The sequence below is a fragment of the Nesiotobacter zosterae genome, assembly GCF_033843645.1.
GTDB lineage: Bacteria > Pseudomonadota > Alphaproteobacteria > Rhizobiales > Stappiaceae > Pseudovibrio > Pseudovibrio zosterae.
The window spans coordinates 1-57671 of sequence record NZ_JAWXVZ010000016.1 but is presented as its reverse complement, the minus strand read 5'-3'; the positions used below and the strand labels follow the sequence as shown (position 1 = coordinate 57671).

The window sequence follows — 57671 nt, the reverse complement described above, 5'->3', positions numbered from 1 at the left end:
CTATGTTGTGCTGCGCCAAGGCATTGAGCCCAGCAAGGAGCTGGCTGACGAGCTTGCGCTGTTCGTGAAGGAGAGGCTGGCCGCCCACGAATACCCACGGGAGGTGGAGTTCGTGGACGCCCTGCCCATGACCACAACAGGCAAGGTCATCCGCCGGGAACTGCGCCAAATGGCCATGGAGGAGGCCCCATGAGCGACCATGTAACCTTGTTCGAGATGGGGCCGCGCGATGGCCTGCAAAACGAAAAAGTCCTGATCAGCACACCGGCCAAGATCGCGCTTATTGACCAGCTTTCTGGCTGTGGCTTTACAAAGATTGAGGCAACCAGTTTCGTCTCTCCCAAATGGGTGCCGCAGATGGCCGACGCCGCGCAAGTGCTTGCAGGCATCACCCGAAAACCGGGTGTAAAATACACCGCCTTGACCCCCAATCTGAAGGGCTACGACCGGGCACGGGAAGCCAAGGCCGATGAAGTCGCCGTATTCGGCTCGGCCTCCGAAGGCTTCTCGCAGGCCAACATCAACTGCTCCGTCGCAGAGAGCTTTGAGCGCTTCGCACCGATCATCGAGCAAGCCAAGAGCGATGGCATTCCTGTACGCGGCTATGTTTCCTGTGTGATCCGCTGCCCCTATGACGGCGACACGGACCCGGCCATGGTGGCCTCCGTTGCCAAGCGCATGATCGAGATGGGGTGCTATGAGATCTCGCTGGGCGACACCATTGGCGCAGGAACACCAAAAACCATCCGCGCCATGCTCAAGGCTGTGCTTCAGGAAGTGCCTGCGGACCGACTGGCTGGCCACTACCATGACACCGGCGACAGGGCCGTTTCCAACATTGAGGCAAGCCTTGAACTTGGCCTTAGAACCTTTGATGCGGCCATTGGCGGCCTTGGGGGCTGTCCCTATGCCCCGGGTGCCAAAGGCAACGTGAACACCATTGAAGTTGCGGCACGCCTGCATGAACTCGGTCTTCATACCGGGCTGGACATGACAGCCTGCCAGAAAGCAGCGGCCTTCATCATGGGGCTTAAAGAGGCAGCAGCATGAGCTTTGAAACTCTGGAAATTGAACGCGCTGACAACGGCATCACCACCCTTTGGCTCGCCCGCGAGGACAAGCACAACGCCATGAGCGCGCAAATGATGGACGAGCTGGTGCACGCCGCAGATGAGCTGGAGACAGATGACAGCACCCGCGTTGTCATTCTCGCAGCCAAGGGCAAGACCTTTTGCGCTGGCGGCGATCTCACCTGGATGCAGGCGCAGGCCGAAAAGGACCGTGCTGGCAAGATTGAGGAAGCGCAGCGCCTTGCAGGCATGCTGAAGCGGCTGGACGCACTCGGAAAACCGATGATCGCCCGTGTCCATGGCCCGGCCTATGGCGGCGGCGTGGGGTTGATGAGCATTTGCGACCTTGTTGTTGCCAGCCATGGCACCAAATTCGCGCTCACGGAAACCCGTCTCGGCCTGATCCCCGCAACGATTGGTCCCTACGTTGTGCGCCGCATGGGCGAAGGCAACGCGCGTCAGGTGTTCATGAGTGCAAAGGCCTTTGGGCCCGAGCGGGCAAAAGACCTCGGCCTGGTCTCGCTGGTGACCGGTGCGGATGCGCTGGACACCGTCGTGCAGGAGGAAGCTCAAAGCTACCTAAGCTGTGCCCCCGGTGCAGTGGCCGATGCCAAGGCACTGTGCTGCGCCCTCGCCCGCATGCCAGCGGAAGGCCAGATCAACTACACCGTGGGCAAGCTGGCGGACCGTTGGGAAACAGAGGAAGCGCAAGCCGGGATTGACGCGTTCTTTGCCAAGAAAACACCACCCTGGCGCACATAACAAAAGCATGAAGGTGGCAGCACCCCCTCTGAACAACGCGGAAAACTGCCGATTCTTCTTTACTTGACTGGCGGCTCTGGTAGACACCAGCGGATCGCCAGCGAGACAAGAATGCGTGCACTTTTTCTGAATTTTTCGATAAGCGCCAAGTCCCACACCCTGTTCTTTGTGGGCTGCACAGCTCTGCTGAATGCCATTGGCGCTGGCCTGATCATTCCTGTGACACCGCATCTCGTTTCTGAACTTACAGGCACGGGCATTGCCGGAGCTGCCATGTGGGGCGGTTTCATCGCGGCCGTTTATGCGATCATGCAGTTTCTGTTTGGCGCCACCATTGGTGCCCTCTCCGACCGCTTCGGCCGCCGTCCCGTTCTTCTGGTGTCACTGGCGGTTCTTGTCATCGACTACCTGATCATGACATTTGCCAATCACATCTGGCTGTTGTTCATCGGCCGTTTGATCGCGGGCATCGCCAGCGCCACCTACGCCACCTCCTACGCTGCTGTGGCAGACATTTCAGGGCGCAGCAAACGCAGCACACGCTTTGGCATGATTGGTGCCTGCATCGGCATGGGGTTTGTTCTTGGTCCGGCCATTGGCGGGCTGCTGGGTGAACTGGGCACCCGTGTGCCATTTTACGCAGCCGCCGTGCTGCTCGCCGCCACCTTCATGTATGGCCTGTTCTATATGCCGGAGACCTTGCGCCCGGAAAAGCGTCGCCCCATTGAGCTGCGCAAAGCCAATCCCGTTGGAGCCACGCTCTACTTCATTCAGTTTAAGAACCTGCGCCGGTTCTTTATCGCGCTCTTCCTGTTTCAGTTGGCGAACTTCGTCTATGCCGCTGTCTGGCCCTACTACACCTTCGAGGCGCTGCGCTGGACCAGTACACAAGTGGGTCTTTCCCTTGCCGTGGTGGGCCTTGGCTTTTCCGGAGTCAAAGGCGGTTTGATCCGCTGGATCATCCCGCGCCATGGGGAAGAAAAAACAGCGCTGTTCGGATTTGGCTTCTCCATTCTCGCACTCTTCGGATTTGCCTTTGCGCCTTACACTTGGGCGGTTGTTATGCTGTTGCCACTTGCAGCGCTCGGGGCCATGATCCTGCCCGCGCTTACGGGCCTGATGAGCCAGTCCGTGACAGCAGACCGGCAGGGCGAGCTACAAGGGGCCATGACCAGCATCACCGGGCTGACTAACGTGATTTCAACCTTGCTGATGACACAGGTGTTCACGCTGGCAACCGGCTCACCGGAAACACTCTACTTCCCCGGTGCGCCGTTCTTTCTCGCAGCCCTGTTCATGGCAGCAGCAATCTGGCCGTTCCTGCGCGCCATCAATGCACAGCGCCCCACTCTTGAGGTCAGCCGCCGGCTGATGGCATATGCGGTGAGGCGCAGCGCTTAGGCTGCAAGGTACGCCTTGGTGTCAATCACGGAAGCGAAAGAAAAGCCAAGCGCCGCCATGAAAGATGCCTGAACGGCCTTTGCTGGTATCACTTCGCCATTCAGTTCCAGATCGCGGGTAGCGCAGGCATCGTGCACCACGGTGACTTTGTAGCCCAAGTCCGCTGCCGCTCGAACCGTGGAGTCGATGCAGTTTTGTGTCATTGCGCCAACGACAACCAGTTCTTCAACACCCGCTGCATCCAGCACTTCTTTTAGGTTGGTGTCGAGAAAGCTGTTTGCCTTAGGTTTCTGCACCAAGGCTTCACCGTCCAGCGGCTTGCAGCTCTCGTGAATCTCAACGCCTTCAGTGCCTTCGTTAAAGAAGGGTGCGCCACCCCCCGTAAAGACATGCTGGACGTGCACAACGGTTTCACCCGCTGAACGGGTCTTCTCAATGAGCTTGGCAGTGTTTGCAGCCGCAGCTTCCATGCCGACCAGCTCCCAAGCCCCGCCGGGAAAATAGTCGTTCTGTACGTCAATGATTAGAAGGGCCTTGTTGGTCATAGCTCGCTCCTTGTCCGTGGCCGTGACATGAGAGGCACTTTAGGGCGTCGCTCTCCCCATTAGCATTGGCGGTTTCGACTAAAAGCGGTCTATAAATGACAAATGACCTCGCATGGAACACCCCGCAATGTTGCCCTTCTCAATTATCCGGGCGCTCAGTTGGCCGCACTTTACGGTTTGAAGGACATGTTCGAAGTCGCAAATTCATTTGCGAGCGGTCATGGTGCCGCGCTGCTGGTGCCCCACGTCGTCGACGTAACAGAAGGCAACACCGAAGTGTGTCCTGCGGCCCTCATAAAACTCGAAACGTGTGCGGCCATCATCGCACCGCCGAGCTTGCAGCAAGAAAAGTATCGCGGACACAACGCCCTCCATCAGTGGATGGCGGCTCAACACGATAAAGGCGCGGTTCTCAGTTCGGCCTGTGCCGGAGCGTTCCTACTCGCGGCATCGGGGCGGCTGAATGGTCGTCCTGCAACAACACATTGGGCGCTGAGCAGACAGTTTGGGGAGAACTTTCCAGAGGTCCACCTGAAGACCGACCAGCTGATCATTGACGACGGAGACATCATTACGGCAGGCGGCGTCATGGCATGGACCGATTTGGGTCTGCGCATTGTGGAACGCTTCATGGGGCCAAGCATCATGTTGCAACTGGCGCATCAGCTGCTTATTGAGCCCGGAGGACGCGAACAGCGGTTTTACAAGACGTTCCTGCCAGAACTGCAGCATGGGGATGGCGCAATCCTGAAGGTGCAGCACTGGCTTCAAACCGCCTACAGTGACAGCCTTACGGTTTCAGAAATGGCAGAACGGGCAGGCTTGACCTCGCGCACCTTCTTGCGCCGCTTTCACCGCGCGACAAGCCACAAGCCCAACACATATCTGCAGATGGTGCGGGTAGAAAAGGCGCGAAGCCAACTGGAGCTCAGCTCCAGGCCGGTCGACGAAATCGCGTGGTCTGTCGGTTATCAAGACCCTGCAGCGTTTCGCAAGGTCTTTCAAAAGGTGATTGGGTTGTCACCGGGAGAGTATCGCAAGCGTTTTTCACCCGCAGGCGCGATGAAACGCTCAGAAGCCTAGCCGCGCATCATGCCAAGCCGCGCTTCTTTTTCAACGGACTGGCGCAGCTGAAGGTCAGAAATGGCCTTCTGCAATTCCTTGCGCTTGTCGTCATCGGTTTCAGTCGCCAATTTCCCCTGAAGGTCCTTTATGGCCTCAGCAATGTCACCGCCCTTGGCACTGCGCATGGCGCGAACGCTCAAGGCCTCGGTGGTGGAAACAGGGCGCAAACCGTAGCGGCGGGGGATCGGTTTACCGGACCCGGCAATATCGTCCAGCTCGCCGCGAGACTTTGCCAGACTAATTTGGCGCTCAATCAGCTTGTCGAACATATGCTTTCAGGTCCTCTAAACGGCGCGCGGATGCACGCTCAAAAATGCGATGCCTTAGAGATAGTTGAAAATCGTGCGATGTTTAAGGCATAAGGACGCTATGTCGCGCTCTTACGTATGGTGATCCACACCGGGCAAAACATGAAAAAAGCCGGCTCCCGCGGGGGCCGGCTTCATTTATCTCAATATGGCAAGCACTTAGCCGCCGAAGTCATCCAACATGATGTCTTCACGTTCCACGCCCAGATCAAGCAGCATGTTGATCACGGAGGTGTTCATGATTGGGGGACCACAGAGGTAATACTCGCAGTCTTCCGGTGCCGGGTGGTTCTTCAGGTACTGCTCGAACAGAACATTGTGAATGAACCCAGTGTAGCCGTCCCAGTCATCATCTGGCAGCGGATCGGAAAGAGCTACGTGCCACTTGAAGTTCGGGTTTTCCGCCTGAAGCTTGTCAAAGTCCTCAACATAGAACATTTCACGCTTGGAGCGGGCACCATACCAGAAGGTCACCTTACGGTCGGTCTTGATGCGGCCCATCTGGTCGAAGATGTGGGAGCGCATTGGAGCCATACCCGCACCACCGCCTACGAAGATCATCTCCTTGTCGGTGTCGCGTGCGAAGAACTCGCCGAACGGACCGGAGATGGTCACCTTGTCACCTGGCTTCAGGTTGAAGATGTAGGAGGACATGGCGCCCGGCAGGATGCCGTTTGATCCCGGAGGCGGCGTAGCGATACGCACGTTGAGCATGATGATGCCCTTTTCCTCTGGGTAGTTCGCCATGGAATACGCACGGATAACCGGCACGTCGCTGCGGGCTTCGATGTCCCAAAGCTTAAACTTGTCCCAGTCTTCGCGGTACTCTTCCGCCACATCGAACTCCTTGAAGGAGTGCTTGTAGGGCGGACACTCGATCTGAATGTAGCCACCAGCGCGGAAGTTGACGTTCTCACCTGCTGGCAGTTCCAGAACGAGTTCCTTGATGAAGGTCGCCACGTTGTCGTTGGAGCGAACTGTACACTCCCACTTTTTGACGCCAAACACTTCCTCCGGAACTTCAATCTTCATGTCTTGCTTAACAGCCACCTGACAGGAAAGGCGGTCGCCGCAACGCGCTTCGCGCTTGGTGATGTGGCTTTCCTCTGTTGGCAGAATGGAGCCACCACCATCGGTCACACGCACACGGCACTGAGCGCAGGTGCCACCGCCACCACAGGCTGAAGACACAAAGATCTTTTCATCGGCAAGCGCACCAAGCAGCTTGCCACCCGCTGGAACGGAAATGGTCCGCTCACCGTTGATCTCGATGTTCACGTTACCAGAGGCCACCAGCTTGGAGCGCGCCACCAGAATAACCGTAACGAGAGCAAGAACGATAAGCGTAAAGAGCGAGATACCCGCTGCAAAATCTTCCATTGATACCCCCTATTACAGTTTCACGCCGGAGAACGCCATGAAGCCCATGGCCATCAAACCTACGGAGATAAAGGTGATACCCAATCCCTGCAGACCGTCCGGAACGTCTGAGTACTTGAGCTTTTCACGCACACCGGCAAGCGCGGTAATGGCAAGTGCCCAACCGATGCCGGAGGCAATGCCGTAGACACTGGCTTCCGGGAAGGAGTAGTCGCGCTCCACCATGAACAAGGAACCACCGAGGATCGCGCAGTTCACGGTAATGAGCGGCAGGAAGATACCCAGCGCGTTGTAGAGCGCAGGGAAGAAGCGATCGAGCACCATTTCCAGGATCTGAACCATCGCCGCGATCACGCCGATGTAACAGATGAGGCCGAGAAAACGCAGATCAACGTTGTTCAGACCGGCCCAGGAAAGCGCCCCTTCGTTGAGCAGGTAGTTGAAGAGCAGGTTGTTCACCGGAACGGTGATGCCCTGCACTACGACAACAGAGATACCAAGACCAACAGCTGTTTCCACCTTCTTGGACACCGCCAAGAAGGTACACATGCCAAGGAAGAAGGAGAGCGCAAGGTTCTCAACAAAGATGGCCTTAACGGCAAGAGACAGAAGACCTTCCATGTCAGTGTGCCCCTTCCGATTCCATGATCTTGAATTCGCGCTTTTCAACCTGCGCAGGCTTCCAGGTACGGAATGCCCAGATCAGCAGGCCGATGATGAAAAACGCGGACGGAGGCAGCAACAGCATGCCGTTTGGCACGTACCAGCCACCGTTGTTGACGGTCTGCAGAACCTGAATTCCGAACAAGGAGCCGGAGCCAAACAGTTCACGCACGAAGCCAACAAGGAGCAGGATCAGGGAGTAGCCCAGACCGTTGCCCAGACCATCGATCAAGGACGGGATTGGCGGGTTCTTCATGGCGAAGGCTTCCGCGCGGCCCATCACGATACAGTTGGTGATGATCAGACCCACGAAAACAGAGAGGGTCTTGGAGATCTCGTAGAGATACGCCTTCAAGATCTGGTCCACGAGAATCACGAGGGACGCGATGATCACCATCTGCACGATAATGCGGATGGAAGAAGGGATCTGATTACGGATCAGGGAGATAGAGAAGTTCGACAGCGCAACAACAGACGTCACGGCAAGAGACATAACCAATGCCACCTGCAGGGAAGACGTCACCGCGAGCGCGGAACAGATACCCAGAACCTGAAGGGTAATCGGGTTGTTGTCGACGAGCGGGTCGAGCAACATTTTCTTTTTGCTCTCAGCCATTAGGCATCTCCGTTCTTCAGGTTATCTAGGAATGGCTTGAAGCCCTGATCGCCCATCCAGAACTTGACCAGATTGTCCACGCCGCGTGCGGTAAGGGTCGCACCGGAAAGAGTGTCAATGTGGTAGTCCATGGCGTCAGGAGCAGAGGGGGCAGACTTGGCAACGCTCAGGCGCACTTCGCCGTCATCGCCATAGATCTTCTTGCCCGGCCACTGGGCCAGCCAGCGTGGATTGTCAACCTCTGCACCAAGCCCCGGCGTTTCCGCATGCTCATAAAAGCGCATGCCGTAGACTTCATTGCCGTCTGCCTTGAGCGCCACGAAACCGTACATGGTGGACCACAGACCATAACCGTGAACCGGCAGGATGATGCGGTCGATTTCACCGGCATCGTCGCGGATCAGGTAAACAGCTGCCACCTTCGCCTGACGGCCGATGGACGCCAGATCGTTCTCTAGAGCGATGCTCTGAGCCGGATCTTGCGCCGCCGCACGCTGATTGTAGGTGAGCGGGTCGGCAATGTCCGTGAAGGTTCCGGTTTCCATGTCCACGAGGCGTGGTTCAATGGTCTTGAAGGTTTCCGCTACATCGATGCCCGGCTCATAAAGCCCGGCCACCATCAAGATGTTGACCTTCTTGTCGAGCGCGCGGTTCAGCTCCTGCTGAGGACGCAGCATCACGGCAGCGGCGGAAACGATCATGGAACAGACCAGACACAACACCACAGCCACGGTGATCGTGCGCGGAGCCGAATCCAGAGGGAGCGCCTTGAAGCGCGCCAGAAGACCCATCTTCTGTGCTCCTTCAGCTTCAGGATTTTGTTTAAGCATGGCGTTTGATCCTCCGCGTGATGTTGGCCTTCACGACGTAGTAGTCGATCAGCGGCGCGAAGATGTTGCCGAACAGGATGGCGAGCATCATGCCCTCTGGGAACGCCGGGTTGACGACGCGGATGAGGATACACATCGCACCGATCAACGCGCCGTAGACATAGCGGCCCGGATTGGTCATCGCAGCCGTCACAGGCTCGGTCACCATGAACACCAGACCGAACATGAAGCCGCCGGTCACAAGGTGCCAGTACCAAGGCATGGCGAACATCGGGTTGGTGTCAGAGCCAACTGCGTTCAGAAGCAACGTGAAACTGATCATGCCCGCCAGACAGCCCACGATCAGGCGGTAATTGGCAATACCCGTATAGACCAGGAAGACCATGCCGATGGCAGCAGCCAGAACAGAGGTTTCACCGAACGACCCCTGAATGGTGCCGAGGAACGAGCTCATCCAGGTAATGCCGTGGTCCGCCAGACCTGCAACGCCTTCTGCAGCGGAAATGCCAAGGGCAGTCGCGCCAGAAAAGCCGTCAACCGGGGTCCAGACCGTGTCACCTGACATGGAGGCAGGATAGGCGAAGTAAAGGAACGCACGACCCGTCAGCGCCGGGTTGAGGAAGTTTTTACCGGTGCCGCCGAACACTTCCTTACCAATGACCACACCAAAGGCGATACCGACACCCACCTGCCACAGCGGCGTGGAAGCGGGAAGGATCAAGGTGTAGAGCATGGAAGAAACAAGGAAACCCTCGTTCACTTCGTGACCGCGAATGGTCGCGAACAGCACTTCAAAGAAGCCGCCCACAGCAAGCGTGACGACGTAGATCGGCAGGAAGTACAGCAACCCATGCATGACGTTTGCAAAGATGCTGTCTGGATTGAAGCCAATACCCAGACCAGCAAGGATCGCGGCGCGCCAGCCCGGCACATCGGAAATGCCCATGGCCGCCAGCGCGGTGTTGGCCTGGTAGCCGGTGTTGTACATGCCCATGAGGATACATGGCACAGTTGCCAGCACCACGTAGGTCATGACACGCTTCAGATCCAGATGGTCACGGGCGTGCGGAGCAGCCTTGGTGACGGTCTTCGGCGTGTAGAGGAACGTGTCCACCATCTCGTAGATGGCATAGAACTTCTCGTATTTGCCGCCCTTTTCAAAGTGCGGCGCAAGCTTATCTAGTCCACTGCGCAAGCCCACGGGTCAGCCCTCTTTCTCGATTTTTTCAAGGTTTGCGCGGAGCGCCGCACCATACTCGTTCTTGGAGTGGCAAATGAACGTCAGCAGCGCGAGGTCTTCCTCGTCCAGTTCAAGAGCACCCAGTTTCTGAGCAAGGTCGGTGTCCAGCGTTACCAAGGCACGCAGCAACTGCGTTGGCAGAATGTCCAGCGGCATCACACGCTCATAAGATCCGATCGGAACGAGCGCGCGGACCGAACCGTTACGGTTGGTGCCGAATGGAAACTTGAGCTTGCCACGGAACAAACCGGAAGGGTGGACGTTCTGGTTGGAGAACTTGGACATGAACGGGCGAACCCAGCCAAGCACGTCCTGCTTGGTGTCCTCTTCCATCAAGGTTACCTGCGTGTGGTAACGACCGAGAAAAGCGAACTGCTCCTCCGCCTTGGTGCCGCTCAAAATGGAACCGGAAACAACGCGAACCGGCACGTCCTGCTTGATCTCACCCTCAAGAACCGCGATCAGGTCTGCACCAATACGCGTGGTTACCAGACGCGGGTTGACCGCCTGCGGACCCCCGATCGCAATTACGCGCTCATTGTCCAGCTCGCCGGTCTTGAACAGGGCCCCGATGGCAATCACATCCTGATAGCCAATGCTCCAAACCGTCTTGGACGCATTGACCGGGTCAAGGAAGTGAATGTGGGTGCCTGCATTACCCGCCGGATGCACGCCCTCAAAGGTCTCATGCTGCACCTTTGCAAGGCCCTTGCCCGGCAGATTGTCCTTCGGGTAGTGGCACACGAAGACGCTGCTTTCAGACAGTTTTGCCAGGATCTTCAATCCGGTTTCAAAGTCTTCTGCGCGGCGGTTGATAATCAAACCAGCGTCTGCAGCACACGGGTTGGAATCCATCGCGGTAACGAAGATTGAACGCGGTGTGGTGGAGTAAACCGGGACCTTTGAGTAAGGACGCGTGCGGAATGACGTCCACAGACCAGACTTGGCCAGCTGTTCCTTGACGGCATCACTTGTGAGCGCATCAATCGCATCATCATCGTGAGCGGCAAAGGTTTCCGATTGCTCCTCGGCATCCAGCCGGATCACAATGGTTTGCAGCACGCGGCGTTCCCCACGATTGATTGCCTCAATCGTGCCTGCACCCGGAGCAACATAGTTGATCTCCGGTGACCGCTTGTCAATAAACAGGGGCTGTCCCTTTTTCACGTGGTCGCCTTCTGCAACCAGCATGCGGGGCTTCAACCCAACAAAGTCGCCGCCATTCAAGGCAACACGCAGAACAGGAGCTCCGTCATGGATTTCCTGTCGTGGTGCGCCTGTGATAGGCAGATCCAATCCTCTTGTTATCTTCATCCCTTACCCTTGTAGGCTGCGATAGGACGTCTTTATGAGAGGTTTCAGGGCAAGAAGGTTCGAAAATCAGGTTATCCACCCGCGCAAGATTTTTGCCCGCGTAGTCATGGTCCCGAAAATTCGAGCATCGCCTTGGGATCGATGCGCCCGGCCCGGTGGTACAGTCGCAGATCAGACCCCCTGATCTGGCAGTTATTCACCACACACCCCACCACGGGTCTGCCTTGCCGCGCGTCACAAACCCATTAGCGACAAAAAGACTTACGTGGATTCCAGACCTAAGTATTCTCACGTCCCTGATATTTCAAGATAGATTCTAAGGTCTGCCGCCGCGTTACGGTCTCTTTTGCGCAGAAATACCAATAACGGTGGATTCTCACTGCAAAAACCCTCCAGCACCTTGGCTCATTCCTCCAAAGCGGGTGGTTGGGCGCATATGCAATCGTTTTCCTCTTGCATTTGACTTGACAGCATACGCAATAAAGCTGATTAGGCCTCAAAACACTGTGTCAACTAGAGGCTCCAATGCTCCGTTTCGCTCTCGTCCCTCTGGTCTTGCTGCTCGCCGCATGCAGTCCGGATGAGGACACCCGTGATGAAATCAAGTTCTCAGGCAACACCATGGGAACGACCTATCACGTGCGAGTGATCAAAGGCGACAACCCGATGGTTGGCACAAAGCTGCAGCAGGCCATCAACAACAGCTTGCGTGCAACCAACCAAAGCCTGTCCAACTGGCTTCCAACCTCAGAGGTGGAAGAGTTCAACAAATCCACCAGCACCGAGTGGACCCCGGTTTCCGCCGACTTCAGCGACATCATGCAATCGTCCCTGAGCTTGCACGAAATGAGCGGCGGTCGGTTTGACGTGACGCTGGCCCCGCTCATTGACCTTTGGGGCTTTGGCCCGTCAGAGGACGTGCCGGACGAACCGAGCCTTGAAGCGATCAACGAAGCCTTGAACGCAGTCGGCATGACGACCATGTTGGAGTTCGAAACAAACCCACCGGCGCTGCGCAAGGTGAACCCGGATACAACGGTCAACCTGTCGGCTATTGCCAAAGGCTTTGGCGTAGACAAGATTGCGCAGACACTGGAGGCCAACGGCTTCAACGAGTATCTCGTTGAGATTGGCGGCGACTTGTTTGCCAAGGGTATGAATTCAAAAGGAACACCTTGGGTGGTTGGCATCGAAAAGCCGGATCCGACGCAACGTGTTCTGCAACGTGTAATTCGGGTCGAGAATCTTGGAATGGCGACCTCCGGCGACTACCGCAACTACAAGGAAGTCAACGGCCAACGCTTTTCTCATATCATCGATCCCGTTACAGGACGGCCCATCAACCACACGCTTGCCTCGGTGACCGTGCTGGCTGAAAGCGCAGCTTTGGCAGATGGCCTTGCCACTGCCATTTACGCCATGGGCCCGGAGAAAGGAATGGAGTTGGCTGAACGTGAGAACCTGCCGGTTTACATGATCGTCCGCTCTGGAGATGGATTTATCGAGAAAGCGTCAAACGCTTTCCAGAAGCTCGAAGCTCGACAAGACCAACCACAAGGATAACGCAGAAATGACCACGTTCCTCGCTTTGTTCGGAGTAGTCTTTGGCGCCCTGCTCATCATCATGGCAGGCATGGCAATTGGCGCCGTGTTCCGCAACAAGCCGATTCAGGGCAGCTGTGGCGGCCTTAACGCCATTGAAGGCGCCGACCACTGTGTGATCTGCAACCGCAAGGTCGACCCCAACAGCCCATTGCGTGAGAAATTGCAGCCATGCAAATCAAAGGCAGCTTGAAGCGCAATCACGCCTAGCAACGCAGATAAAAAGCAGCTATAGAGAAGCAAGCGACGGACACCGTCGCTTTTTGTTTAGCTCGAGAAATCGAAGCTCCCGAACACCATGAGGCAAAACATTGCCACCGCGATGGTGCCGTAGATACCGCATTTTACCGGCCAGCCTTCTTTCTGAGCGCGCCAGGTGTTGCGAAACATGCGGCCTGAGACCAGAAAGACAACAAGAAATACAACACCCCACCAACGGTTCATGTTGGTGAACAGGCCGAGAAGCTCTTCCATTAACGCGCTATCCAATCGATCGGTTACTCTGCCAAGCACTTAAGTAAGCACGACGCCCGTTGCAACCGAATTCAGCTCAAGAACGTTCCAAACGAACCGTTCTCGAGCCTACACCGCCTGCAAGCTTGGCGGCGAAACCGGCCAACAGCCCGAACAGCGCGCCCTCCGGAACAAACCAGTACGGAGAGGCATAGATGCCCACATCACCGAAGTTGGCGATGGTCAACTCCTTGAAACGATCATAAGTGAACAGAACGATTACGAAATTCATCCAGGCACCCAATCCCGGCGCCATCAACCACCATGGCAGCGGCATGCCAGTGATCGGATGCCGATCAAAAACGCCGATCAGCCCAACAAACGCCCCAAGTGATACGTACCAAAGCAACATGCCAATGCGTAACTTGAGATCGGCGTCGGGCCAAACCATCGGTGTCACAAAAAAGATGACAAGTCCGACAATGAGCCCAACCACCTTGCCTGCGAAAATCCGAGCAGCGAGTGAAGGTTTACTCATAGATTCCATAAAGGCTCCCTTGGAGTTTACTAGCAACCACACCCCGACCATGGCCGGGTAAATCAACTGGATATACGGTGTTACCCTATGACATGGATGTCCTTCTTGAGCCGCCTGTTACACAACATCGCTGTAATACTTCAGGCCTCTTGCGTTGACCTCGCCCTCTTATTTGAGTACAAGACCCTCCGGGTATGGACAGATAGCTCCATAAGATACTCGTCTGGCGAGGCGGGTTGCACTCTTTCCTCGAAAGAACTTTAAATGACGAATTTTGAAGGGGTTGCCCCAACGCTTTCCACCGCACTGGAAAAGCGCGGCTACACCAAACTGACGCCCGTACAATCCGCCGTTCTTGAAGCCGATGCAAATGGCCAGGATCTGCTGGTTTCCGCTCAGACCGGCTCCGGCAAGACGGTTGCTTTCGGCCTTGCTATTGCGCCAGAAGTTCTGGGCGATGAAGAAAAACTGCCACGCGCCGCTGAACCTATCGCTCTGGTTGTTGCACCAACCCGTGAGCTGGCGCTGCAGGTAAACAACGAACTGCAATGGCTTTACGGCGATGCCGGTGCCCAGTTCGCCACTTGTGTTGGCGGCATGGACATGCGCAAAGAGCGCCGTTCCCTGACCCAGGGCGCGCACATTGTCGTTGGCACTCCAGGTCGCCTGCGCGATCACATCGAACGCGGTTATCTGGACATGTCCGCCCTGCGCACTGTTGTGCTGGACGAAGCGGATGAAATGCTGGATCTGGGTTTCCGTGAAGATCTGGAATTCATTCTGGGCGCGGCGCCTCAAGACCGCCGCACCTTGATGTTCTCTGCCACGGTACCAAAGCCGATTGCCAATCTTGCCAAGGAATACCAAAAGGATGCCGTGCGCATCTCAACGGTTACCGAGCGCGAGCAGCACACAGACATTGAATACCGTGCGCTTCAGGTCGCCCCGAACGACCGCGACAACGCCATCATCAATGCCCTGCGCTTCTACGAAGCACAGAATGCCATCATCTTCTGCGCAACACGCGAGATGGTGAAGCACCTGTCAGCACGTTTGGGCAACCGTGGTTTTGCTGTTGTGTCGCTCTCCGGTGAGCTGACCCAGAACGAGCGCAACCAGGCCCTCCAGTCCATGCGCAATGGCCGTGCCCGCGTGTGTGTGGCAACCGACGTTGCCGCCCGCGGCATTGACCTGCCAAATCTGGATCTGGTGATTCACGCCGACCTGCCAAACAACGCAGAAACCTTGTTGCACCGCTCTGGCCGTACAGGTCGTGCAGGCCGCAAGGGTGTTTGTACGCTGATCGTACCGCACACCCGTCGCCGCATTGCCTCCCGCCTGCTGAGCTTTGCAAAGATCAAGGCAGAATGGGGTCCAGCCCCATCGGCTTCTGAAATCCATGACAAGGACCGTGAGCGCATTCTGAACGGTGCCGATCTCGCCGAGCCTATGGCCGAGGACGATCAGCCATTGGTGGAAGCGCTGTTGGAGAAGTATTCTCCAGAAGCGATCGCCGCCGCCTACCTGCGCTCCGTGAAGCAGGGCCTGCCGGCCCCTGAAGAGCTGCTTCAAAGCTCTCCAGATCAGGAAGGTGAACGCCGTCCGCGCAACAACATCGAAAACGGTGTCTGGTTCCGCTTGAACGTGGGCCGCAAGCACAACGCAGAACCTCGTTGGCTGCTGCCAATGATCTGCCGTGCGGGCCACATCACCAAGCGCGACATCGGTTCAATCCGCATCTTCGACGCCGACAGCCGCTTTGAACTTGCGCCGCATCTGGCCGAAAAGTTCATGGAAACCATCAAGGTTCACGGCACCGGTGAGCAGTCCATCACCATTACCCGGATTGACGGCAATCCGGAGCGTGGCCGTCGCCCAGCCCACAAGCGTGGCCGTAGCGGCGGTGAGTTCCGCGAAGGTGGCGGTGGACATCGCAAGGGCGGTCGCGATCGTCGTGACGGACGCCCACCGCGGCACCACAAGTCCGAAAGAAGCGAATAAACAAAAAGGCGGGACCAGTTCCCGCCTTTCTTGCATCAGCCCTTCAGGATGCGAACCAAGACCCGGTCCATGGCCTGAAGGAAGTTGGACTTGTCCTTTTGAGAAAAGGGCGGCGGACCGCCCGTCATTTCACCAAACGAGCGCAAGTCCTCTTTCAGATCCCGCGTGGCCAGTGCCATGCCGATGGAATTTTCATCAAACTCCTTGCCCTTGGGCGACAGAACCGCAGCGCCGACCTTCACACAGCGTGAAGCCAGCGGGATGTCCTGCGTGACCACCAGATCGCGCGCGCTTGCACGTTCCGCAATCCAGTTGTCGGCCTCATCCGGTCCCTCACTCACCACCACAAGGCGGATATCCGGATCGCGCGGCACATTCATGAACGCATTGGCGACCACAAACACCTTGAGGCCGAAGCGCTCCGCCACACGGTAGACCTCAGCCTTCACCGGGCAAGAATCGGCATCCACATAGATCTGCGTCTCCAAAACGCCCCTCCTTGAACTGTGAGCAAAAAAGGCGCTCGAAAGCGCCTTCTCGTGCATGCGGCTTACTTTTTGCCTTTATTGAAAGCGGCTGCCAAGGCAGCGGCCATTGCGTTGTTGGCTCCGCTGTCATTGCCGCCCTGAGGCTTGCCACCTCGCGGAGCGTTACCGCCGCGTGGACCGCCACCGCGTGGGCCATTGCCGCGCCCACCACCGCGTTGGTTGTTGTCACGAGACTGACGTTCGCGCACCTGCTCACGGGCTTCGCTGCTGTCCTTTTTCATGGTCAGGCCGATGCGTTTGCGGGCCACATCCACCTCAACAACGCGCACCTTCACAATGTCGCCAGCCTTGACCACCTGATGCGGGTCATCAACGAACCGATCTGCCAGCTGTGACACATGCACAAGGCCGTCTTGGTGAACACCAATGTCAACAAAGGCCCCGAAATTGGTCACGTTGGTCACCGTGCCTTCCAGCATCATGCCCGGACGCAGGTCGGAGATGGTCTCAACACCATCCTGCAGGCTCGCCGTCTTGAACTCCGGACGCGGGTCACGGCCCGGCTTTTCCAACTCGGAGAAGATGTCCTTCACGGTCGGCAGGCCAAATTTGTCGTCAATGAACTCCTTGGGGTCCAGATTGGACAGAACATTGGAGCCCATGATCTGGCGCAGATCGCGGCCACAAGCCTTCACGATTTTTTGCGCCACCGGATAGGCTTCCGGGTGCACTGAAGAAGCATCCAGCGGATTGTCGCCGTCGGCAATGCGCAAGAAGCCCGCACACTGCTCAAAAGCCTTCGGACCAAGGCGCGCGACTTTCAGCAGTTCCTTGCGGTTCTTGAAACGGCCGATCGCATTGCGCTGCTCGACCACCGCCTTTGCAAGGCTTTCGCTGAGACCAGAAATGCGGGATAGCAACGGCGCGGACGCGGTGTTGAGATCAACGCCCACCGCGTTCACCGCATCTTCCACCACCCCGTCCAACGCGCGGGCCAGCTTGGTCTGGTTCACATCATGCTGGTACTGACCAACGCCGATGGACTTGGGCTCGATCTTCACAAGCTCAGCCAGCGGATCCTGAAGGCGACGGGCGATGGAGGCCGCCCCGCGCAGGGACACATCCACATCCGGCATTTCCTTGGCTGCCAGCGCAGAAGCGGAATAAACAGAAGCGCCCGCTTCGTTCACGATCACTTTGATCGGGCGCACCTCTGCGGGAATTTCCTTCAGAAGATCAGCGGCCAAACGGTCGGTTTCGCGGCTTGCTGTCCCATTGCCGATGGCAATCAGGCTCACGTTATGCTTGGCAACAAGCGCCTTGAGCACAGCAAGGGAGCCCATCACGTCGTTGCGCGGCTGGAACGGATAGATGGTTGCCGTATCCACCAGCTTGCCGGTGGCGTCTACCACGGCCACCTTCACACCGGTACGAATGCCCGGATCGAGGCCCAGTGTGGTGCGGCTGCCTGCGGGCGCTGCCAACAACAGGTCCTTCAGATTTCGGGCGAACACGTTGATGGCCTCTTCCTCGGCGCGGTCCTTCAGGTCGCTCATGAGGTCGAGTTCCACATGAAGGCCGATCTTCACCTTCCAGGTCCAGCGCACCACATCTGAGAGCCACTTGTCAGCAGGACGCCCGCGATCTTCAATGCCCACCGCATCGGCAATCATCTGCTCAACCGGCTTCACCTTGGACACGTCATCGGCGTCGATTGTCAGATCAACGGAGAGAATGCCCTCATTGCGCCCCCGGAACAGCGCCAGCGCTCGGTGGCTTGGAATGCGCGACCAGTTCTCCGAATAGTCGAAATAGTCCGCGAACTTCGCACCTTCCTGCTCCTTGCCCTCAACCACCTTGGACTGAACAACACCGCCCTTGGCAACATACGACCGCAAACGCCCCACCAGCTGAGCGTTCTCTGAAAACCGCTCCATGAGGATCTGGCGCGCCCCATCAAGCACCGCCTTGGTGTCGGCAAAGCCCTTTTCCGCATCAATGAACGATCCCGCCTCCGCTTCCGGCACCTTGGACGGATCGGAGAGCAACAGGTCTGCCAGAGGCTCAAGGCCCGCCTCACGGGCAATCTGCGCTTTGGTACGGCGTTTTTTCTTGTAGGGCAGGTAAAGATCTTCCAGCGTGGCCTTGCTGTCTGCGGCGGCGATCTGTTTTGCCAGTTCGTCGGTCAGTTTGCCCTGCTCATCGATGGACTTCACGATGGCCTTGCGGCGATCTTCCATCTCGCGCATGTAAATCAAGCGCTCTTCCAGCGTGCGCAGCTGCGTATCATCCAGACCGCCGGTCGCTTCCTTACGATAGCGCGCCACGAACGGCACCGTCGCGCCTTCATCCAAGAGCTGAACTGCAGCGCTGACCTGCCCGGCCTGACAGCCGATCTCATCAGCAATTTTTCTTGAAATGCGCAGCGCTATCTCTGGCGCCAGTGCGCTTGCTTTCGTTGGAGAGGAAGAGGCAACAGTATCAGACATCTCGTCCCATGAGTTAGATTGTTCAAAAAGCCAGCGTATGGCAGATGTAAGCGAGCACACTACGCTTCGGACTTCGGGAACAAAAGATCTAATACAACACTTCGCACAGTCCGCTTTCGAATTTTGCACTGTTCGTTTTGTACTGGGACGACGGTTGTAAACTCATTGCGGCTTTCAAATTCAACCGCAAAGATTTTTCTGGCACAATATTTAAGGAATTTTCATGTCAAATGCGGAGACCACTGATCGCATATTCGTAACACGGAATGGGGATGTCCAAGAGTTATCGCCTCGCATAGAAGAAATGCTGCTTAGAGACTTTGAGGGTCTTTCGCTTGATCTAAATGGAGACACTGAAAAAAGACCCGATTTTTTATGCCTTGGGGGGGAACTGCTGATTGAGATGAAAAGCTTAACTGGCTCACCTCAAGAGAGAATAGATAATGCCGTAAACCAATCGCAAGAATCGATTGATTTGCCACGCTTTTATGGCGACTGGCCTCTTCAAAGTGTTTTGAAAAATCTAGAACCAGAAAATGCACTTCGTTTCAAATCAAAAGTTTCGGACCGCTTAGGCCGAGCGATCAGAACTCACATTAAGAAAGCAAGGGGCCAATTGGCATCCTTTGCACAAAAAAATCCTTCAGCTTCACACAAGATTCTCATTCTCACCAATGAAGGTCACGAAGAGTACGATCCCGATACTGTCAGGTTCATTGTTTCTAAAGAATTACATAATTACTCTGCTAACCATCCCCAAAAAAAAGAGGCAATTGACGCTGTCTTGTTTTTTACCGAAATGCACGCATTGGTGCGGGCCAATACTGCATCTTTTCCCATACATGTAATGAAAGCTAGCCACTCCACGCACGCTACCTCATTGGATGAGGTCATCTCTCGACTCGCAAGGTCTTGGAAAAGTCGCACAGAGCTTTTTGATGTTCCTGAGCTACCGCCAAACTACTCAGGCTTCATTCGAATTGAAAATGCGCCCACGAGATTGACAGAGCAGAAAGCATGGGAGCAAAACTATCGAAAAAATCCTTATATGCAGTATTTAAGTGACAGCGAATTAGCATATTTATGGCGCAGAACAATATTTTACGGAGCACTTCTAATAGAATCTCCTTCAAGCCTATCAAAAGAACAAATAAAAGAAATCCTTAAAGCAAGGACTCATATCCAAATCGAGTTATCCGAGAGAGGAATACCACTGGACACACTCAGGCCAACGAAAGAAGACGTTCAAAAATTTATAAGGAATATGAATATTCCATTGCATGTTAAGTAATAGCTAGACCCGCCTCTTCTAAAAAGAGGTTTATAGCAAAGAGCTTTAGATTTTGGCTGCTCAGCGAACCACAGTAATCTGCTTGGCGGCACGGGTTACGGCGGTGTAGAGCCAGCGCTGCTGGTGCTCACGGAATGCCCAGCTCTCGTCAAACAACACCACCTTATCCCATTGCGAACCCTGAGATTTGTGCACGGTCAGCGCGTAACCAAAGTCAAACTCGTCGGCGCGGCGGCGGATGGCATAGGGAAGCTGGTCGCCGCCCTCCTCGAACATCGCTGGCAGCACCTTCACCTGCACGGCGGTTTTGGCAAGATCGTCTTCCGAAACCACATCAAAGCGGATGGTGTTGCCCCTTGGCGGGCGCAGCCGTTTCACATTCCAAAGGCCGCCGTTCAGAAGGCCCTTCTGCTTGTCGTTGCGCAGGCACACCAACTTGTCGCCCACTGCAGGCATCTGGGTGGTAAAGCCCATCAAATCGCGAATGCGATTGTTGTAAAGACGGCGGGTTTTGTTGGTGCCCACCAGCACCTGATCCGAGGATAGAATGATGTCCTTGTTGATGTCCCGGCGGGTGATAATGGCGCTCTCGCCATACTCACCAATCTCCAGCTCACCGCCGTCGCGAATGGTCATGGACATACGCACAATCGGGTTATCCTTCGCCTGACGGTGCACTTCAGTCAGCATCATGTCCGGCTCGGCGTCGGTGAAGAAACCACCGCCCTTTACCGGGGGCAGCTGCGCCGGATCGCCCAGCACCAGCACCTTCTTGCCAAAAGAAAGCAGGTCGCGGCCAAGTTCCTCGTCCACCATGGAGCATTCATCAATGATGATGAGGTCTACCTTGGCAGCAGGACTGTCACGGTTGATCGCGAACTGAGGGCCCTCATCCTCCTCTTCCTCGTCCTTTTTGGTGCCGCGAGGACGGTAAATCAGAGAGTGAATGGTAGAGGCGTCCCAACAGCCCTTTTGGCGCAGAACGTGTGCCGCTTTGCCGGTAAAGGCACCGAAAGCCACATCACCGTCGATGCCCTCCGCCAAGTGGCGCGCAAGGGTAGTCTTGCCGGTTCCAGCAAACCCGAACAGCCTGAACACCTGCTTGCCGCCCCCACGGAGCCAGTTGGCGGCTTCAGTCAGTGCCTGGTCCTGTTGCGGTGACCACTCCATACCTTTACCCCTGCATTGCCTAGATCAGACCTTCGGTAATAAACGATAGAGCCGCCAGAAGTCGCGCGTTTTTATTGATCGGTTCACAGGCGAGTTGGAAACCTGAAGAAATCAATCAGATGCTCAGGTCTTCGAGCACTTCCCAAAGCCCGCGGCGTACGTGGTTTTCGCGCCCAATCACCGTTTCTGCTGCCAGCATCGAGTTCAAAATGGCCGCTTCCGTGGCATCCACGGTCGCCCGGAACACCCGGTCCATGCGGCCCTCATCGAGCTGCTGAATACTCTGAAATTGCTTGCGAGACTTGTTCGGAATCGGATCGGCGGTGGTGAACGCCATGGCGATATCGCCGCTGCCATGCCCCATGTAAGAGCCGGTTCTGGCCAGTGCCACGCCGGTGCGTTTGGCAACACGCTTCAACTGACGCTCGGAAAGCGGCAGGTTGGTGCCCACGATCATGATGATCGACCCCTTTTCCGCGCCATGCACATCGTCGTCAACGGCGTGCTCAAGCTGGAACCCCAGGTCCAAACCATTCATGATGAAGTCCGGCATCCGCCCCATGTTGGTCAGCACCAATGCCCCAACAACATAAAGCCTGCCGCCAACGGTGATCTGGCGCGAAGCGCTGCCGATCCCACCCTTGAGGCCGAAGGCAGACATGCCCCGCCCTGCGCCCACCGAGCCCTGCTCGAAGTTTTTCGAGGCTGCGCCCAGCGCCAACTCCACATGTTCAGGCCGCACGGCCAGAGCGCGAATGTTGTTCAGGTAACCGTCGTTGCACTCAAACACCAGCGGGTTGACTGTGCCAGCCTCTCGGCCGATCTCCGGCGTGCGCTCCAACATGTAGCGTACGACCCCTTCGCTGGCCGCACCAACGCTCAACGTGTTGGTCAAGACAACGGGGGTCTCCAGCTGGCCCAATTCTTCCACTTGGACAAGCCCGGCGCTTTTGCCAAAACCATTGAACACATGAACGGCGGCGCGGGTTTTGAAATGAAAAGGGTTTTCATCGCCGATGGTCAGCGCTGTAACACCCGTTTGTATCATCCCTTGGGAGAGCGTATGGTGGCCGACGCGTACGCCTGGCACGTCACAGATGGTATCCAGTGGACCATGCGGAAGCGTTCCTACGGGATGCTTGGCATGGGAGAGAAGCGGGCTCTGCATTTACTGACCGTTCTTTGAACGCAACTGATGAGAAGACTGATTTTCAACTACCGGGCTCGAAGTGCTACAGCACTGAACTGTAAAACGCAAACAACCAGCCCAATCAAAAACTGGCCCGATGGAAGGCATATCGCTTTCCAAGCACCGTTACTTACGCTGTTCTTCGCACCCCAAAGCGCTTTATAAGTCAAATTTAATCTTATTTTCAGATAGATAGACCTAATAATTGGCCGCCTGAGTGTTCTTGAGGCAAGCTGAGGTCGCCTCAAGATATTTTAGTACAAATACTGATTTTGCGATTTTAGGCAGGGCAGATTTTCTGTGAAAATCTTTGTAATAGTTCCAACCTTCACATGAAGTTCATAGGGCTTAACTGGAGCCGAACGAACGAATCCTGCGCTGAAATGGTCGGCAGATCACGGCCTGAGAACAGGTCCAGACACTGCTTCAAGCAGACCAGGGCGCGCGCTGAAACTGCTCCAGAAGATCCACATCATGGATGAAGAATTCCGGCTTCACGCTTTTGAAATGGCTCATGTCGGTACGCAGCTTGTCCAGATGTAGCGCCATCGCACCCACAGCCGCCCCCACATCCCCGGCCCGCATGGCCTGCAACAGCGTGCGGTGTTCCTCAATCACAGAGCCAAGGCGCTCCATATCCAGCATGGCAAGGCGGCGATACCGATCCACGTGAACCTTGACCTGCGTGATCAGCTCCCAGATGCCGGAATAGCCACCAGCCGCCGCAATGCCGGCATGAAACGCATCATCCGCATCATGAAGCGCCTGACGGTCGCCGCGATCAATGGCTTCCTGCTGCTTCTCGATCAACGCTTCCAATGCAAGGAAATCGCTGGGCTGACCGAACTTGATGGCAGCTTTCACGGTGACCTCTTCCAAGGCCTGCCGCACCAACAGCGCTTCCGGCAAGGCGGAAAGCGGTATCCGCGCCACAAAGGTTCCGGACTTGGGCGCAACCTCCACGAGCTTTTCCTCTGAAAGCCTAAGCACCGCTTCGCGGACCGGCGTACGGCTTACGCCATGCTTCTTGGCAAGTTCGGTCTCGCTGATCAAGGTACCGGGCACCAGTTCCGTGGTCAGGATTGCCGCTCGGAGAGCATCATGGATGATATCGGCGATAGACGTTCCCGAACGCCCCGCATAACGCCCGGGCCCGGTGGGCGGCGCGTTCTGAGCGCGCGGCTTGCGTTTGGTTTTGCCTGCACTTGGCTTCGGCATCAGGAATGCTCCGGCTATCAATAATTTCTTGTGTATCTTATATACAAGTTATATAGATCGAGAAACAAGGCAAACACAAGCCCAGAACGACAGCGATCAGCGCCGCAGATACGCCACAACGAGGCTTTTTCGGTGCCCACCGCTTCTTTTCAGGCAAGCGTGTTGAGCCCTCGACGTTTTTTGAGAGAATGGCACGAGCCTCAGCGGCCCCGCTGAGAAAACCGGGAAGACTAAGAGGATCCCTATGACCGCAGAGATCATCAGCTTTGGCGAACCACTCTTCGAGTTCAGCCAGGTAAAAGAAAGCGGAGATGGCCCTGACTACCTCAGCGGCTTTGGTGGTGACACGTCCAACTTCGCCTGCAGCGCTTCCCGTCAGGGCGCATCCGTTGCAGTGCTGGCCCACCTTGGCGCTGACGTATTTGGCGACAAGTTCGTTGATCTGTGGACCAGGGAAGGCGTGAATACCGATCTGGTTGTGCGCAACCCGCAAGCACCAACAGGCATCTACTTTATCTCCTATGATGAACGCGGCCACCACTTCACCTTTGCCCGCAAAGGCTCCGCTGCCTCTCTGGTCAGCCCGGATCAGCTTCCGGAAGACGCCATCAAGGCCGCAAAGCTTCTGCACACATCCGCAATCACCTGCGCGATCAGTGTCAGCTCTTGCGATTCGGTGTTCAAGGCCATCGAAATTGCCAAGGCGGGTGGCACCCTTACCTCTTTCGACACCAACCTGCGTCTGAAGCTCTGGGGCCTGGACCGCGCACGCGGCGTGATCCATGAGGCTGCGCGTCACGTGGACTTCATCATGCCAAGCGTGGATGAAGCCGAACTGCTGACCGGCCTCAACGATCCGGACCAAATCTGCGACTTTTATCTCAACCTTGGCGCAAAGACCGTCATCCTGAAGCTTGGCAAGCAGGGCGCCATGTACGCCACGGGCAGCCAGCGCAATCGGGTTGCGGGCAACCCTGTCGACGCCAAGGATGCAACAGGCGCTGGCGACTGTTTCTCTGGCGCGTTCTTCAGCCAGATTGTTGCGGGCAAGTCGCTTGAAGATTCATTGAAATATGCAAATGCAGCAGCAGCCCTGACCACGCTTGGATTTGGAGCTGTAGCGCCGATTCCATTCAAGAAGGACGTAGAAGCCTTCATGAACGAACGCGGCGTGCTGTAACGATCGGATCCCCCATCCGATAAAAGAAAAGCCTCGCTCACTGCGGGGCTTTTCGTTTTTCACACTCTGGTGTGGTGAACCTTTTCACCGAAGAACCCGATATGATGGCGCATGATGTTCCGCGCCTCGCCCGGGTCTCGATCCCGGATCGCATCCAGCATGTCCACATGCTCTTGCAGACCATGACGGGTCGCGTATTCCGGCAGCACGTTGTAAATCCCGCGGCTCATGCTCATGCCCAGCAGGATCTGCTCTTTCATGCTGTCGAACACCAGCAACGCGTAGGCGTTCTTTGCAGCCTGTATGATGCTGCGATGGAACAGGTAATCCGCGTTGACAATATCACCGCCGCGATTGTGTTCCTTGATGATCTCGTTCAGCGCCGTTTCCATGCGCTTCATGTCGCCCTCGTTCCAGCGTTCGGCCGCAAGCGCCGCCATCTCCGCCTCAAACACGAGTCGCGTTTCCTGACACTCCATGATGTCGCCAATATCAGAGACCTGATAGGCAACCATCGAGCCCTCTTGCTTGGCTGGGGCTGGCTCAACGCCATCAATCACAAAACTGCCAGAACCTCTGACCGTTTCAATGACCCCCTCTTGACGCAGACGGTCCATCACCGCCCGGATGACAGGCCGGGAGACGCCAAAACGTTCGCAGAGCGCATGTTCTGTTGGCAGCTTCAAGCCCTGCGGAAACTCCCCAGACTCAATGCTGCTCTTTATGCCAGCGTACACAGTATTACTTAAGTTGGCGGGACGGCCCACATCAGCCTCCTTGCTGAAGCACCCCTGTAATTTAATTGGATGTTATATAACAACCTTGGCACACTATTACCGATGCTGAGTCGTTCGTCTTTGATAAATGCCATGGGTGCGACGTAAATTCGCGCAATCCAGAGTCTAATACTCCCCCTCAATAATCGTAGAACACGCAAAATACGTAGCACTACTACTGGCAGTTATGTGACAGATATTTCACAATACCTGCATCGAGCGCCTCTTGGGGCCTCTTTTGTGAGGGAGGATTCGATGCTTACTCATACATTCAACACCGCACTCAACTGCTGTGGCATCGTGCTACGCGCCGCAGTCATTGGCGTCAGCATGGCCGGCATCGTCGGCGCAATGTTCACATTGCTTGGCTAACGCAGGAAGTGCGCTGTCTCAGGTGACCTTCGCTTGAGAGTTCGGGAGCTTTAAAGTCATACTGCCTCTGCCTTTTCGGCAGATGTGCAGACTGGCGTGCCTACCAGAATTGGGAGAGAAGAGGGAATTTTGGTAGCTCGGCGGTTCATCTGGGAATGACCGGCGCCTTGCGCCACTGCGACCGGAGACATAATGAGCCACATTTTGCAACTCAGCCCTTACACCCCTGAGTGCATCAATTCAGATTTGGAAGCTGTCGCCCCAGTCATAAGATACTGGGACCTCGGTAACCCTCAAGTATTGCCCGCAGAACTTGCCAAGGACGTAACGGTGGTCGCCACCAAGGGCGACCTGGGCGTCCCTCCGGCACTCATGGCTTCCCTTCCCAATCTCAAGCTGATCTCCGTTTACGGCGTCGGCTACGACGCGATTGACCTGAACGAAGCCCGCAGGCGCTCAATTGCCATAACAACAACGCCGGACAGCCTCACCAGTGCGGTAGCAGACATGGCAATCGCCCTGATTCTGGCTGGCAGCCGCCGACTTGTGGAGGGCGATCACTTCGTGCGCGCCGGCAATTGGGCCAATGGGAAGCTGGGCACAGGGTTCGACATACGCGGCAAGACCGTGGGCATTTTCGGTTATGGCCGCATTGGCAAGAAGATTGCCCGGATCTTGGAGGCGTTCGACTGCAACATCCTTTACTGCGATCTGAAACCGGATGCGGACCACCCGGCAGGGTTTTGCGCAACTCTGGAAGAGCTGGCCGAGAAAAGCCGCGTGCTAGTCATTTCCGCAGCAGGAGGTGCTGCCACCAGAGGCATGGTCAATCTGAATGTCCTGTCCAGGCTTGGCCCCGACGGCCTGCTGATCAACGTGGCCAGAGGCTCCATCGTCAATCAGGAAGACCTCATCAAGGCGCTACAAAATGGCGCAGTAGGCGGCGCTTGCCTCGACGTGTTCGAGCAAGAACCCAACGTGCCAGAACCGCTTGTTTCCGCGAAAAACGTCATCCTTACCCCCCATATCTCCAGCGCAACACTAGAGACGCGGCGACACATGGGAGAGGTAGTTATCCAGAATATAGCCGCATGGCTAGAGGGAAAACCGCTTGTGACCCCGCTACAATTATAGCGTTTATAAATAACAGCGCTCGCCCATCACCCTGCCTCGGACGCCAGAACGGAACGACACAATGAAACGCAGTCAGTCATCCAGGATAACCATCGCCGACATAGCAAAACAAGCTGGTGTCTCTTCTGCAACTGTTTCAAACGTCATCAACGAGACCGGTCGCATGACCGAGGAAACCCGCCTCAAAGTGCGCAAGGCCATGAGCGAACTGGGCTTTGTCAAGGACTACACCGCCGCCCGCCTGCGCACCGGCAGGTCAAAGCTCATTGGTGTTCTCATCCAGAACATTGCCAACCCGTTCTATGGCGAGTTCTCCGCCACATTTGAAGCCGAGCTTTCAAAGCATGGCTATCTGCCCATCATGGCCAATATTGGTGAAAGCCTTGATCGGCAGGCAGCTATGATTGAGGAAGTCATTTCCCATGGCGTCGCAGGCATTGCCTTAAGCCCAGTGGCAGGCTCAACACCGGAGTGCATGGACACCATCGTCTCCCGCAACCTGCCATTCGTCACCTTTGTGCGTGAAATTGAAGGGCTCAATTGCGATTTTTTCGGAGCCGATGACCGTCACGGCGCCCACCTGGCAGCTCAACACCTGCTGTCCAAGGGCCACAGAATCTTTGGGGTGATCGGAGGCACAGAGGGCACCACCACCGGTGAGCAACGCCTCTCCGGCTTTGAGGACACCATTCACTACTCTAACTGCGCTGAGGCCCAGATCCACAAGCTCCGCACGCCGCCGGGACGTGAAAACGGGCGCCTTGCAGCCATCGAACTGCTCTCCGCCAACCCGGAAATCACCGCCATATTCTGCCACAACGACATTCTGGCCATGGGCGCAACCGCTGGCTTGAAAAGCCTGCGCCGCAAAGTGGGTAAGGACATCGCGCTGGTGGGGTTTGACAATCTGCCTGAGGCGGAAGTATGGAACCCGCCGCTCACGACCATTGAGATGTTCCCCAAGACCATCGGCACTGAAGTTGCCAGAGCGCTTCTAGCTCAACTTGAGGGAACGCATCAAGGGCCGCTCATCAACCGGCGTCCGCCGGTGCTTATCGAGCGTGAGTCGAGTGCTTTTCAGGTGGGCACCAATTCATCGCTTCAGTACATCGCCAAGGCGGGCTAGCCTTTTCCGCCCTCGGTTTGGAAGATCTGGTCGCTGAGAAACTCGCCCCAGCCTCTCTCAAAATACACGGGCGACCGATCCCGCCCTTTGAGAGGACGTTCGCAACACGCAATGCCGTCTGCCGTCTGCCGCACGATGATCTTCTTGGCCTTGTCTTTCTCCCTTTCGGGCCTGAACCGAAAAGCCTCGAGCGGACCATGAACGGTTTCAGGCAACCCGGTAGAACCGTCGTCGAGAATGACACGCGCCCCGCGACTGCCTCCGCCTGCTTTGATGTAATGGTTCAGAGCCTGCAAAACGGCTGCGGAGGAAAGCGCCAGTTGCTTCCACATGAAGTAGTCACCGGCCCGCTTCGCTTCCCGCAATGCAACTGCCCCAGCCTCAAAGGCATCAACGAGGGCCAAAGCGTCTTCCAACGCTGACGTCACATCGGCCTCGGCACATACGAAACCCGCCGCCTCAGACATGCGTTGTTGAATGTCATGTTTAACCCCATCGAGCGCCGAACCATCACACCCATTGGTCACAGTTTCCAGCTCTTGGATCAGCTCTGCCAGCGGCGCTTCCCAGCCCAGCTCTGCCCCCGCGCGGCGTTGCCGTGCTTCATGTGCGATGTGCTTGGCAACGCGGGTTGCAAACACCTGCCCCGAAATCAGCGCCGACCCGCCCGGCCGCGTCACGCCGTGCGTGCTCGCTGCTTCGCCAACCGCGTAGCACCCAGAAAGGTTGGTGCGCCCCCACAGGTCGATTTCAATTCCCCCGTTCATGTGTTGATTGTTCACCGCCAAGCGCAGCGGCTCTTTGGTGATGTCGATGCCATTCATGCGATAGAGCTCGATGGCCAGCGGGTTCATGCGCACAAGCCGATCGATCGGCAAGGCATCCAGCGCACCGTTGTTCTCAAGATAGGCCCGCACATCGGGCTCCAGGTCATCCAGATTGAAATGCGCCCCATCCTTGCCAGGAAGCGGATTGCGCAGGAAGTCGAGGAACACCTCTCGCCCTTTTCTGATTTCCAAATGAACCGCAATGTCCACCAGACTGGAGCCGAACTCCAGCATGCGGGAGGCGTGGAACGGCCACTGATAGCCCTTGCGAAACACGTTGGAAACCAGCTCCCGTGTACTGCGATAATAGTCAGCCAGAAAGTTGAACTCGTTTCCGGCCGCATCCCTTGAGAACACGTAGGGCATTACTTGCACATAGGTGCCCGACAGGTTCCAGGGAAAGGTCTCACGCGGCGTGCCGATGCCGAACTGGCTTTCCGTCAGATTGCTCAGTTCAAGTCCGGCTTCAAGCGCCAACCCCAAAGCTCCAAAACACTTCTTCGGGTAAACGCTGTCGCGGTACATCTCCCCCGGTCCCCCTGTCGCGATGATCAGATCCTCGCAAGCAATTACAGCCAGACCATACGGATTGTGCTCAGTGCTTTTGTTGGCCACCACCAAACCGGAAACGCACCGTCCCTCCCCCTCACCCTTGGTGAGTATCTTGACCGCTGCAGCCCCAGTCATGAACGGAATGCCAAGACGCTGCGCCTCTTCCAGCAGCACCTTTACCATCAAGCGCGAAGTGCGAGGCCCGCAACTGGTCGCGCGGCCATACTCATCATGATCCGTTTGATAGCGCAGCACCGCACCCAGACGATCTTCCGGCAGATCAAGGCCAATGTACTGCAACCCGGCCATGGCACCAATGGAGCCCACCGCCTCCACATAGGCCACATCTTCATCCATGCAGCCGCCAGCGGCCAGATCTCGCGCAAGAACCTCAAAGTTGTCGCCATTACGGCTGGTGGATGCGGTGTGAAGGGTCTGTTTGTCAGAACCCGAACAGGCAGAGGTGCCCATATACATGCCGCCCGTGGCCACCAACACCTCGCGGCCCCGACGTTTGGCCTCGCAGGCCGCGCGCAAACCCGCCGCACCAGAGCCAATGACAAGCGTTTGGCAAGAATGGACCGGCAGATCGCATAGGTTCACCTGAACGACGGTCTCAGGTGGCAGGCTTGCAAATCCACGGGGCATGGTAATGCGGGTAAGCGCCGTCAGGATTTCAGGTGTCAAACGGGTTTGGGTCATTCAGCTATCCTTGATGACGCGGCAGTGCACTTGCCAGAAAACTCCCTGAAAAGCTAATGATTAATCGTATAATCAGCAATGAGCACTTTCACATACCCGTCGGGAAACAGAGGCGGTGCGGCACGCAAAAAGGGCCGGCGAAACCGCCGACCCTTTCCTTTCATCCTGCGTTGGATGATTACTTGTTTGCGTCCGCCCAGCTCTTGATCAGCTCGTCGTAGTCAACGGTGATTGGCGTTGGCTTTTCGTTTTCAAGCTTTGCCTTCGGCGCACCCGGCTGAGACAGCCAGTAGTCACGATCCTGAGGTTCGTTGAGCTTTGGACCACATTCGCCCTGAACACCTGCGCGCTCCAGACGGGACAGAACCTTGTCCTGCGCTTCAGCCAGTGCGGTCATGGCTTCCTGCGGGGTCTTTGCGCCAGAAGACGCATCGCCAATGTTCTGCCACCACAGCTGAGCCAGCTTTGGATAGTCAGGAACGTTGGTGCCGGTTGGCGTCCACTGAACACGTGCTGGAGAGCGGTAGAACTCAACCAGACCACCCAGTTTCGGTGCGCGGTCGCTGAAGGACTCGTGGCGTACGTCACTGTCACGAATGAAGGTCAGACCAACGTGAGACTTCTTCAGAGAAGTGGTCTTGGCCACGGTGAACTGAGCGTAAAGCCATGCAGCCTTCGCACGGTCTTCCGGCGTGGACTTCATCAAGGTCCAGGAACCAGCGTCCTGATAACCGAGCTTCATGCCCTCTTCCCAGTAAGCACCCTTTGGCGAAGGAGCCATACGCCACTTTGGCGTGCCGTCTTCGTTCACCACTGGCAGGCCTTCCTTCACCATGTCGGCGGTGAATGCGGTGTACCAGAAGATCTGCTGAGCAACGTTACCCTGCGCAGGAACCGGGCCTGCTTCAGAGAACACCATGCCGGCAGCTTCTGCTGGAGCATACTGCTTCAACCAGTCAATGTACTTGGTGATGGAGTAAACAGCGGCAGGGCCGTCGGTCGCACCACCGCGCTCAACTGTAGAGCCAACCGGCGCACATCCGTCTACACGAATGCCCCATTCATCAACTGGCAGACCGTTTGGAATGCCCTTGTCACCTGCACCAGCCATGGACAGCCATGCATCGGTAAAGCGCCAACCCAAGGATGGGTCTTTCTTACCGTAGTCCATGTGGCCGTAGACTTTTTCGCCGTTGATTTCCTTCACGTCGTTGGTGAAGAACTCAGCGATGTCTTCATAAGCAGACCAGTTGACCGGCACACCCAGATCGTAGCCGTACTTTTCCTTGAACTGCGCTTTGATCTCAGGGTTTGTGAACCAGTCATAGCGGAACCAGTAAAGGTTCGCGAACTGCTGAGTTGGCAGCTGGTAGAGCTTGCCGTCAGGACCGGTGGTGAAGGAGCGACCAATGAAGTCCTCGATATCGAGGGTCGGCAGGGTCACGTCTGCACCTTCGTTCGCCATCCAGTCGGTCAGGTTGCGCACCTGCTGATAACGTGCGTGGGTACCGATCAGATCGGAGTCGTTCACATATGCATCATAGATGTTTTCACCAGACTGCATCTGCGTCTGGAGTTTCTCAACCACATCACCTTCACCGATCAAGTCGTGCGTAACCTTGATGCCGGTGATTTCGGTGAATGCCTTGGCGAGCGTCTTGGCTTCGTATTCGTGGGTGGTGATGGTTTCAGAAACCACCTTGATTTCCATACCCTTGAACGGCTCAGCAGCCTGAATGAACCATTCCATTTCCTTCATCTGCTCTTCCTTGGAGAGCGTCGAAGGCTGGAATTCGCTGTCGATCCAGCGCTTGGCTGCTTCCATGTCAGCCCATGCACTGCCGGATGTTGCCAGCAATACGCTGAGAGCCGCAGTGGCCATCAAATGACGTCGCATATTAGTCCTCCCGTTTAACACTACTCAAACTCGGCGCGGCTCTCCCGGCCTTGCCGAAAACTGGCATCACACCCAGCGAAACACACAAAGCGCATACGCTACGCATACAGCCAGGGCCCACCAAAGGTTCGGCCCGACAAACCCCAACCAGAACAGGCAGATGAATGCGCTGCCCAGCAGGGAGATGAAGAGGCGGTCACCCCGAGTGGTTTCGAACCGGAGAATGCCCACACGTGGGCTCCCCCCCGGAACGAAATATTCCCAGATGCCCATGCTCAAGATGAGCAGAGCAATGACACTGAAGAAAATGACCGTTGGCGTCGTCCACGCCATCCACGAAAGATCCATGGGTCGTCCTCCTTCAGCTTACACGCGGCCCAGGGCAAAGCCCTTGGCGATGTAGTTACGTACGAACCAGATGACGAGCGCACCCGGTATGATGGTCAAGACACCAGCCGCGGCCAGCACGCCCCAATCCAGACCCGAGGCCGAGACGGTTCGGGTCATGGTGGCGGCAATGGGCTTGGCATCCGTGGTGGTCAAGGTTCTGGCGATCAGCAGCTCTACCCATGAGAACATGAAGCAGAAGAACGCCGCCACGCCGATACCGCTCGCAATCAGCGGCATGAAGATCTTCACGAAGAACTTCGGAAACGAGTAGCCGTCGATATAGGCGGTCTCGTCAATCTCCTTCGGCACACCGGACATGAAGCCCTCCAGGATCCAGACGGCCAGCGGCACGTTGAACAGACAGTGCGCAAGTGCCACTGCAATGTGCGTGTCGATCAGACCGAAGGAGGAATAGAGCTGGAAGAACGGCAGCGCGAACACTGCTGGCGGGGCCATGCGGTTGGTCAGCAGCCAGAAGAACAGGTGCTTGTCACCGAGGAACTTGTAGCGCGAGAACGCATAGGCGGCAGGCAGCGCTACTGAAACCGAGATCACCGTGTTCAGCACCACATAGGTGATGGAGTTGATGTAGCCCGAATACCAGCTCGGATCGGTGAAGATCACCATGTAGTTGGCAAGGGTCGGGTTTGCCGGCCACAAGGAGAATCCGGAGAGGATCTCCTGATTGGTCTTCAGGCTCATGTTGAAGAGCCAGTAGATCGGCAGCATCAGGAACACGATGTAAAGCGTTGGCACCAGAAAGGTGAGACGCTCGGACAACGGCCGCTTGGCCTTGTCGAGATGCAGCTTGCTTTGCCCGATCACACGGCCCTTTGGCAGAGCACCTGTGGAGCGAGCGGTTTGAGTTGGTTCACTTACAACAGTCATGTCCAATCACTCCCCCTTTGTCTCTGGTTTTTCGGCGCCAACATTGGTCATCACGGTGTAGAACACCCACGAGAAGACCAGAATGATCAGGAAGTAGACCAAGGACATGGCCGCTGCCGGACCAAGGTCGAACTGACCCAGAGCCATTTTCACCAGATCGATCGAGAGGAACGTGGTCGAGTTGCCCGGCCCGCCGCCCGTCACAACGAACGGCTCGGTGTAGATCATGAAGCTGTCCATGAACCGCAACAGAACGGCAATCAGCAGAACGCGGTGCATCTTCGGCAGCTGAATGAAGCGGAAGATCGCCCACTTGGAGGCGCCATCAATGCGCGCCGCCTGATAGTAGGCTTCCGGAATGGACACCAGACCGGCATAGCACAGCAGCACCACAAGACTTGTCCAGTGCCACACATCCATGATGATCACGGTTGCCCACGCGGCCACCGGATCCTGCGTATAGTTGTACTCGATCCCGATGTTGTTGAGCACATAGCCCAGCAGACCGATGTCCGCACGTCCGAACACCTGCCAGATGGTGCCCACCACGTTCCACGGCACCAGCAGCGGCAACGCCATCAGAACCAGGCACACCGGCACGCCCCAGCCTTTGCGCGGCATGCACAGCGCAATGAAGATACCCAGCGGGATCTGAATCGCGAGGATGGAGAATGAGAAGATAAGGTTGCGAACAAGGGCGTCGGTAAAACGCTCAGAAGCGAGCAGATCCACGAACCATTCGGTTCCCGCCCAGAAAAACTGGTTATTCCCAAAGGTGTCCTGCACGGAGTAGTTCACCACGGTCATCAGCGGAATGACAGCGGAGAAAGCCACCAGCACAAGAACCGGCAGAACCATGAACCAGGCTTTGTTGTTGACTGTCTTTTCCATCAGATCAGCCCTCCCGTCCAACAAGCCAGCTATCGGCATAAAGGTTGATGTTATCGGCACTGATCACGGCACTCGGGCTCTCAGGAATTTCCTCGCCCTCCATCACGATGGCGTGGAAGTCGTGATCATCCAGCTTGGCGCGGACGATGCGGTAACGCCCTACATCCTCCACACCTTGCACCTGAATGGGCAGGCCTTCACCTGACGGCTTCAGGCTCACGAACTCGGGGCGCACGCCCACCTCAAGCGACGCACCGCTGCCGAACCGGCCGATGCCGCTCAGCGGCAGTACATGTTCCCCGATGCGCGCGCCTTCACCTTCCAGTGTGCACGGCACCACGTTCATGCCCGGCGACCCGATGAAGTAGCCGACGAAGGTGTGTTGCGGGCGCTGGAACAGCTCATTCGGCGTCCCGATCTGCACCACCTCGCCCTCATACATGACCACCACCTTGTCAGCGAAGGTCAGGGCTTCGGTCTGGTCATGGGTCACATAGACCATGGTGTAGCCGAACTGCTTGTGCAGGTGCTTGAGCTGCGAGCGCAGCACCCACTTCATGTGCGGGTCAATCACCGTAAGCGGCTCGTCGAACAGGATCGCGTTCACGTCCGCCCGCACCAGACCACGCCCCAGAGAGATCTTCTGCTTCTCATCTGCGGTCAGGCCCTGGGCCTTGCGGTGGGCTTTGCTTTCCAGATCGATGATATTGAGAATATGGCGTACTGTCTCGTCAACCACCCGTTCCTCAACGCCTCGGTTGCGCAGCGGGAACGCCAGATTGTCGTAAACGCTCATGGTGTCGTAGACGACCGGGAACTGAAACACCTGCGCAATGTTGCGCGCTTCGGTTGGCAGGTCGCGAACGGAAACGCCATCAAACAGCAGATCCCCTTCCGAAGGCCGCAGCAAACCGGAGATGATGTTCAGCAGCGTTGTCTTGCCACAACCAGACGGCCCGAGCAGCGCATAAGCCCCGCCATCTTCGAAGGTGTGGTGCACTTCTTTCAGCGCATAGTCCTTCTTCGACTGCGGGTTCGGCATGTAGGCGTGGCGAATATGATTGAGTTCTATGTTAGCCATGGGTCCTTACGCCTCCACCGGCATGTCGAGCGTCGCAAGACGGCCATTGGTTTCGAAAACAAGGAAGTTGCGCGGATCAAGGAACACCTCGATCTCATCGTCCACTTCAATGTTGCGGATGCCATGGGCAAGGGCGACCCAGGTCTCTCCCACGCAGTCCACGTGGATGAAACTCTCAGAGCCCGTAATCTCGGAGACCTGCACAACGCCCTTCAGCGCAAAATGGTGGTCGGTGCGCTTGGAAAGGTGCAGGTGGTGTGGGCGGAAGCCCGCAATGTAAGGGCCATCGGCGAGAATCTTTTCGTTCTCGGCCACCGGGATCTGGTCCCCATTTGGCAACTCCAGCACATCGCCCTTCTTGACGATGCTGAGCGTGTTCATGGGCGGATCAGAGAAGGTCTGCGCTGTCACCAGCGTATTGGGTCGCTTGTAGACCTCCAGTGTCGGGCCGAACTGGCTGACTTCACCATGGTGAAGCGTTGCGGTCTTGCCGCCCAGCAACAAGGCCTCGGACGGCTCGGTGGTTGCATAAACGAAAACAGCGCCGCTCTCGGCGAAAATCTTGGGCAACTCCGCGCGCAGCTCTTCACGCAGCTTGTAGTCCAGGTTCGCAAGCGGCTCATCCATGAGCACCAGATGCGCGCCCTTCACCAGCGCCCGTGCCAGTGCCGTGCGCTGCTGCTGACCACCTGACAGGTTCAGCGGCGTACGCTCAAGATAAGGAGTGAGTTTGAGAAGCTCTGCCGCCTCCTGCACCTTGCGGTCCAGCTCTGCTTTCGGCAAGCCCGCAATCCGAAGAGGCGAAGCGATGTTTTCATAAACGGTCAGCGCGGGGTAGTTGATGAACTGCTGATAGACCATGGCCACGTCGCGCTTGCGCACGGAGTGCCCGGTCACATCCTTGCCATTTACGATAACTTGTCCTGAGGTCGGCTTGTCCAGCCCGGCCATCAGACGCATCAGGGTTGTTTTACCTGAGAGTGTGGGCCCAAGGAGCACGTTCAATGACCCAGGTTCAAGGGTCATGGACACGTCCTTAATATGGTCCACCCCGCCGACAACTTTGCCGACGCCTTTCAATTCCAGCATGTTGGCCCTCCCAAGGCCGCCAGCCATTCACAGCTGACTCTGCCGTCGTGGCGTTCTTTTTCGATGTTCAGCACCTCAGCGGATCCCCACCCGACCTCCTATCCGAAGACTGGACAGATCTTGCGATGCTGGGCCCGGGGTCTGAGCTCCCAACCCCCGGCTTAGTAAACCAACTTATAAGGGATCATGCTTATAATCAAATTTCATTTTTCATCACTTGGGACTATTTCGCGTAATTTCGAAATAAAAACGAAAGTTTCCGCAGGTGCGACGCCACCTCCGCGGCCGTCTAATGCCTGTGAAAAACCAAAGAAATTAGCTGATATACACAAAAAACGGGCGAATCCTTTCGGACTCGCCCGCTAACCCAACGCGAAACTGAACTTTCGTCTTAGATAAATATGAGAATGCCCCCCGCAACCCCGTAGAGTAAACGCAAGTGGGGCTTGGATGGCGCAATCAAACCAAAGGAAATCAAGGAGAGACCGACACCGATTTTCGCCGAAGCCAAAAGGGCCGCAACCGGCGCACTCGCAAGCTCAATCAACGCAGGGTTCGCAATCATCCCCAGCGGGACCAGATAAAGCCCAATGCCCAGCGCCATGGCAAACACCGCTACCTTCAGCCAGTTCTCCCCCACCATGCCAGCGGAGATGAACACCGCCCCGCAAACCGGCGGCGTGATGGTAGAAAGCAGCGCAAACCAGAACACGAACATATGAGCCTGTAACGGCTCAAGCCCGATCTCGGTCAGGGCCGGACCGGCCACGGAGATGCAGATCACATAGGCAGCAGTGGTGGGCACCTCCATGCCAAGCACAAGGCAGGCCAGTGCGGTCAGAAGCAGGGCGGGCCAAAGCATGCCGCCAGAGCCCGACAGGATCAACGAGGTGATTTTCACCCCCAATCCGGTGATGCCGAGCGTTCCGATGATGATCGAAGCGCAGATGATGATTGCCGCAATGGTCGAGACCTGCTGGCCGGTGTTCATCAACGCCTGCTCCAACCGCGCCATCGTCCGCTCGCGGTCGAAACTCAAGGCCTTGTCGATAAACAGCAACGCAAAGGCCACCAGAATGGAAATGCAAGCGGCATACTGCGGTGTGAACTTCAACGCGAACATGGCAAACAGCAGCACCGCAAACGGCACGAGGAAGAAGGCAGAGGTGATCACCACCGTGCGCATGACCGGACGCTCATCAGCGCTCAGGCCCTTGAGCTCGTAGCGCCGCGAGAAGGCGTTGATGCCAACCCACACAGCAAGAAAGTAAAGAAATGCAGGCAGGATCGCCGCCGCCATGATGCCTGTGTAAGGCACACCGGTCAGCTCCACCATCACAAAGGCCCCCGCCCCCATCAGCGGCGGAGTGATCTGCCCGCCGGAAGATGCCACCGCCTCCACAGCGCCAGCAAGCGCGCGCGGATAGCCAAGCCGCGTCATGGCAGGCAGGGTGATTGCGCCGGTCGAGGCCACATTGGCAGAGGCCGAGCCGGAGACAGACCCAAACAGCGCTGAGGAGACAACCGAAACCTTGGCCGCGCCACCACGCAAACGGCCCGCGGCGGCGGCGGCCACATTCATGAAGCCCTGCCCGGCTTCACCCGCATTCAGCACCGCGCCAAAAATCACAAAAATGGCCACGACGCTTACGGAGATGCCCGTCAAGCTGCCCCACAGCCCGCCCTCGGCAATGGTCAGTGTGCCCAGATAGCTCTGCAGCGGAATGCCTGCATAGCCAAATTCGCCGGGGATATGCTCGCCAAACACGCCGTAAAGGATGGAGAGCAGCGCCACCAAGGGCAGCGGCCAACCAATGGAACGGCGCGCCATTTCCAGCACCACGACCAGAAGCACAATGGCAATGCCAAGCTGAAAGTCGCCCATCAGATAGCCATACTGGTCGCCAAGCATCTGCTGGTTCAGCGCGATCCAGAGACTGGCGAAAAGCCCGGCCGCACACAGCATCCATCCGGTTATCTTTTCAAACCGGTTCTTGGCTACGAAGATCAAAACCCATGGCAAAGCCAGCGCCATATGCAGCGGACGACTGACAAGGTTCGGCACCAACCCGTAGAAGATCAGCCCGATATGGAAGACGATGGTCGCGCCGCCCAGCGCCACCCAAAGTGCACGGGAAAGTCCAGTCACCAATTGCCCCTAAAAACTGAAGGCCCGAACCAAGCGTCCGGGCCTTGTGCATTCGTTGTGTTGCGTCACTTAACGCAGGCTATCCGGCACCGCAATGCCAGCTTCATCATAGTAGCGCAGCGCGCCCGGATGCAGCTTGGTCTGATTATGCACCAGCATGGCCGCATCAACGCCAGCCCACCAGGCCGCACTCTCCGCCAGCTTTGCCTTTTCCTCCCAGAAAGCCTTGGTAACCGCATAAGCGGTGTCATCATCCATCTGTGTCGTGGTGTAGGCAATCACAGGAAGAGAGGTAGTGGTAATATCTGCGTCCTGTCCGGTGTACGTTCCTGCAGGAATCACGATCTTGGTTCGCTTGGTCTGAGCGATCTCGTCTTCAGACAGGCTCAGCACCTCAACATCAACACTTGCCGCCGCCTCAATGACGTTTGGCGCCGGATAGGAGCCTGCAGTCACAAAGCCGTCGATCTGGCCGTTCTTGAGTGCAGAAACAGCGTTGGACAGTTCAACATTAGCCAGTTCAACACCATCTTTCACGCCGAACAGCTCAAGATATTTCGCGCCTTCACGCGCGCCAAAAGAGCCCTTGCCAATGAGGATTTTCTTGCCTTTCAGGTCTTCGAAGCCCGCGACATTGGCGTCTGCACGCGTAATGAAATGCATGGTAAGCGACGGGATCGGGAACAGCGCGCGAATTTCGTCAAAACGCGGGTTTGCCCGGCCTTCAAACATGGCCTTGCCCGCTTGAGCCAGAGGCACAAGGGCGGGTGGTGTGGTGAACATGTAGTTGCCCGGGCGCACCGAAGCCTCCATCACGTTCTGAACAGACCCTTGGCTTTCCTCAACGGTCACGATGATCTCGCCGCCGGAAGCAGCCTTGATGGCCTCCGCCGCCTGAACCGCCATCTGATAGTAGGACGTGCCGGTCTTGGCCGACTTGTAGGTAACGCGTGTCTGCGCCTGCGCTGTAACGGTGAGAGCCAGCACAGCGGCACCCAACGCCAATCCCTTCAGTAATTTCATCTTGTCCCCTCGGGCACTCTTTGTTTTCCTCCCACACCACCACGGCGGTGCATGTGGCTCACTATACACAATATCCGCGAGAAGACATTGAGCAGTCCTGATAGTTGAGCGAGAAAATATCAGCAATTTCATTGCGTGGCAGAGCGCTGTTTGTCGCGCTTTAGGCACAACCCACTCAAGTTGCTGGGGACCGCGTCCCGCGATCCTCCGAGATCAATGAGGCTTGATAACCTGTTAGAGGGCTAACAACACCCCTCTTCCCATTGCGTAATAACAACCAGTACGTGCCCGTAAATTGTAGACATATGCAACTCAAATATTGCTAAAACTCTCGATTTTTCCCTAATTTCTGCGGATTGCGAGCGTCATGGAAACTTCAAAAATTCGTCATTGCAAAGCAGTATGACGACCATAGGTTGCTGAGACTTACGCAGTAACCTTTATCCAAACAAACAGGGGGCTTCCATGCGAGAGTTCAAGCGTCGTTTGATCGGCGGTATCAGCTTGGCAATCATCGCTGCAACGGCTTCAGCCGCAAACGCAGCAGACGGAAAATTCTTCGAGCGCATCGCGACTTACCCGGTCTTCAAGACCCTCGCTGAAGGCGTTGACCCAGCAACTGAAACCGTTGCTGAAATCATCAGCGCCTCCAAAGATGGCCGCACCCTCGTCTTCACGGACAGCCCGGGTGACGCACTCGTATTCCTCGACATCACCGACCCGGCCAATCCTGTACCTGCAGGCCGTGCCGATTTGGGCGGTGAGCCTACGTCCGTTTCCGTTGCCGCCAAGTATGCCCTTGCTGGCGTCAATACCTCGGAAAGCTACACCGCCCCTTCCGGTTACCTGGCGGTTGTAGATCTGGAGACCAAAGAAGTTGTTGCCAAGTGTGATGCTTCTGGTCAGCCAGACTCCGTTGCTCTTTCCAAAGACGGCAAGTTCGTTGCCATCGCCATTGAGAACGAGCGCGACGAAGACCTTAACGACGGTGTGATCCCACAGCTTCCAGCTGGCCACCTCACCATCTTCGATCTGGACGCCGACGGCATGCCAACCAACTGTGAGGCAGCTCGCACTGTTGAAATGACTGGCCTTGCCGACGTTGCCCCAACCGATCCAGAGCCAGAATTCGTTTCCATCAACGATGACAATCTCGCTGTTGTCACGCTGCAGGAAAACAACCATCTGGCCATCGTTGATCTGGCATCCGGTGAAGTCGTCACGCACTTCTCCGCAGGCACCTCTTCTGCTGATGCGATCCCGGTCAAGAAAGCACGCATGAGCGATGCATCCGGCTCAATCACCGATGTACCGCGCGAGCCAGACGCTGTTGCATGGATCGATGCCAACCGTTTCGTGACCGCAAACGAAGGTGACTACGAAGGCGGCTCCCGCGGCTTCACAATCTGGAACAAGGACGGCGAAGTCCTGTTCGACAGCGGCGCACAGATGGAACACCTGGGCATGTCCCATGGCCACTACCCATCCAAGCGCGCACACAAGAAGGGCACCGAGCCTGAAGGTGTTGCAGTTGGCACGTTCGGTGACGACACCCTCATCTTTGTGAACTCCGAGCGCGGCAACTTCGTTGCAGTCTACAAGGACACCGGCGGCGAGCCAGAGTTCGTCCAGTTCCTGCCGACACACATCGCGCCTGAAGGCCTGCTTGCCCTCTCAGAGAACGGCCTGTTTGTTGTTGCAAACGAAAAGGACGAAGCTGAAGAAGGCGTTCGCGCTCACGTTGGCATCTACAAGTTCGGCGCAGACGCTGCTGAGTACCCGCAGCTGATCTCCGAAACCGATCCAAAGACCGGCGCACCAATCGGCTGGGGTGCAATCTCCGGCATGGCTGGCGACCCAACTGACGCCTCCAAGATCTACGCTGTGAGCGACAGCTTCTACGACGCAGCGCGCATCTTCACCCTCGACGTTTCCGAAATGCCTGCAAAGATCGTTTCCCACGTCGACCTGACCGGCGGCTCCGCTGAGAAGTACGACCTGGAAGGCATCGCAATCCGCAAGGATGGCGGCTTCTGGCTTGCGTCTGAAGGTCACCCGGGCAAAGAACTGCAGCACTACCTGCTTCAGGTAACGGCTGACGGTGCCATTGAGCAGGAAATCACGCTGCCAGAAACGCTCATCGAGCAGGCCAAGCGGTTCTCCCTCGAAGGCGTGACTGAAGCTGAAATCAACGGCACGCCAGTTGTTGTGGTTGCTGTTCAGCGCGAGTGGAACGACGACCCGAAGGGCATGACCAAGCTCGGCATCTACAATCCTGCAGACAAGAGCTGGGGTTTCGTTCACTACCCGCTGGACGCACCAAAGAGCCCTGCTGGCGGCTGGGTTGGCCTTTCTGAAGTCACCTACCTCGGCGACAACAGGCTGGCTGTTGTAGAGCGCGACAACAAGGGTGGCACCGACGCTGCGATCAAGCAGGTAACCGTTGTGTCTCTGGATGGCGTGACCCCTGCGGCCCACGGCGAAGAGCTTCCGGTTCTGGAAAAGAAGGTCGTTCTGGACCTCCTGCCTCAGATGTCAGCCACCAACGGCTGGACCCCAGACAAGGTCGAAGGTCTGGCGATCACCGCGGATGGCCGCATCCTCATCTCCACCGACAATGACGGCGTTGACGATGCTTCCGGTGAAAGCCTGTTCTTTGACATGGGCGAAGTCTCCAAGCTGAACTAAACTCTTTCAGCGCAGAAAATTCAGGCCCGGCGGACGCGGTTCGTCGGGCCTTTTTGCTTGCCGGCTCCCCTCCCTTGCACAGTAACGGCCAGACTATAAACGGCGTTACACGTGAGCGACTCAACGGTTGCAAGCAAAAATGCCGCTACCTGGCGTCTTCAGCAGCCTCACATCCCCAAAAAACTAAAGTAGTCACCAAAGTTTAATACAACCATCAAAACGCGGCTTGAAAATTATTTACTCGCCTGAAGTAAAATTCAGAGAGCCCTTCTCAAAACGACAGCAAGCGCGCTTCAACGATCCTCGCACGAAGCCAACCCCTTATCACCGCTTGGTCTTTTATTAGAAAATGCGAATAATCAAGCCACACCCCTCACCACCCGTTCTTGCCGCCAAAGCACCAACTGGCCCCGCCGCCCCACTGGTCCACGCCACGCTCCGCCCTTCCATAAGCGTCACCTCAAGGCCCAACTGGCTTCATCGATTAAGGATGAGTTAAGCACTGCTGCCTGACGCTGAAGCATCGACCAGTAACAAACAGTGGCGCGGTTCAATGTCTCTCAAGCTGAAAATTTTCACGTATTCGAACCTCATTCTCGTAATTGGTTTTGTTGCGCTCATCAGCATAGTCACCGTTTTGATGTCCAGCATGGCTGAGCACGACGGCGAAGATCTGATGCTTGAGAACGCAAAACTTCAGGGCAACATCGCTCACGCCAGCATCGGCGTTTACGAGCACGCCGCAGCGACCATGGCCGATGCCTATGAAGGTGCCATTGCCAACCTCAACCCGTCGCGAGATGACATCGCCGCGATGGCGCGCCACTTCCTCAGCACAAACGACAAGCTGCTCGCCTTCTCCACCATTCTGGAGCCTGACGTGATCGGCCGCGATGCCGACCACAAGAACACCGGCCTGTCCAACGCCAACGGACAGTTCGAGGCTTACATGTTCCGTGCCAATGGCGGCGTGGACAGCAGCCTTGTAGGCATGCTCACCGACGCGCCAGAGGTTTGGTATTATCCAGCGGTCCGCGCCAAGAAGACCGTCATGACCGCCCCATATGAGTATGAACTCAACGGCGAAACGGTCCTGATGATTTCCGCGATCAACCCCATGTTTGACAGCGCCAGAAATGTGATCGGCGCCGCCATCGTCGACATCACCTTGAACGAAATCACCGACCAGATCACGGCCACCAAAAAGTTCCAGACCGGGTACGTGGGCATCATCGCAGACAACGGCGTCTGGGTGGCCAACAGCAACACATCCCTCATCGGCCAGGAGGCCGCCCCTGGCGTGCTGGACCTGACCAAGCAGGCCCAAAGCGCAACAACAGTTTTTGAAACCGGTGATCAGCGCACCGGCGTCAGCCCGTTCACGCTGCCCGGCACAGAGCAAGTCTGGTACGCCGTGCTCACCGTTGACAACACCGAGCTGCTCGCCCGTGCCAACACCACGCGAAACACTGCCATCATCGTCGCCCTTCTGGCCATTGCCATCGGAACGGTTGTCATGTGGCTGGTCGGCTCCAACATCGCCAAGCCAATCATTCGCACAACAGAGCGCATGCACGGCCTCACAGAGGGTGACACCGCAACACCGGTTGAATACACAGACCGCAGCGATGAAATCGGCCAGATGGCGTCAGCACTGGAAGTCTTCGTCAAGAACGCAATTGAACGTGAGCAGCTTCAGAGCGACTCTGAACAAGAGCAGATGGCGCGTCTGGAACGCCAGAAGCGAATTGACCAGCTGATTGCTGACTTTGACGCCAGCGTCAAGGAAAGCTTGAACAACGTCTCCACCAATTCGTTGGAGCTCAAGGAAACCGCGAAGGTGCTGACCGGCATTGCGGAAAGCACGACCTCCCGCTCCACCACGGCCGCCGCTTCTTCTGAAGAAGCCTCCACCAACGTGCAAACGGTTGCCTCGGCTGCCGAGGAACTCGCCGCGTCAATCGAAGAGATCAGCCGTCAGGTTGGCCACACCCAAGGCGTGGTCGCAAGCGCCACCACAACAACGCAAACCACAAACGGCAAGGTCGAAAGCCTCGATGCAGCCGCACAGCGCATTGGCGAAGTGCTCACGCTCATTCAGGCCATCGCAGAACAAACAAACCTGCTTGCGCTCAATGCCACCATTGAGGCCGCCCGCGCTGGTGAAGCAGGTAAGGGCTTTGCCGTCGTGGCCGCAGAGGTAAAAGAACTGGCAAACCAGACCTCCAAGGCAACGGAAGAGATCTCCAGCCAGATCGTGGGCATCCAAAACTCCTCCAAGGAGGCCGTTGAAGCCATTGGTGCCATTGCCAAGACGATGGGCGATGTCAACAACATCACTCAGTCCATTGCTGCAGCAGTGGAGCAACAAGGCGCGGCCACAACGGAGATCAGCGAAAACGTGCAGCAGGCAGCCACCGGCACCCGCGACGTAGCGGAAAACATGTCCGGCGTCACGGCATCTGCCAGTGAAACGAGCGCAACAGCCGCGCAGGTTCTTTCAGCCTCTGAAGCCCTCATGGCACAGGCAGACAACCTTCAGGACAACATCGCCAGCTTCCTGCACAACGTCCGCAGCGCCTGACCGCAGCTGCACAGTTCAAGCACACCTGAGGGCTGGTTTTCCACTGGAAGCCAGCCCTTTTAACGTGCCATTTTACACTGCATTTTAAAACAACAGACCCAAGAAGCCAGCTAATAAAGCAAATCGAGTCGCAAATCACACCGGCGTGAAATATAAAGATCCGTATACTTGAATATTTGGCAAGCCTCGCGCAAGTTTCAGCGGAAAAATCGATTATTTCCATTCTCCATTGCCCAACAGAGATGATATATTTTCTTCTCTACTTCCTTATCAAAGCGAGTTCATCTTCACTTAACATTTGAAGCGGATATAGCGCCTGAAGCGCAGATTGCGCCAATCAACCCATTCAGGTGATGTGTATGTCTCTCAGCCTCAGAATTTTCTCTGCAGCGAACGCCGTGTTCATTGTAGGTTTCGTCGCTCTTATTTCGGTTGTCACGGTTTTGATCGCGCAAAACGCTGATCAGTCTGGCGAAGAGCTAATCTTGGAAAATGCCGCGTCACAGACCTATCAGGCGCAGGCAATCTTCGAAAACGCACAGCTCAAAACCGCAAGCTTCGCAGACACCGTAAGCAAGTTCGCGGCACACACCGAACTGAGCAGAGATCTGCTGGCCAAAGCCGCGCGCGACTACTTTGATGACAACAAGGATCTGAACGGCTTTCTTGTTGTGCTGGAACCAGACCGGCTGGGCGCAGACAAGGCAAATCAGGGCCAGGGATTTTCCAATGCAAACGGTCGCTTCAGCCTCGCTTTTGCTCGTGGCCCGCAAGGCATCAGCTGGCGAGAAGTGAACGCAACCGATGCAAACTCCGATGCCTGGTATGGCGCAGCGCTACGCAGCGGCGATGATGTGGTCACCCACCCGTACAGCTTTGAAGCTGGCGGCAAGACCATTCGCGCGGTAACGGCATCCACACCAATCTTTGACGCCTCGAACAAACCAATGGGTGTGATTGCAACAGACATTTATCTGGACCGCCTTGCCGCGGCTTATGAAGGCGCCCGCCGTTTTGAAACTGGCTATGTCGGCATTCTCAGCAGCAACGGTGTGTATGCAGCAAACAGCGATGAGGCACGCCTTGGCCAGAAAGCACCAGACGACATATTGGATCTCGTAGGCCAGACCTCAGAAAGCGAGCGCGTTTTCGAACATGGCGACTGGAAACTTGTCGTAAAGCCGTTTGTTCTACGGGGCACACACGAGAAATGGTACTCCATCGTTGCCGTTGACAATGCAGAGCTTCTTGAGCACGCCACCAGCACCCGCAACACCGCCATTCTGGTCGCCTTCTTGTGTTTGGCGGTCGGCACAGTTGTCATGTGGCTTGTGGGCACGTCCATTGCCAAGCCGGTTGTTCGCACCACTGAGCGCATGAACGCACTGACCCAAGGCGACACCACAACGCCGGTGCAGTACATCGAGCGCAAAGACGAAATCGGCCAGATGGCAATGGCCCTTGAGGTCTTCGTGGAGAACGCCATCGAACGGGAAGCGTTGCAAGCCGAGTCCGAGCAAGAGCAGGAAGCGCGCCTCGCACGGCAAAAGCTCATCGACCAGCTCATCTCCGACTTTGACGCCTGCATTCAGGAAAGCTTGCGCACGGTTTCCTCCAACTCACTGGAGCTGGAAGAGACCGCAAAGGTTCTCACTGGTATTGCAGAGAGCACCACGTCACGCTCCACAACGGCAGCTGCGTCCTCTGAAGAGGCTTCCGCCAATGTCCAAACGGTGGCATCCGCGGCGGAAGAACTGGCAACTTCCATTGAAGAGATCAGCCGGCAGGTTGGCCACACGCAAGGGGTTGTCTCAAACGCAACCAGCACCACCCAGACCACAAACGAAAAAGTCGCAAGCCTTGACGCAGCCGCGCAGCGCATTGGCGAAGTTGTGACCTTGATTCAGGCAATTGCTGAGCAGACCAACCTTCTCGCCCTCAACGCAACCATTGAGGCGGCCCGCGCTGGTGAAGCAGGCAAGGGCTTTGCGGTGGTGGCCTCTGAAGTCAAGGAGCTGGCAACCCAGACCTCCAAGGCAACGGAGGAGATCTCCTCTCAGATCATCGGCATCCAGAACTCCTCCAAGGAGGCTGTGGAAGCCATTGCTGCCATTGCCAAAACGATGGGTGACGTCAACAGCATCACTCAGACCATTGCCGCTGCGGTTGAACAACAAGGCGCGGCCACCACGGAGATCAGTGAAAACGTGCAGCAGGCGGCCACGGGCACCCGCGACGTCGCTGAAAACATGTCTGGTGTCACGGCTTCTGCCAGCGAAACAAGTGCAACAGCCGCCCAGGTGCTTGCGGCTTCCGAAACGCTGAAGGCCCAGTCCGACAGTCTGCAGGAAAACATCGCAACGTTCCTCAACAACGTGCGCAGCGCCTGATAAGCGACTCACATTGGAAAAACCGAACCGGCTTCGCTTGGCGGAGCCGGTTTCTTTTTGCTCGAACGCGTTCGTCCGCATGTCAAAAAAAATTCATCAAATTACCTGTGCAGTATTACGGATGCACAAATCAGCAGACTGCACCGAAGCGCCAGCCAGCATTCAACAAAAGTCGGAGCGTCAACAAGTCGAATGCGGTTCGGATAACCCCATAAGAATATTAGTAAAATTTGCAAGAATGCAGCGCATCGCGGCAGACCGCTGCTGATCCGGCACTCCTTTGATCAGCAAGGAAACGCAGAAAACTGCGAAGAACAGGCCCGGATTTACCCGTCACGCGCGCACGGAGATTAAGGCTCAATTAAGGCATAAGCCCTACCGCTGAACCCAATGATCATTCGGAGCTTTTGGTAGTCGCATGTCTCTTCGAGTCAAAATTTTCTCGTCATCCAACCTCATCCTTGTTGTCGGATTGATAGCACTCATCACCATCGTCGGCGTGCTGATGTCAAATATGGCTCAACAAAACGGCAAAGAGCTGCTGCTGGAAAACGCCAGCATCCAGGCCTACCACGCTGAACAGGAGATCTCCTTGTCGCAGCTTGCCGCTACCAGCCTCTCAGACGCCTTGGAAAAGAGCATTGAGCACACGGACATTTCCCGCGACGAGATCGCGGCAATCGTCCGAGACTTCCTTGACGAGAATGCGCATCTGACGGGTGTGACAACGGTTCTGGAGCCGAACACAGTTGGACAAGACGCTGACAACAAGAGCGTGGGCTACTCCAACGCGCTTGGCCAGTTCGAGCCATACTTCTTTCGGGCCAATGGCAAGATCGATTGGCGCTTGGCAGGCATGCTGACGGATTCACCAGAAACCTGGTACTACGCTGCCGTCAACAACTCCAAAAACATTGTCACCGACCCGTATACCTTCGACGTTGGCGGCGAAATGGTTGTGGCAGTTTCGGCAACCACACCAATGTACGACAAGTCGGACAAACCGATTGGCGGTATCGTCGTAGATGTATTCCTCAATCAACTGGTTGAAAAAGTCGACGCATCTCGCAAGTTTGAAACCGGGTATGTGGGCATCGCCAACGACAACGGTATGTGGATCGCCAACACCGATCGTGAGTTGATCGCAGCGCCGGTCAACGCCGAGATCAAGGATCTGATGGCGCAGGCCGCCAACACGGCGACTGTTGTGGACGTGGGCGACCACAAGATTGCCGTTCGCCCGTTCGATCTTCTGGGAACAGACCACAAATGGTATGCGATCGTTTCCGTTGACAAGGCAGAGTTGCTGGCAACCGCATACAGCACCCGGAACTGGGCCATCCTTGCCGCCATTTTCTGTGTGGTCATCGGCACGGTTATCATGTGGCTGGTCGGCTCCTCTATTGCCAAGCCAATCATGCGCACCACGGACCGGATGAACGCCCTCACCGAAGGCGACACGGACACACCGGTTGACTACACCGACCGTAGTGACGAGATCGGTCAGATGGCGCAAGCGCTTGAAGTATTCGTTGAAAACGCCCTTGAGCGCGCCAAACTGCAAACGGAATCTGAAAAGGAACAGGAAGCGCGTCAGATGCGCCAGAGGGTCATCGACCAGCTCATCTCGGAGTTTGACGCCAGCGTTCAAGAGAGCCTGCGCAGCGTTTCCACCAACTCTCTGGAGCTTGAAGACACGGCCAAAGTGTTGGCTGGCATTGCTGAAAGCACGACATCCCGTTCCACCACGGCTGCTGCCTCCTCCGAAGAAGCGTCCACCAACGTTCAGACGGTTGCCTCCGCGGCCGAAGAACTGGCGGCGTCAATTGAAGAGATCAGCCGTCAGGTTGGTCACACCCAGAACGTAGTTGCCAATGCAACCAGCACCACCCAGTCAACAAACGACAAGGTGGAAAGCCTGGATGCCGCTGCGCAACGAATTGGTGAAGTGGTCACTCTCATTCAGGCCATTGCTGAACAGACCAACCTGCTCGCCCTGAATGCCACCATCGAGGCAGCACGAGCCGGTGAAGCAGGCAAGGGCTTCGCGGTTGTAGCAGCCGAAGTGAAGGAGCTTGCGACCCAGACCTCGAAGGCAACGGAAGAGATCTCCTCTCAGATCATCGGCATTCAGAGTTCCTCTCGTGAAGCAGTGGATGCAATCGGCGCCATCTCCAAGACAATGAACGACGTCAACGAGATTACCCAGACCATCGCAGCTGCTGTTGAACAACAGGGGGCCGCGACCACTGAGATCAGTGAGAACGTTCAGCAGGCCGCTGCTGGAACAAGAGACGTTGCAGAGAACATGTCCGGCGTGACAGCCTCAGCAAGCGAGACCAGCGCAACGGCATCTCAGGTGCTCTCGGCCTCCGAAACGCTCAAGTCTCAGGCCGATCACCTGCAGGACAACATCGCAACGTTCCTGACCAACGTTCGCAGCGCATAAAATCCCGGTTTCATTCAAACCGACGCAAACGGCCTCAGGCAACTGGGGCCGTTTTTCTTTGCCCGAGCACAATTGAATGCAGTTCAGTCAAAGACGCGGGAATAAATCCGTATTTTGTCGAACCAAGTTCAACTGGGCGTAGCCGGTAATATATAATACGAACGAGTTCGAAAATTCACTTTTTGGCAATTTTCTGGGCCTTAAGCTTGGCACAATGTCAGATGGGGTATTTCTGACAAGGGCGCTAAAGCAACCGGAAGCTGAAGTATGCTGCTCCGTGTGATTTAGCCAGATTCATGCTTTGGTGGGTGCAGTAGGTCTCTGCCCTACCGGGTGATGTACTTGCAAGGCATCGAGGGCAAAATGTCACTGCGACTCCGAATTTTTACAGCTGCAAACGCCGTTTTCATCGTCGGCTTTATTGCACTGATTACTGTAGTCACCATGCTGATGGGTCAGAACGCAAACGAGACAGGCGAAGAGCTTCTCGTTGAAAACACTGCGGTTATGTCCCTTCAGACAACGGAAGAACTCGACAAGGTACACGGGGCTGCCATCAGCTTTGCGGACGTTTTCGAGAACCAGCTAAAGTTCACGGATGTTACACGTGATGAGATCGCTGAGATCGCCCGTGGTTTGCTTTCCAGCAACCCAAGCTTGACCGGCGTCTCCGTAATCTTTGAACCCAATGCACTCGGCAACGATGCAGACTTCAAAAACAAGAGTTATTCCAACGAGTTGGGACAATTTGAGCCGTACTTTTTCCGTAACGACGGTCAAATCGACTGGCGCCTTGCTGGCATGCTCAACGACCCGGGCAGCTGGTACACACCCGCCATCACCGAGCGCTCAGACTTCGTGACAGCGCCTTACAGCTTTGATGTTGCTGGAGAAACTGTGCTCGCGGTATCCGCTACCGTGCCAATGTTCAACGCCAAGGGCCAAGCAATTGGCGGCGTCGTGGGCGACGTGTTCTTGAATGACCTCCTGGAAAAGGTGGAAAGCAACCGCCGTTTTGAAACGGGCTATGTTGGCATTGTCAGCAGCAGCTTTACCTGGGCGGTTTATAGCGACCCTGAGCAGTTGACCAAAGCCGTACCAGATGACCTTAAGTCATTGATTGAAAGAACAAATGACAGCGTGCGCGTGTTCGAGGTCGAGGGACAGCAGGTAGCGATCCGCCCCTTCAAGATCCGCGGCACCAACCAAACCTGGTACGCGGTCGTTGCTGTTGAAGAAGCCGAACTACTGGCTTCAGCAAACAGCACCCGTAACTCGGCCATCATTACCGCGCTGCTCTGCCTTGTGATGGGCACGGGCATCATGTGGTTGGTGGGGACATCCATCGCTAAGCCGGTGATGAGAACCACGGAACGCATGAATGCGCTGACGGAGGGCGACACCGACACGCCTGTCCAGTACACTGAGCGCTCTGACGAAATTGGCCAGATGGCGCAAGCACTTAAGGTGTTCGTTGCCAACGCGATCGAACGCAAGCAGCTGCAAACGGAATCTGAGCAGGAGCAAGAAGCACGCCTCCAGCGCCAGAAACTGATTGATCAGCTGATCAGCGACTTCGATGCAAGCATTCAAGAGAGCCTGCGCACTGTTTCTTCAAACTCTGTTGATCTGGAAGAAACCGCAAAGGTGTTGGCGGGCATTGCGGAAAGCACCACCTCCCGCTCGACCACGGCAGCCGCCTCGGCGGAGGAGGCCTCCTCCAATGTGCAGACGGTCGCCTCAGCTGCAGAAGAACTTGCTGCATCCATTGAGGAAATCAGCCGTCAGGTTGGCCACACACAGGGCGTTGTCACCAATGCAACCGCGACCACCAAGAACACCAACGAGAAGGTTGAGAGTCTTGATGCCGCGGCGCAGCGCATCGGCGAAGTGGTAACCCTGATTCAGGCCATTGCCGAACAAACCAACCTTCTCGCGCTTAACGCGACCATCGAAGCCGCTCGCGCGGGTGAGGCAGGCAAGGGCTTTGCCGTGGTGGCCGCAGAAGTAAAAGAGCTGGCAAATCAAACCTCTAAGGCAACCGAAGAGATCTCCAGCCAAATCGTTGGCATTCAGAACTCATCGCGAGAAGCCGTGGAGGCGATTGGCGCGATCTCCAAGACAATGGGCGACGTCAATGACATCACCCAGACGATTGCGGCCGCAGTTGAGCAACAAGGCGCAGCTACAACGGAAATCAGTGAAAACGTTCAGCAAGCCGCGGCGGGCACCCGCAATGTTGCGGAAAACATGTCCGGCGTCACGGTCTCTGCCACAGAGACAAGCGCTACTGCTTCCCAAGTACTGTCAGCTTCTGAGACATTGAAGACTCAAGCCGACAATTTGCAGGATAACATTGCCACTTTCCTGCAGAGCGTTCGCAACGCCTAGACCCAAATCACCCCGCTCGAAAAATGCCGGCGCATCACAAATGCGCCGGCATTTTTATATGCAGCAACAAAACGGACCTAATTGTCAAAAAAAATTCATCAAATTGTTTTGAGGCCTCGAAACCCGCCGCCGCCTGCAACCAAAAGATGCTCTCAAGAGCAGCTTACCCGCGACCGAAAACAGCCGCAATCGCGCCAATTCGAATAACTCTCTAATAATACAAGATATTTTCTGGCAACAATATTTCTAGAGACATTTTCCAACCCCTCCTTGCGCCAGTACGCATTGAGAGTCCGGATTAAAAAATACCGGTTTCATTACAGTTAAGTAGAGCGGACAACACGAAAACCCGAAGTCAGACACGGCAGTCGATAGCTGAATTAAGTTCAGATTAATTCTTGTCACATAAGCAATTTTAGTCAGTCAATTTCAGAGATCTGGTACGGGGCACCATGTCACTACGTCTTCGCATTTTTACCGCGTCAACGGCGGTAACCGTTGTGGGCTTTGCCGCCCTCATCATCGTTATTACGATGCTGCTATCGACCATGGCTCATCATGAGGGTGAGAAGATCTTGCTTGAGGACTCTGAGGTCCAGGCAATTCGAGCCAATCAGGAAGTTGGCGTCGCACTTCAGGCAGCGGGCAACCTGTCTGATGCCTATGAAAAGATTCTCCTCTACTCAGACGTTACCCGTGAAGCTCTTGGTAATGTTACCCGCGACTTCCTTGCGGAAAACGAAGGCCTGTCGGGTGTAACGCCTGTGTTCCAGCCGGATGTTGTCGGCAAAGACAGCGACCACCGTGGGGACGGTTACTCTAACCACAATGGTCAGTTCAATCCCTACTTTTACCGCAATGGCGGGGCCGTCGAGTGGCGCCACGCGAAGATGGAAAATGGCGCTGCGGACAACTGGTATTACGCCGCCGTCAACGCGCGTCAAGACATCATTACAGCGCCTTACACCTTTGAGGTTGCTGGTGAAACCGTGTTGGCGGTTTCTGTAACCACACCGATGTACAATCCTCAGAATGCGGCCATCGGGGCAATCACCATTGATGTGTTCCTCAATGATCTCTCCCAAATGATCAAGGATAGCCGCAAGTTCGAAACAGGCTACGTGGGGCTCGTCGACAAGACAGGCCTTTGGGTCGCCAACACGGACACCAGCGTTCTCGGGCAAGAGATTGATGCAGATACAAAGTCATTGATTTCCGGCGTGACCTCTCAGCCCAAGATCATTGAGCACAATGGACAAAAGGTGGTGGTACGCCCCTTCCAGGTGGCCGAAACCAACGGCGCTTGGTACGCCATCATTGCCGTGGATGAAGCGGAGCTGCTGGCTGTTGCCAACGAGACCCGCAACACTGCAATCTTCACCGCCTTGCTCTGCATTGCTATCGGTATTGCCATTATGTGGTTTATCGGCAGCTCTATCGCAAAACCAGTTATGCACCTGACCAAGCGCATGCATGGGCTGACTGAAGGCGATGTCGACACAGAGGTAGACTATACCGAACGCAAGGATGAAATCGGCCAAATGGCTCAGGCCCTTGAGGTCTTTGTCGAAAATGCTGTTGAACGGAAGAAGCTACAAAGTGAATCCGAACAAGAGCAGGAAGCACGCCAGGCCCGTCAGAAGTACATCGACCAGCTGATTGCGGAATTCGATGCCAACATTCAGGAGAGCCTGCAAACGGTCGGCACCACCTCCATGGACATGGAGCAAACGGCCCGCGTCCTGACCGGCATTTCCGAAGACACCACTGCGCGGGCAACAACCGCAGCTGCATCCTCGGAAGAGGCTTCGACAAACGTTCAGACAGTTGCCTCTGCAGCAGAAGAACTGGCGGCCTCGATCGAAGAAATCAGCCGTCAGGTTGGTCAGACCCAAGGCGTGGTCGCAAATGCCACAGCCACAACGCAAGACACAAACCACAAGGTTTCCAGCCTTGATTCTGCTGCCCAACGCATTGGTGAGGTGGTCAACCTGATCCAGGCAATCGCCGAACAGACCAACCTCTTGGCACTCAATGCCACCATTGAGGCAGCGCGCGCTGGCGAAGCTGGCAAAGGATTTGCAGTTGTTGCCGCTGAGGTGAAAGAACTTGCAAATCAGACTTCCAAGGCAACCGAGGAGATTTCAAGCCAGATTGTTGGCATCCAGAACTCTTCAAAAGAAGCGGTGGAAGCGATCAGCGCCATTTCCCGGACAATGAGCGATGTGAACGAGATCACGCAGACCATCGCTGCGGCAGTAGAGCAACAAGGTTCTGCCACCACAGAGATCAGCGAGAATGTTCAACAGGCGGCAACAGGCACGCGTGATGTCGCAGAGAACATGACCAGCGTCACATCCTCAGCCAGCGAAACCAGCCAAACGGCAGGGAATGTTCTTTCCGCATCACAGGTGGTGAAAGCTCAGGCCGAAGACCTTGGCCAACAGATTGCGACCTTCTTGCAAAAGGTGCGCGCGGCTTGATCTGATTTTGGTTCCCCTGCAAGCGGCGCGTCAAAAATTGGCGCGCCGTTTTTGCGTCAGGCTTAGTCCCATTTGCCCTCATAATTCTTGACGGCAAGCATGCCAAGAAGCACAACAAGCCCCACGCGGGCTACGCCGCTGAAGTCCATAATGTTCGTGGCGACAAGGCTCAGGGCAACAGCAAGACCCAGCCAGATAAACAGATTTCCATGCATTCCCACCTCCCAATTCCATAAGCACCCCAAGCGCCATTGAAAGCTGGTATATCTGCAGCTTACGCTTGTAATGAGCCGCCTAATATTAGGGGAAACACGCATCCGCAACGGCCGCAACCAGATGACAAGCGAGCTGGAATGCGGCCACTCACCCCACTGGGTGGCTGAGCCAATCGCGATTTTCTTCTACCAACTCAGCCAGAAAATCAGCTGTCACGCGCACCCGCGGCGTCTGCGTGAGGTCAGAATGAATAACGAGGTAAATTGGCTGCGATACGCTGATATCTGGTTCAACGCAAACAAGGCCAGCACCGTGAGCTAAAAAGTGCGGCAGAACCGCGAGGCCAAGCCCGGCCCGCGCGGCGGCGACGTGAGACGCCAAAGAGGAAGCCAGCAAGCGTGGCTCGCCTTCAAAATACCGCTCGGCCCACTCCGCAGCTGGCAAGTCGGAATAGGCCTCCCCCCAAGAGATCCAAGGCATTTCTGTGAGAGGCTGCGCGCTTTTCCTCTCCAATACCTGATTGACAAAAGCGCCGCCCGCATAAAGCCCAAAACCAAGCGTCCCTAACCGCCGCAGCGTTATGTTTCCTCGGGTTGGTTTTACGAGACGAAGCGCCAGATCAGCGTCGCGGCGATGTAAGTTAGCCGTTCGTATTTCGGTCACGATGTCGAGTGTGACACTTGGATATTGTGACGCAAACTGCGAGAGCCGTGGTATTATGAGATGGCTTGCAAAGTTTTCCGCTGTTGCAAGGCGCACTCGCCCCCTGACCTGCGCCTGGTGTTGAGCCCCCTCCTGAAACGCCTGGGCTGCACCTTCCAGCATCTCAGCTTTTTCAAGCAGTTCTTCGCCATCACTCGTCAACGAATAGCCGGTCTGATGGCGCTGAAACAATTTGACCCCGAGCGCCCCCTCAAGCCGATCCAACCGCCGGGACAGCGTTGCAATGCCAAGGCCCATGTGCTGCGCAGCAGAGCTCAGCTGCCCTTTTCGAGCAACCGCCAGAAAAGCCTTTGCATCATCCCAAACCAGCATCAGGCCCCTCATTTTTGAAAAATAGGTTTTCAATTCAGCGTCTGTTTTTCAAAACACACTTATGCCAGCAATGGGAGAAACGAAAGAGGAAAATCAATGAAAACACGTCTCTTGGCAAACGGATTGGAAGTCTCATCCATGGGCCTCGGCTGCATGGGCATGAGTGAATTTTACGGCCAACGCAACGACAAGGAATCTCTGGAGGTTCTCGCCAGAGCGGTAGACCTTGGCATTACCTTGTTTGATAGCGCTGACATGTACGGCCCCCACCACAATGAGGAACTACTGGGCACCTTCTTAAGAGCAACAACGGCGCCAGTGAAGATCGCCAGCAAATTTGGCATCAACAGAAAACCCGGCCAATACGCCAGAACCATTGACAACACACCAGAATATGCACGCCAGTGCCTTGAAGGCTCGCTGCAACGGCTAGGCGTCGATCACATTGATCTCTATTACATTCACCGCGTAAACCCCGACCACCCAATCGAGGAAACGGTAGGCGAAATGTCCCGGATGATCGAAGAGGGTAAGATCAGCCATATCGGCCTATGCGAAGTGAACGCATCGACTATACGCCGCGCCCATGCAGTCTATCCCATGACCGCCATCCAAACCGAGTACTCCATATGGACACGCGACGTGGAAGAAGAAATCCTTCCCACCTGCGAAGAACTTGGTATTGGGTTTGTGCCCTATTCCCCGCTCGGTCGAGGCTACTTAACCGGCACAGTCATCAATACGCAGCAATTTGACAGCGGCGACTTCCGTGCGGGTCTCCCCAGATTCTCCGAGGAAGCACTAAGCCACAACCAGAAAATCCGTGACTTGGTAATCGCTAGCGCAGACCAAGTGAACTGCAGCCCCGCCCAATTCTGCATTGCCTGGCTGCTTGCCAAGGGAGAACATATCGTTCCCATCCCGGGCACGAAGCGCCTAAGATATCTTGAAGAGAATGCCGCTGCAGCTGACGTAACCCTTAGCCCCGCTGATCTGCAGAGTTTTGATGCCAAATTGGCCTCACTGAAGGTTTATGGCGATCGCTATACCGAAGAAGGTATGAAAGGCGTAAACGCCTAAACCCAGACGGAATGACAAGAACCACAGGCCCCGTGTGATGCGGGGCCCTTGGGGCTTTTGTGGTAGCCGAGGTCAGGTCGCTTCCCGCATGCGCACTGCAGAAGACGCATCTGTGAACCTGACCGTAGAACGGAAAAACCCGCCAACTCGATGAGTTAGCGGGTTTAAATTTGGTTGCGGGGGTAGGATTTGAACCTACGACCTTCAGGTTATGAGCCTGACGAGCTACCGGGCTGCTCCACCCCGCGATAAACTTGTGTTTTGGGCTTTTGTGGTGCCCAGCCGGGCGTTGGCGTTGCCCGGTCCTTTTTTGGTTTGCCCGTCCTCAGGCCAGTGGCCTTGCGGGCGATGCGGGGCTGTTCCACCGCGACAAACTTTTAGTTTCGTGTATCAAGAGACACGAAAAGGCCCGTGGTTGGGCCTTTTCGTGTGTTCAAGCTGATTGGCTTGGACAGTTGGAGAGTTTTTGATTGTTGTTATCATGCCCGGCGGCGCCCTACTCTCCCGCGTCTTGAGACGAAGTACCATTGGCGCAGGGGCGTTTCACTTCCGAGTTCGGGATGGGATCGGGTGGGGGCGCCCCGC

General features: G+C 56.2%; 45 protein-coding genes, 1 tRNA gene, 1 rRNA gene and 1 pseudogene (1 of these 48 running past the window's edge). 19 read left to right on the top strand and 29 right to left on the bottom strand.

Going from position 1 to position 57671, the window contains the following annotated elements; genetic code table 11:
• The 4 genes from Q3Y58_RS18460 to Q3Y58_RS18445 form a co-directional block, all read left to right on the top strand.
• Window positions 1–193, top strand: the 3' end of a protein-coding gene (locus tag Q3Y58_RS18460; RefSeq protein ID WP_319623283.1) for an acyl-CoA synthetase. Its footprint begins 1439 nt before the window's first position; the window shows 193 of its 1632 coding nt (coding positions 1440–1632); its start codon lies beyond the left edge, outside the window; its stop codon occupies window positions 191–193.
• Window positions 190–1050, top strand: coding sequence for a hydroxymethylglutaryl-CoA lyase (locus Q3Y58_RS18455; protein WP_319623282.1), 861 nt, complete (start codon window positions 190–192; stop codon window positions 1048–1050). Before Q3Y58_RS18460 ends, Q3Y58_RS18455 begins: the two co-directional genes overlap by 4 nt.
• Complete coding sequence (locus Q3Y58_RS18450) at window positions 1047–1832, top strand: crotonase/enoyl-CoA hydratase family protein (protein WP_319623281.1); 786 nt, start codon at window positions 1047–1049, stop codon at window positions 1830–1832. The genes Q3Y58_RS18455 and Q3Y58_RS18450 overlap by 4 nt, the downstream gene beginning before the upstream one ends.
• A 111-nt stretch (window positions 1833–1943) precedes the next feature.
• Complete coding sequence (locus tag Q3Y58_RS18445; RefSeq protein ID WP_319623280.1) at window positions 1944–3233, top strand: TCR/Tet family MFS transporter; 1290 nt, start codon at window positions 1944–1946, stop codon at window positions 3231–3233.
• Here Q3Y58_RS18445 and Q3Y58_RS18440 read toward each other — a convergent pair.
• Complete coding sequence (locus Q3Y58_RS18440; protein ID WP_319623279.1) at window positions 3230–3778, bottom strand: cysteine hydrolase family protein; 549 nt, start codon at window positions 3776–3778, stop codon at window positions 3230–3232. The two genes, Q3Y58_RS18445 and Q3Y58_RS18440, sit on opposite strands and share 4 nt — an antisense overlap.
• Before the next feature lie 102 nt (window positions 3779–3880).
• Here Q3Y58_RS18440 and Q3Y58_RS18435 point away from each other — a divergent pair, with 102 nt between their 5' ends.
• Complete coding sequence (locus Q3Y58_RS18435) at window positions 3881–4861, top strand: GlxA family transcriptional regulator (protein ID WP_319623278.1); 981 nt, start codon at window positions 3881–3883, stop codon at window positions 4859–4861.
• Here Q3Y58_RS18435 and Q3Y58_RS18430 read toward each other — a convergent pair.
• The 7 genes from Q3Y58_RS18430 to Q3Y58_RS18400 form a co-directional block, all read right to left on the bottom strand.
• Window positions 4858–5172 (bottom strand): DnaJ family domain-containing protein, encoded by a 315-nt coding sequence (locus Q3Y58_RS18430; protein ID WP_319623277.1) that lies wholly within the window; start codon window positions 5170–5172, stop codon window positions 4858–4860. The genes Q3Y58_RS18435 and Q3Y58_RS18430 overlap by 4 nt on opposite strands.
• A 198-nt stretch (window positions 5173–5370) precedes the next feature.
• On the bottom strand, window positions 5371–6591 hold the full coding sequence (gene nqrF / locus Q3Y58_RS18425) for an NADH:ubiquinone reductase (Na(+)-transporting) subunit F (RefSeq protein WP_319623276.1): 1221 nt from the start codon (window positions 6589–6591) through the stop codon (window positions 5371–5373).
• 12 nt (window positions 6592–6603) lie between these two features.
• Window positions 6604–7212 carry an NADH:ubiquinone reductase (Na(+)-transporting) subunit E gene (gene nqrE, locus Q3Y58_RS18420; RefSeq protein WP_319623275.1) on the bottom strand — a complete coding sequence of 203 codons (609 nt, stop codon included), beginning with the start codon at window positions 7210–7212 and terminating at the stop codon, window positions 6604–6606.
• Between the two features lies 1 nt (window position 7213).
• Window positions 7214–7870 carry an NADH:ubiquinone reductase (Na(+)-transporting) subunit D gene (locus Q3Y58_RS18415; RefSeq protein WP_319623274.1) on the bottom strand — a complete coding sequence of 219 codons (657 nt, stop codon included), beginning with the start codon at window positions 7868–7870 and terminating at the stop codon, window positions 7214–7216.
• Complete coding sequence (locus Q3Y58_RS18410; RefSeq protein ID WP_274220197.1) at window positions 7870–8700, bottom strand: Na(+)-translocating NADH-quinone reductase subunit C; 831 nt, start codon at window positions 8698–8700, stop codon at window positions 7870–7872. Before Q3Y58_RS18410 ends, Q3Y58_RS18415 begins: the two co-directional genes overlap by 1 nt.
• Entirely contained in the window at window positions 8693–9901 is a 1209-nt protein-coding gene (locus tag Q3Y58_RS18405) for an NADH:ubiquinone reductase (Na(+)-transporting) subunit B (RefSeq protein ID WP_274220198.1), read from the bottom strand. The genes Q3Y58_RS18410 and Q3Y58_RS18405 overlap by 8 nt, the downstream gene beginning before the upstream one ends.
• A gap of 3 nt (window positions 9902–9904) precedes the next feature.
• Window positions 9905–11254 carry a Na(+)-translocating NADH-quinone reductase subunit A gene (locus Q3Y58_RS18400; protein WP_319623273.1) on the bottom strand — a complete coding sequence of 450 codons (1350 nt, stop codon included), beginning with the start codon at window positions 11252–11254 and terminating at the stop codon, window positions 9905–9907.
• 525 nt (window positions 11255–11779) lie between these two features.
• Between Q3Y58_RS18400 and Q3Y58_RS18395 the strand changes: the two genes are divergently transcribed.
• Window positions 11780–12817, top strand: a complete 1038-nt coding sequence (locus Q3Y58_RS18395) for an FAD:protein FMN transferase (RefSeq protein WP_319623272.1) — start codon at window positions 11780–11782, stop codon at window positions 12815–12817.
• Between the two features lie 7 nt (window positions 12818–12824).
• Window positions 12825–13049, top strand: a complete 225-nt coding sequence (nqrM, locus tag Q3Y58_RS18390; protein ID WP_274220201.1) for a (Na+)-NQR maturation NqrM — start codon at window positions 12825–12827, stop codon at window positions 13047–13049.
• 74 nt (window positions 13050–13123) lie between these two features.
• On the opposite strand, the gene Q3Y58_RS18385 is transcribed toward nqrM, so the two are convergent.
• Window positions 13124–13330 carry a hypothetical protein gene (locus tag Q3Y58_RS18385; RefSeq protein ID WP_274220202.1) on the bottom strand — a complete coding sequence of 69 codons (207 nt, stop codon included), beginning with the start codon at window positions 13328–13330 and terminating at the stop codon, window positions 13124–13126.
• Window positions 13331–13406: 76 nt separating this feature from the next.
• Window positions 13407–13847 carry a hypothetical protein gene (locus Q3Y58_RS18380; RefSeq protein ID WP_319623271.1) on the bottom strand — a complete coding sequence of 147 codons (441 nt, stop codon included), beginning with the start codon at window positions 13845–13847 and terminating at the stop codon, window positions 13407–13409.
• A 264-nt stretch (window positions 13848–14111) separates the two neighbouring features.
• Between Q3Y58_RS18380 and Q3Y58_RS18375 the strand changes: the two genes are divergently transcribed.
• On the top strand, window positions 14112–15848 hold the full coding sequence (locus Q3Y58_RS18375; RefSeq protein WP_319623270.1) for a DEAD/DEAH box helicase: 1737 nt from the start codon (window positions 14112–14114) through the stop codon (window positions 15846–15848).
• 35 nt (window positions 15849–15883) lie between these two features.
• On the opposite strand, the gene Q3Y58_RS18370 is transcribed toward Q3Y58_RS18375, so the two are convergent.
• Together Q3Y58_RS18370 and Q3Y58_RS18365 are read right to left on the bottom strand one after the other, a co-directional pair.
• On the bottom strand, window positions 15884–16336 hold the full coding sequence (locus Q3Y58_RS18370; RefSeq protein ID WP_319623269.1) for a YaiI/YqxD family protein: 453 nt from the start codon (window positions 16334–16336) through the stop codon (window positions 15884–15886).
• Window positions 16337–16398: 62 nt separating this feature from the next.
• Entirely contained in the window at window positions 16399–18825 is a 2427-nt protein-coding gene (locus Q3Y58_RS18365; RefSeq protein ID WP_319623268.1) for a Tex family protein, read from the bottom strand.
• Window positions 18826–19048: 223 nt separating this feature from the next.
• Between Q3Y58_RS18365 and Q3Y58_RS18360 the strand changes: the two genes are divergently transcribed.
• On the top strand, window positions 19049–20116 hold the full coding sequence (locus tag Q3Y58_RS18360; protein ID WP_319623267.1) for a hypothetical protein: 1068 nt from the start codon (window positions 19049–19051) through the stop codon (window positions 20114–20116).
• Window positions 20117–20176: 60 nt separating this feature from the next.
• Here Q3Y58_RS18360 and Q3Y58_RS18355 read toward each other — a convergent pair whose 3' ends face one another.
• The 3 genes from Q3Y58_RS18355 to Q3Y58_RS18345 form a co-directional block, all read right to left on the bottom strand.
• Window positions 20177–21286, bottom strand: a complete 1110-nt coding sequence (locus tag Q3Y58_RS18355) for an ATP-dependent DNA helicase (RefSeq protein ID WP_319623266.1) — start codon at window positions 21284–21286, stop codon at window positions 20177–20179.
• A gap of 115 nt (window positions 21287–21401) precedes the next feature.
• Window positions 21402–22454 (bottom strand): DmpA family aminopeptidase, encoded by a 1053-nt coding sequence (locus Q3Y58_RS18350; protein ID WP_319623265.1) that lies wholly within the window; start codon window positions 22452–22454, stop codon window positions 21402–21404.
• A gap of 447 nt (window positions 22455–22901) precedes the next feature.
• Complete coding sequence (locus tag Q3Y58_RS18345) at window positions 22902–23693, bottom strand: GntR family transcriptional regulator (RefSeq protein ID WP_319623264.1); 792 nt, start codon at window positions 23691–23693, stop codon at window positions 22902–22904.
• A 244-nt stretch (window positions 23694–23937) separates the two neighbouring features.
• Between Q3Y58_RS18345 and Q3Y58_RS18340 the strand changes: the two genes are divergently transcribed.
• Window positions 23938–24873 (top strand): sugar kinase, encoded by a 936-nt coding sequence (locus Q3Y58_RS18340; protein WP_319623263.1) that lies wholly within the window; start codon window positions 23938–23940, stop codon window positions 24871–24873.
• Window positions 24874–24932: 59 nt separating this feature from the next.
• On the opposite strand, the gene Q3Y58_RS18335 is transcribed toward Q3Y58_RS18340, so the two are convergent.
• A complete protein-coding gene (locus Q3Y58_RS18335) occupies window positions 24933–25610 on the bottom strand; it encodes a FadR/GntR family transcriptional regulator (RefSeq protein WP_319623292.1) in 678 nt (225 codons plus the stop codon).
• A 603-nt stretch (window positions 25611–26213) separates the two neighbouring features.
• On the opposite strand from Q3Y58_RS18335, the gene Q3Y58_RS18330 reads away from it, so the two are divergent.
• Entirely contained in the window at window positions 26214–27155 is a 942-nt protein-coding gene (locus Q3Y58_RS18330; protein WP_319623262.1) for a 2-hydroxyacid dehydrogenase, read from the top strand.
• A 61-nt stretch (window positions 27156–27216) separates the two neighbouring features.
• Window positions 27217–28281 (top strand): LacI family DNA-binding transcriptional regulator, encoded by a 1065-nt coding sequence (locus Q3Y58_RS18325; protein ID WP_319623261.1) that lies wholly within the window; start codon window positions 27217–27219, stop codon window positions 28279–28281.
• Here Q3Y58_RS18325 and Q3Y58_RS18320 read toward each other — a convergent pair.
• The 9 genes and pseudogenes from Q3Y58_RS18320 to Q3Y58_RS18280 form a co-directional block, all read right to left on the bottom strand.
• Complete coding sequence (locus tag Q3Y58_RS18320; RefSeq protein WP_319623260.1) at window positions 28278–30362, bottom strand: FAD-binding protein; 2085 nt, start codon at window positions 30360–30362, stop codon at window positions 28278–28280. The genes Q3Y58_RS18325 and Q3Y58_RS18320 overlap by 4 nt on opposite strands.
• Window positions 30363–30540: 178 nt before the next feature.
• Window positions 30541–32259 carry an ABC transporter substrate-binding protein gene (locus Q3Y58_RS18315; RefSeq protein ID WP_319623259.1) on the bottom strand — a complete coding sequence of 573 codons (1719 nt, stop codon included), beginning with the start codon at window positions 32257–32259 and terminating at the stop codon, window positions 30541–30543.
• A gap of 66 nt (window positions 32260–32325) precedes the next feature.
• On the bottom strand, window positions 32326–32607 hold the full coding sequence (locus Q3Y58_RS18310) for a DUF2160 domain-containing protein (protein WP_319623258.1): 282 nt from the start codon (window positions 32605–32607) through the stop codon (window positions 32326–32328).
• An 18-nt stretch (window positions 32608–32625) separates the two neighbouring features.
• Window positions 32626–33411, bottom strand: a pseudogene (locus Q3Y58_RS18305) (carbohydrate ABC transporter permease); the annotation flags it as partial.
• Window positions 33412–33543: 132 nt separating this feature from the next.
• On the bottom strand, window positions 33544–34428 hold the full coding sequence (locus tag Q3Y58_RS18300) for a carbohydrate ABC transporter permease (protein ID WP_274220218.1): 885 nt from the start codon (window positions 34426–34428) through the stop codon (window positions 33544–33546).
• Window positions 34429–34432: 4 nt separating this feature from the next.
• On the bottom strand, window positions 34433–35509 hold the full coding sequence (locus tag Q3Y58_RS18295) for an ABC transporter ATP-binding protein (protein ID WP_319623257.1): 1077 nt from the start codon (window positions 35507–35509) through the stop codon (window positions 34433–34435).
• A 6-nt stretch (window positions 35510–35515) separates the two neighbouring features.
• On the bottom strand, window positions 35516–36598 hold the full coding sequence (locus Q3Y58_RS18290) for an ABC transporter ATP-binding protein (RefSeq protein ID WP_319623256.1): 1083 nt from the start codon (window positions 36596–36598) through the stop codon (window positions 35516–35518).
• 391 nt (window positions 36599–36989) lie between these two features.
• Entirely contained in the window at window positions 36990–38747 is a 1758-nt protein-coding gene (locus tag Q3Y58_RS18285; RefSeq protein WP_319623255.1) for a TRAP transporter permease, read from the bottom strand.
• A 69-nt stretch (window positions 38748–38816) separates the two neighbouring features.
• The gene (locus Q3Y58_RS18280) at window positions 38817–39770 is read right to left on the bottom strand and encodes a TAXI family TRAP transporter solute-binding subunit (RefSeq protein WP_319623254.1); all 954 of its coding nucleotides are present in this window, start codon (window positions 39768–39770) and stop codon (window positions 38817–38819) included.
• Between the two features lie 465 nt (window positions 39771–40235).
• On the opposite strand from Q3Y58_RS18280, the gene Q3Y58_RS18275 reads away from it, so the two are divergent.
• From Q3Y58_RS18275 to Q3Y58_RS18250, 6 genes are all read left to right on the top strand, one after another.
• Window positions 40236–42458: an esterase-like activity of phytase family protein gene (locus Q3Y58_RS18275; protein WP_319623253.1), complete on the top strand. Its 2223-nt coding sequence runs from the start codon at window positions 40236–40238 to the stop codon at window positions 42456–42458.
• A 553-nt stretch (window positions 42459–43011) separates the two neighbouring features.
• Window positions 43012–45042, top strand: a complete 2031-nt coding sequence (locus Q3Y58_RS18270; protein WP_319623252.1) for a methyl-accepting chemotaxis protein — start codon at window positions 43012–43014, stop codon at window positions 45040–45042.
• A gap of 359 nt (window positions 45043–45401) precedes the next feature.
• Complete coding sequence (locus Q3Y58_RS18265; protein ID WP_319623251.1) at window positions 45402–47432, top strand: methyl-accepting chemotaxis protein; 2031 nt, start codon at window positions 45402–45404, stop codon at window positions 47430–47432.
• A gap of 418 nt (window positions 47433–47850) precedes the next feature.
• A complete protein-coding gene (locus Q3Y58_RS18260) occupies window positions 47851–49881 on the top strand; it encodes a methyl-accepting chemotaxis protein (RefSeq protein ID WP_319623250.1) in 2031 nt (676 codons plus the stop codon).
• Window positions 49882–50244: 363 nt separating this feature from the next.
• Window positions 50245–52272: a methyl-accepting chemotaxis protein gene (locus Q3Y58_RS18255; protein ID WP_319623249.1), complete on the top strand. Its 2028-nt coding sequence runs from the start codon at window positions 50245–50247 to the stop codon at window positions 52270–52272.
• 452 nt (window positions 52273–52724) lie between these two features.
• On the top strand, window positions 52725–54755 hold the full coding sequence (locus Q3Y58_RS18250; RefSeq protein WP_319623248.1) for a methyl-accepting chemotaxis protein: 2031 nt from the start codon (window positions 52725–52727) through the stop codon (window positions 54753–54755).
• Window positions 54756–54817: 62 nt separating this feature from the next.
• On the opposite strand, the gene Q3Y58_RS18245 is transcribed toward Q3Y58_RS18250, so the two are convergent.
• Together Q3Y58_RS18245 and Q3Y58_RS18240 are read right to left on the bottom strand one after the other, a co-directional pair.
• Window positions 54818–54970 (bottom strand): hypothetical protein, encoded by a 153-nt coding sequence (locus Q3Y58_RS18245; protein ID WP_274220229.1) that lies wholly within the window; start codon window positions 54968–54970, stop codon window positions 54818–54820.
• A gap of 148 nt (window positions 54971–55118) precedes the next feature.
• A complete protein-coding gene (locus tag Q3Y58_RS18240; RefSeq protein ID WP_319623247.1) occupies window positions 55119–56006 on the bottom strand; it encodes a LysR family transcriptional regulator in 888 nt (295 codons plus the stop codon).
• A 96-nt stretch (window positions 56007–56102) separates the two neighbouring features.
• On the opposite strand from Q3Y58_RS18240, the gene Q3Y58_RS18235 reads away from it, so the two are divergent.
• Complete coding sequence (locus tag Q3Y58_RS18235) at window positions 56103–57086, top strand: aldo/keto reductase (protein ID WP_319623246.1); 984 nt, start codon at window positions 56103–56105, stop codon at window positions 57084–57086.
• 171 nt (window positions 57087–57257) lie between these two features.
• On the opposite strand, the gene Q3Y58_RS18230 is transcribed toward Q3Y58_RS18235, so the two are convergent.
• Together Q3Y58_RS18230 and rrf are read right to left on the bottom strand one after the other, a co-directional pair.
• A tRNA-Met gene (locus Q3Y58_RS18230) sits at window positions 57258–57334 on the bottom strand.
• Between the two features lie 235 nt (window positions 57335–57569).
• Window positions 57570–57671, bottom strand: a 5S ribosomal RNA gene (rrf, locus tag Q3Y58_RS18225); the annotation flags it as partial.

Bases quoted from the DNA above. Each gene is read 5' to 3' on its own strand.
- Q3Y58_RS18340 (WP_319623263.1), top strand. From the start codon at position 23,938: ATGACCGCAGAGATCATCAGCTTTGGCGAACCACTCTTCGAGTTCAGC.
- Q3Y58_RS18445 (WP_319623280.1), top strand. From the start codon at position 1,944: ATGCGTGCACTTTTTCTGAATTTTTCGATAAGCGCCAAGTCCCACACC.
- Q3Y58_RS18300 (WP_274220218.1), bottom strand. From the start codon at position 34,428: ATGGAAAAGACAGTCAACAACAAAGCCTGGTTCATGGTTCTGCCGGTT.
- nqrF (WP_319623276.1), bottom strand. From the start codon at position 6,591: ATGGAAGATTTTGCAGCGGGTATCTCGCTCTTTACGCTTATCGTTCTT.
- Q3Y58_RS18260 (WP_319623250.1), top strand. From the start codon at position 47,851: ATGTCTCTTCGAGTCAAAATTTTCTCGTCATCCAACCTCATCCTTGTT.
- nqrE (WP_319623275.1), bottom strand. From the start codon at position 7,212: ATGGAAGGTCTTCTGTCTCTTGCCGTTAAGGCCATCTTTGTTGAGAAC.
- Q3Y58_RS18455 (WP_319623282.1), top strand. From the start codon at position 190: ATGAGCGACCATGTAACCTTGTTCGAGATGGGGCCGCGCGATGGCCTG.
- Q3Y58_RS18310 (WP_319623258.1), bottom strand. From the start codon at position 32,607: ATGGATCTTTCGTGGATGGCGTGGACGACGCCAACGGTCATTTTCTTC.
- Q3Y58_RS18255 (WP_319623249.1), top strand. From the start codon at position 50,245: ATGTCACTGCGACTCCGAATTTTTACAGCTGCAAACGCCGTTTTCATC.
- Q3Y58_RS18395 (WP_319623272.1), top strand. From the start codon at position 11,780: ATGCTCCGTTTCGCTCTCGTCCCTCTGGTCTTGCTGCTCGCCGCATGC.
- Q3Y58_RS18295 (WP_319623257.1), bottom strand. From the start codon at position 35,509: ATGGCTAACATAGAACTCAATCATATTCGCCACGCCTACATGCCGAAC.
- Q3Y58_RS18265 (WP_319623251.1), top strand. From the start codon at position 45,402: ATGTCTCTCAGCCTCAGAATTTTCTCTGCAGCGAACGCCGTGTTCATT.
- Q3Y58_RS18235 (WP_319623246.1), top strand. From the start codon at position 56,103: ATGAAAACACGTCTCTTGGCAAACGGATTGGAAGTCTCATCCATGGGC.
- Q3Y58_RS18330 (WP_319623262.1), top strand. From the start codon at position 26,214: ATGAGCCACATTTTGCAACTCAGCCCTTACACCCCTGAGTGCATCAAT.
- Q3Y58_RS18345 (WP_319623264.1), bottom strand. From the start codon at position 23,693: ATGCCGAAGCCAAGTGCAGGCAAAACCAAACGCAAGCCGCGCGCTCAG.
- Q3Y58_RS18440 (WP_319623279.1), bottom strand. From the start codon at position 3,778: ATGACCAACAAGGCCCTTCTAATCATTGACGTACAGAACGACTATTTT.
- Q3Y58_RS18385 (WP_274220202.1), bottom strand. From the start codon at position 13,330: ATGGAAGAGCTTCTCGGCCTGTTCACCAACATGAACCGTTGGTGGGGT.
- Q3Y58_RS18270 (WP_319623252.1), top strand. From the start codon at position 43,012: ATGTCTCTCAAGCTGAAAATTTTCACGTATTCGAACCTCATTCTCGTA.
- nqrM (WP_274220201.1), top strand. From the start codon at position 12,825: ATGACCACGTTCCTCGCTTTGTTCGGAGTAGTCTTTGGCGCCCTGCTC.
- Q3Y58_RS18350 (WP_319623265.1), bottom strand. From the start codon at position 22,454: ATGCAGAGCCCGCTTCTCTCCCATGCCAAGCATCCCGTAGGAACGCTT.
- Q3Y58_RS18400 (WP_319623273.1), bottom strand. From the start codon at position 11,254: ATGAAGATAACAAGAGGATTGGATCTGCCTATCACAGGCGCACCACGA.
- Q3Y58_RS18435 (WP_319623278.1), top strand. From the start codon at position 3,881: ATGACCTCGCATGGAACACCCCGCAATGTTGCCCTTCTCAATTATCCG.
- Q3Y58_RS18360 (WP_319623267.1), top strand. From the start codon at position 19,049: ATGTCAAATGCGGAGACCACTGATCGCATATTCGTAACACGGAATGGG.
- Q3Y58_RS18275 (WP_319623253.1), top strand. From the start codon at position 40,236: ATGCGAGAGTTCAAGCGTCGTTTGATCGGCGGTATCAGCTTGGCAATC.
- Q3Y58_RS18430 (WP_319623277.1), bottom strand. From the start codon at position 5,172: ATGTTCGACAAGCTGATTGAGCGCCAAATTAGTCTGGCAAAGTCTCGC.
- Q3Y58_RS18315 (WP_319623259.1), bottom strand. From the start codon at position 32,259: ATGCGACGTCATTTGATGGCCACTGCGGCTCTCAGCGTATTGCTGGCA.
- Q3Y58_RS18290 (WP_319623256.1), bottom strand. From the start codon at position 36,598: ATGCTGGAATTGAAAGGCGTCGGCAAAGTTGTCGGCGGGGTGGACCAT.
- Q3Y58_RS18380 (WP_319623271.1), bottom strand. From the start codon at position 13,847: ATGAGTAAACCTTCACTCGCTGCTCGGATTTTCGCAGGCAAGGTGGTT.
- Q3Y58_RS18240 (WP_319623247.1), bottom strand. From the start codon at position 56,006: ATGCTGGTTTGGGATGATGCAAAGGCTTTTCTGGCGGTTGCTCGAAAA.
- Q3Y58_RS18325 (WP_319623261.1), top strand. From the start codon at position 27,217: ATGAAACGCAGTCAGTCATCCAGGATAACCATCGCCGACATAGCAAAA.
- Q3Y58_RS18375 (WP_319623270.1), top strand. From the start codon at position 14,112: ATGACGAATTTTGAAGGGGTTGCCCCAACGCTTTCCACCGCACTGGAA.
- Q3Y58_RS18355 (WP_319623266.1), bottom strand. From the start codon at position 21,286: ATGGAGTGGTCACCGCAACAGGACCAGGCACTGACTGAAGCCGCCAAC.
- Q3Y58_RS18280 (WP_319623254.1), bottom strand. From the start codon at position 39,770: ATGAAATTACTGAAGGGATTGGCGTTGGGTGCCGCTGTGCTGGCTCTC.
- Q3Y58_RS18245 (WP_274220229.1), bottom strand. From the start codon at position 54,970: ATGCATGGAAATCTGTTTATCTGGCTGGGTCTTGCTGTTGCCCTGAGC.
- Q3Y58_RS18365 (WP_319623268.1), bottom strand. From the start codon at position 18,825: ATGTCTGATACTGTTGCCTCTTCCTCTCCAACGAAAGCAAGCGCACTG.
- Q3Y58_RS18415 (WP_319623274.1), bottom strand. From the start codon at position 7,870: ATGGCTGAGAGCAAAAAGAAAATGTTGCTCGACCCGCTCGTCGACAAC.
- Q3Y58_RS18410 (WP_274220197.1), bottom strand. From the start codon at position 8,700: ATGCTTAAACAAAATCCTGAAGCTGAAGGAGCACAGAAGATGGGTCTT.
- Q3Y58_RS18450 (WP_319623281.1), top strand. From the start codon at position 1,047: ATGAGCTTTGAAACTCTGGAAATTGAACGCGCTGACAACGGCATCACC.
- Q3Y58_RS18320 (WP_319623260.1), bottom strand. From the start codon at position 30,362: ATGACCCAAACCCGTTTGACACCTGAAATCCTGACGGCGCTTACCCGC.
- Q3Y58_RS18250 (WP_319623248.1), top strand. From the start codon at position 52,725: ATGTCACTACGTCTTCGCATTTTTACCGCGTCAACGGCGGTAACCGTT.